General features: G+C 68.2%; 46 protein-coding genes, 3 pseudogenes and 1 riboswitch. Of the genes and pseudogenes, 23 read left to right on the top strand and 26 right to left on the bottom strand.

Annotated features, from left to right (window positions below):
- Positions 1 to 235 precede the first annotated feature (235 nt).
- The 8 genes and pseudogenes from A5701_RS00835 to A5701_RS00810 form a co-directional block, all read right to left on the bottom strand.
- Positions 236 to 799: an amidohydrolase family protein gene (locus tag A5701_RS00835; RefSeq protein ID WP_156669854.1), complete on the bottom strand. Its 564-nt coding sequence runs from the start codon at positions 797 to 799 to the stop codon at positions 236 to 238.
- A gap of 144 nt (positions 800 to 943) precedes the next feature.
- The gene (locus tag A5701_RS00830; protein ID WP_067747503.1) at positions 944 to 1633 is read right to left on the bottom strand and encodes a TetR/AcrR family transcriptional regulator; all 690 of its coding nucleotides are present in this window, start codon (positions 1631 to 1633) and stop codon (positions 944 to 946) included.
- Positions 1634 to 1749: 116 nt separating this feature from the next.
- Positions 1750 to 2187 (bottom strand): annotated as a pseudogene (locus tag A5701_RS28670) (nuclear transport factor 2 family protein).
- Positions 2184 to 3407, bottom strand: coding sequence for a CaiB/BaiF CoA-transferase family protein (locus tag A5701_RS00825; RefSeq protein WP_067747501.1), 1224 nt, complete (start codon positions 3405 to 3407; stop codon positions 2184 to 2186). The pseudogene A5701_RS28670 and the gene A5701_RS00825 overlap by 4 nt, the downstream one beginning before the upstream one ends.
- A 25-nt stretch (positions 3408 to 3432) precedes the next feature.
- Entirely contained in the window at positions 3433 to 5028 is a 1596-nt protein-coding gene (locus A5701_RS00820) for a GMC family oxidoreductase (RefSeq protein ID WP_067747499.1), read from the bottom strand.
- 240 nt (positions 5029 to 5268) lie between these two features.
- On the bottom strand, positions 5269 to 5502 hold the full coding sequence (locus A5701_RS00815) for a hypothetical protein (protein WP_067747497.1): 234 nt from the start codon (positions 5500 to 5502) through the stop codon (positions 5269 to 5271).
- Between the two features lie 46 nt (positions 5503 to 5548).
- Positions 5549 to 5689: a hypothetical protein gene (locus tag A5701_RS27865; RefSeq protein ID WP_156669853.1), complete on the bottom strand. Its 141-nt coding sequence runs from the start codon at positions 5687 to 5689 to the stop codon at positions 5549 to 5551.
- An 84-nt stretch (positions 5690 to 5773) separates the two neighbouring features.
- Complete coding sequence (locus A5701_RS00810; protein ID WP_067747495.1) at positions 5774 to 7249, bottom strand: DUF4185 domain-containing protein; 1476 nt, start codon at positions 7247 to 7249, stop codon at positions 5774 to 5776.
- 394 nt (positions 7250 to 7643) lie between these two features.
- On the opposite strand from A5701_RS00810, the gene A5701_RS00805 reads away from it, so the two are divergent.
- From A5701_RS00805 to A5701_RS00785, 5 genes are all read left to right on the top strand, one after another.
- A complete protein-coding gene (locus tag A5701_RS00805; protein ID WP_067784105.1) occupies positions 7644 to 7865 on the top strand; it encodes a hypothetical protein in 222 nt (73 codons plus the stop codon).
- A 331-nt stretch (positions 7866 to 8196) separates the two neighbouring features.
- A complete protein-coding gene (locus tag A5701_RS00800) occupies positions 8197 to 9609 on the top strand; it encodes an MFS transporter (protein WP_082969645.1) in 1413 nt (470 codons plus the stop codon).
- A 255-nt stretch (positions 9610 to 9864) separates the two neighbouring features.
- Entirely contained in the window at positions 9865 to 11091 is a 1227-nt protein-coding gene (locus tag A5701_RS00795) for an acetyl-CoA acetyltransferase (protein ID WP_067747489.1), read from the top strand.
- 1 nt (position 11092) lies between these two features.
- Positions 11093 to 12607: a carotenoid oxygenase family protein gene (locus A5701_RS00790; protein ID WP_067747481.1), complete on the top strand. Its 1515-nt coding sequence runs from the start codon at positions 11093 to 11095 to the stop codon at positions 12605 to 12607.
- Positions 12607 to 13086 (top strand): VOC family protein, encoded by a 480-nt coding sequence (locus A5701_RS00785; RefSeq protein WP_067747479.1) that lies wholly within the window; start codon positions 12607 to 12609, stop codon positions 13084 to 13086. The genes A5701_RS00790 and A5701_RS00785 overlap by 1 nt, the downstream gene beginning before the upstream one ends.
- A 4-nt stretch (positions 13087 to 13090) precedes the next feature.
- Here the strand turns inward: A5701_RS00785 and A5701_RS00780 are convergent, their stop codons facing one another.
- The 7 genes from A5701_RS00780 to A5701_RS00750 are packed head-to-tail and all read right to left on the bottom strand — an operon-like array spanning position 13091 to position 20129.
- The gene (locus A5701_RS00780; RefSeq protein WP_067747477.1) at positions 13091 to 13525 is read right to left on the bottom strand and encodes a hypothetical protein; all 435 of its coding nucleotides are present in this window, start codon (positions 13523 to 13525) and stop codon (positions 13091 to 13093) included.
- 41 nt (positions 13526 to 13566) lie between these two features.
- Positions 13567 to 14040, bottom strand: a complete 474-nt coding sequence (locus tag A5701_RS00775; RefSeq protein WP_067747475.1) for an SRPBCC family protein — start codon at positions 14038 to 14040, stop codon at positions 13567 to 13569.
- Between the two features lie 4 nt (positions 14041 to 14044).
- Positions 14045 to 14233: an antitoxin gene (locus A5701_RS00770; protein WP_067747473.1), complete on the bottom strand. Its 189-nt coding sequence runs from the start codon at positions 14231 to 14233 to the stop codon at positions 14045 to 14047.
- A 59-nt stretch (positions 14234 to 14292) separates the two neighbouring features.
- Positions 14293 to 16665: a cation-translocating P-type ATPase gene (locus A5701_RS00765; protein ID WP_067747471.1), complete on the bottom strand. Its 2373-nt coding sequence runs from the start codon at positions 16663 to 16665 to the stop codon at positions 14293 to 14295.
- Positions 16662 to 18239, bottom strand: a complete 1578-nt coding sequence (locus A5701_RS00760; protein ID WP_067747469.1) for a serine hydrolase — start codon at positions 18237 to 18239, stop codon at positions 16662 to 16664. The genes A5701_RS00765 and A5701_RS00760 overlap by 4 nt, the downstream gene beginning before the upstream one ends.
- 40 nt (positions 18240 to 18279) lie before the next feature.
- The gene (locus A5701_RS00755) at positions 18280 to 19392 is read right to left on the bottom strand and encodes an MBL fold metallo-hydrolase (RefSeq protein ID WP_156669852.1); all 1113 of its coding nucleotides are present in this window, start codon (positions 19390 to 19392) and stop codon (positions 18280 to 18282) included.
- A 5-nt stretch (positions 19393 to 19397) separates the two neighbouring features.
- Entirely contained in the window at positions 19398 to 20129 is a 732-nt protein-coding gene (locus A5701_RS00750) for an enoyl-CoA hydratase (protein ID WP_067747467.1), read from the bottom strand.
- A gap of 27 nt (positions 20130 to 20156) precedes the next feature.
- Between A5701_RS00750 and A5701_RS00745 the strand changes: the two genes are divergently transcribed.
- Positions 20157 to 21629: a carboxyl transferase domain-containing protein gene (locus A5701_RS00745; RefSeq protein WP_067747465.1), complete on the top strand. Its 1473-nt coding sequence runs from the start codon at positions 20157 to 20159 to the stop codon at positions 21627 to 21629.
- 79 nt (positions 21630 to 21708) lie between these two features.
- Here A5701_RS00745 and A5701_RS00740 read toward each other — a convergent pair whose 3' ends face one another.
- Positions 21709 to 22260 carry a TetR/AcrR family transcriptional regulator gene (locus A5701_RS00740; protein WP_067747463.1) on the bottom strand — a complete coding sequence of 184 codons (552 nt, stop codon included), beginning with the start codon at positions 22258 to 22260 and terminating at the stop codon, positions 21709 to 21711.
- Between the two features lie 104 nt (positions 22261 to 22364).
- Between A5701_RS00740 and A5701_RS00735 the strand changes: the two genes are divergently transcribed.
- The 5 genes from A5701_RS00735 (at position 22365) to A5701_RS00715 (ending at position 27706) form a co-directional block, all read left to right on the top strand.
- Positions 22365 to 23504: an NAD(P)/FAD-dependent oxidoreductase gene (locus A5701_RS00735; protein ID WP_067747461.1), complete on the top strand. Its 1140-nt coding sequence runs from the start codon at positions 22365 to 22367 to the stop codon at positions 23502 to 23504.
- Between the two features lie 198 nt (positions 23505 to 23702).
- Entirely contained in the window at positions 23703 to 24413 is a 711-nt protein-coding gene (prrA, locus tag A5701_RS00730; RefSeq protein WP_007168707.1) for a two-component system response regulator PrrA, read from the top strand.
- A 14-nt stretch (positions 24414 to 24427) separates the two neighbouring features.
- Positions 24428 to 25768, top strand: coding sequence for a HAMP domain-containing sensor histidine kinase (locus A5701_RS00725; RefSeq protein ID WP_067747459.1), 1341 nt, complete (start codon positions 24428 to 24430; stop codon positions 25766 to 25768).
- 115 nt (positions 25769 to 25883) lie between these two features.
- Entirely contained in the window at positions 25884 to 26147 is a 264-nt protein-coding gene (locus tag A5701_RS00720) for a DUF2630 family protein (RefSeq protein WP_067747509.1), read from the top strand.
- Positions 26144 to 27706 (top strand): NAD(P)/FAD-dependent oxidoreductase, encoded by a 1563-nt coding sequence (locus tag A5701_RS00715; protein ID WP_067747456.1) that lies wholly within the window; start codon positions 26144 to 26146, stop codon positions 27704 to 27706. Before A5701_RS00720 ends, A5701_RS00715 begins: the two co-directional genes overlap by 4 nt.
- Positions 27707 to 27729: 23 nt before the next feature.
- Here the strand turns inward: A5701_RS00715 and A5701_RS00710 are convergent, their stop codons facing one another.
- On the bottom strand, positions 27730 to 29022 hold the full coding sequence (locus A5701_RS00710; protein WP_067747454.1) for a citrate synthase: 1293 nt from the start codon (positions 29020 to 29022) through the stop codon (positions 27730 to 27732).
- A 129-nt stretch (positions 29023 to 29151) separates the two neighbouring features.
- Positions 29152 to 29811: a pyridoxamine 5'-phosphate oxidase gene (pdxH, locus tag A5701_RS00705; protein WP_067747452.1), complete on the bottom strand. Its 660-nt coding sequence runs from the start codon at positions 29809 to 29811 to the stop codon at positions 29152 to 29154.
- 72 nt (positions 29812 to 29883) lie between these two features.
- On the opposite strand from pdxH, the gene A5701_RS00700 reads away from it, so the two are divergent.
- Together A5701_RS00700 and A5701_RS00695 are read left to right on the top strand one after the other, a co-directional pair.
- The gene (locus tag A5701_RS00700) at positions 29884 to 31005 is read left to right on the top strand and encodes a citrate synthase 2 (protein ID WP_067747450.1); all 1122 of its coding nucleotides are present in this window, start codon (positions 29884 to 29886) and stop codon (positions 31003 to 31005) included.
- Between the two features lie 214 nt (positions 31006 to 31219).
- The gene (locus tag A5701_RS00695) at positions 31220 to 31678 is read left to right on the top strand and encodes a VOC family protein (protein WP_067273505.1); all 459 of its coding nucleotides are present in this window, start codon (positions 31220 to 31222) and stop codon (positions 31676 to 31678) included.
- Here the strand turns inward: A5701_RS00695 and A5701_RS00690 are convergent.
- Positions 31675 to 33366 (bottom strand): FAD-dependent oxidoreductase, encoded by a 1692-nt coding sequence (locus tag A5701_RS00690; RefSeq protein WP_067747448.1) that lies wholly within the window; start codon positions 33364 to 33366, stop codon positions 31675 to 31677. The genes A5701_RS00695 and A5701_RS00690 overlap by 4 nt on opposite strands.
- 20 nt (positions 33367 to 33386) lie before the next feature.
- Positions 33387 to 34412, bottom strand: coding sequence for a diiron oxygenase (locus A5701_RS00685; protein ID WP_067747445.1), 1026 nt, complete (start codon positions 34410 to 34412; stop codon positions 33387 to 33389).
- 245 nt (positions 34413 to 34657) lie between these two features.
- Between A5701_RS00685 and serC the strand changes: the two genes are divergently transcribed.
- Together serC and sepH are read left to right on the top strand one after the other, a co-directional pair.
- Positions 34658 to 35776: a phosphoserine transaminase gene (gene serC / locus A5701_RS00680; protein ID WP_067747507.1), complete on the top strand. Its 1119-nt coding sequence runs from the start codon at positions 34658 to 34660 to the stop codon at positions 35774 to 35776.
- Between the two features lie 161 nt (positions 35777 to 35937).
- On the top strand, positions 35938 to 36714 hold the full coding sequence (gene sepH / locus A5701_RS00675) for a septation protein SepH (protein ID WP_067747443.1): 777 nt from the start codon (positions 35938 to 35940) through the stop codon (positions 36712 to 36714).
- 14 nt (positions 36715 to 36728) lie between these two features.
- Here sepH and A5701_RS00670 read toward each other — a convergent pair whose 3' ends face one another.
- From A5701_RS00670 to A5701_RS00660, 3 genes are read right to left on the bottom strand one after another with little or no spacing between them, the layout of a single operon-like run.
- Positions 36729 to 37001: a DUF2537 domain-containing protein gene (locus tag A5701_RS00670; protein ID WP_067747441.1), complete on the bottom strand. Its 273-nt coding sequence runs from the start codon at positions 36999 to 37001 to the stop codon at positions 36729 to 36731.
- Positions 36998 to 37831 (bottom strand): RNA methyltransferase, encoded by an 834-nt coding sequence (locus A5701_RS00665; RefSeq protein WP_067747439.1) that lies wholly within the window; start codon positions 37829 to 37831, stop codon positions 36998 to 37000. The genes A5701_RS00670 and A5701_RS00665 overlap by 4 nt, the downstream gene beginning before the upstream one ends.
- Positions 37828 to 38259, bottom strand: a complete 432-nt coding sequence (locus A5701_RS00660; protein ID WP_067747437.1) for a MarR family transcriptional regulator — start codon at positions 38257 to 38259, stop codon at positions 37828 to 37830. The genes A5701_RS00665 and A5701_RS00660 overlap by 4 nt, the downstream gene beginning before the upstream one ends.
- A gap of 198 nt (positions 38260 to 38457) precedes the next feature.
- On the opposite strand from A5701_RS00660, the gene A5701_RS00655 reads away from it, so the two are divergent.
- A complete protein-coding gene (locus A5701_RS00655) occupies positions 38458 to 38733 on the top strand; it encodes a DUF2530 domain-containing protein (RefSeq protein ID WP_067747505.1) in 276 nt (91 codons plus the stop codon).
- 30 nt (positions 38734 to 38763) lie between these two features.
- A complete protein-coding gene (locus A5701_RS00650; protein ID WP_067747435.1) occupies positions 38764 to 39219 on the top strand; it encodes an SRPBCC family protein in 456 nt (151 codons plus the stop codon).
- A gap of 272 nt (positions 39220 to 39491) precedes the next feature.
- Here A5701_RS00650 and A5701_RS00645 read toward each other — a convergent pair.
- A pseudogene (locus tag A5701_RS00645) lies at positions 39492 to 40268 on the bottom strand (DUF3027 domain-containing protein); the annotation flags it as partial.
- 129 nt (positions 40269 to 40397) lie between these two features.
- Between A5701_RS00645 and A5701_RS00640 the strand changes: the two are divergent.
- Both A5701_RS00640 and A5701_RS00635 read left to right on the top strand, forming a co-directional pair.
- Positions 40398 to 42050, top strand: a complete 1653-nt coding sequence (locus A5701_RS00640; RefSeq protein WP_156669855.1) for an MFS transporter — start codon at positions 40398 to 40400, stop codon at positions 42048 to 42050.
- Between the two features lie 8 nt (positions 42051 to 42058).
- On the top strand, positions 42059 to 42535 hold the full coding sequence (locus A5701_RS00635) for a DUF2771 domain-containing protein (RefSeq protein WP_067747429.1): 477 nt from the start codon (positions 42059 to 42061) through the stop codon (positions 42533 to 42535).
- Positions 42536 to 42544: 9 nt separating this feature from the next.
- Here the strand turns inward: A5701_RS00635 and A5701_RS00630 are convergent, their stop codons facing one another.
- Positions 42545 to 43549: a glutathione S-transferase family protein gene (locus A5701_RS00630; RefSeq protein ID WP_067747427.1), complete on the bottom strand. Its 1005-nt coding sequence runs from the start codon at positions 43547 to 43549 to the stop codon at positions 42545 to 42547.
- A gap of 44 nt (positions 43550 to 43593) precedes the next feature.
- Positions 43594 to 44007: a cold-shock protein gene (locus tag A5701_RS00625; RefSeq protein ID WP_067273548.1), complete on the bottom strand. Its 414-nt coding sequence runs from the start codon at positions 44005 to 44007 to the stop codon at positions 43594 to 43596.
- 162 nt (positions 44008 to 44169) lie between these two features.
- Here A5701_RS00625 and A5701_RS00620 point away from each other — a divergent pair, with 162 nt between their 5' ends.
- The 4 genes and pseudogenes from A5701_RS00620 to A5701_RS27860 form a co-directional block, all read left to right on the top strand.
- Positions 44170 to 44568, top strand: a complete 399-nt coding sequence (locus A5701_RS00620) for a YccF domain-containing protein (protein WP_067747425.1) — start codon at positions 44170 to 44172, stop codon at positions 44566 to 44568.
- Entirely contained in the window at positions 44565 to 45644 is a 1080-nt protein-coding gene (gene moaA, locus A5701_RS00615) for a GTP 3',8-cyclase MoaA (protein WP_067747423.1), read from the top strand. Before A5701_RS00620 ends, moaA begins: the two co-directional genes overlap by 4 nt.
- A 4-nt stretch (positions 45645 to 45648) precedes the next feature.
- Entirely contained in the window at positions 45649 to 45924 is a 276-nt protein-coding gene (locus A5701_RS00610) for a MoaD/ThiS family protein (protein WP_067747420.1), read from the top strand.
- 208 nt (positions 45925 to 46132) lie between these two features.
- Positions 46133 to 46349, top strand: a riboswitch (cyclic di-AMP (ydaO/yuaA leader).
- Between the two features lie 10 nt (positions 46350 to 46359).
- Positions 46360 to 46462 (top strand): annotated as a pseudogene (locus A5701_RS27860) (resuscitation-promoting factor RpfA); the annotation flags it as partial.

The raw sequence follows: 46462 nt of genomic DNA, 5'->3' as shown, positions 1-46462 counted from the left end.
TTGTGCCGATGTGGGATCCGGAATTGTGCGCGGCCGAGGTGCGGCGTCTGGCCGACAAAGGCTGCAAGGCCATCAGCTTCCTCGAGGCGCCGCACGCTTTCGGCTTCCCCAGCTTTCACAGCGAGCACTGGGACCCGATGCTGACCGCGATGTCGGAGACGGGCAGCGTGCTGTGCATGCACATCGGGGCCAGTGGCGGCCTGATCACGCTGGCGCCTGACGCTCCGATCGACCATCACATCATCCTGCCCACCCAGCTCACGCTGATGGCCTTGCAGCCTTTGTCGGCCAGACGCCGCACCTCGGCCGCGCACAATTCCGGATCCCACATCGGCACAATGCCGATCGGGATGAACCGGCCCGGATGCGATCCGCACCACTCGTCGACGTGCCAGTCGTTGTAGGCCTTCAGCATGATCAGCGCGAGGTCCTTGTCCGCCGCCTCGCAGAACGTCCGCGCGTTGAACCCCGCCATGGTCGGGAAGTTCATCGACGCGAGGACGCCCCCGGCGTCCATGTCGCGCACCCGCAGGTTGACGTCGTAGCAGGCGGGCCGAATCTCGGAGAACACGCCGGGGTTGAAGCCCCATTCCTCTTTGGGCCACGTGACCACCGCGCACATGCCGAACGGCGTCGAGGTCTCGATGCCCTGAAATACCCAGCGATCAATGCCCTCCGGGCTGCGCTCGACCTTTGGCGCCTGGTCCGCCCACTTCTGGGGGACATGACCTTTGAACATATCCGGCGGCTCGATCACGTGGTCATCGATGCTCACCAAGATCATGTCGTCAAGATTCACCGCAAACTCTCCTCGCAGTCCGATTCGGTGTATCCGCTAGAGAAGAACACCGTTCTCATGCGAGGCTAGCCGACGCCGTAGCCTCAGGCAATGCTTGCGGTACCCAGTGCAGATCTTGTCCGGGTGCGCGCCTTTCGCGCCCGGTCAGGGCCGGGTAAAGGCGGTTTCCAAGAAGGTCCAGAACTGGTCGAACGCGACGTTCTCGCCCACATAGAAGCCGAGCACGCGCGCCTGCAGCATCTCCATCGTCGTGTGCAGCAAGATCGACGCGATCGTCGAATCATCCAGCGGCGGGCTGCGCATACCGGCGTCACGGCACGCGGCAAGCAGCTCGGTCAGCGCTCGGTGCTGGGGCTGCAGCAAGGCCGAAAGCTCGGCCGGACGGGTTTCGCTGAGCCGCTGATGAAAGCTGACCAACGAGCGCTGCAACAGTGGCGGGGCCGGATCGGACGCCAACCACTCGGCTTGCATGAAGGCCCGAAGGCGATCCACCGGGTCGGTGCCCGCTTCGGCGACCGCGGCCAGCTGCCGCTCAAGGCCGCCGAGCGTGGCTTCTTCGTAGATGGCCAGGAAAAGGTCGTCGGTACCGCTGAACGATTGGTAGAAAGACCGCAGTGACATGCCGGATCGTTCGACGACCTTTCGGACGGAGAGATTTTCCGCGCCTCCCTCACTGAGCAATTCCAGCGCGATGTGCAGGAACCGGTCGCTGCGCGCCTGAGCCCGTTTGCGCACATCCTCGGTCGCCCGCTCCGTCGAGCGCACCCGCCAGCGCGACTCCGGCCGTGGCGCCGACGTCAACCAGGCCGACACGTCGGTTCCCGATTTGCTCACACACCACAGCGTAGCGAGCCGGCGTTTCCATTAGCCGATAACGTTGGCCTCGGCCAACGGATACACGCAGTGCTCATGATGAGAACATGTAGTGACTTCGATTACGCACGGGGCCGTCAGGTGCGTTGTTCGGCTGTTGCCGCCGGCCTGGCAAGGGTCTGCACGCGGCGATCGGTGAAGCGCCACACCCCGTCGGATCCGCGGGCCAATCTATCCAGGTAGCGCCCCGCCAGGGCGATGACCGTCGCACCTTCCTGACCGCTTCGGTCCAGCATGGCCCAACCACTCACAGCGCTCGCACGGTCGCCGTCGACGGTGATGACGGGATTGACGACAGCATGCAGGGTGCCAGGGCGGTCGGTGGGCCGCAGACCCGCCTACAGCGCCGCCAGCTCGGCGCGGCCCCGGTAGGTCCGTCCCATCGCGGCGAACGAACAATTCTCGTCGAACAATTCGAGCAGTTCATCGGTCGCGCCGCTGTCGAGTAACGCGCAGTAGCGCTCGATCACCCCGCGGATACGCAGCTCGTCGACCAACGCGTCGGCGGCGGTCACGCGACGACGCCCTTGACCTTTAGGTCGATGATGTCGTCCCAGTCCATGCCGAGGTCGTCGGTCAAAATCGCGTCCCCGTGTTCATTGAAGTCGGGCGCGCGTCGCGTCGGTGCCGACTCCTCGTCGAACTGGACGGGCGTGGCCACCAGCGGGTGCTTCTCACCCGAGGCGGCCTCGGCCTGAACCACATACCCGTTGGCGATGACCTGTGGGTCGGCGGTCACCTCGATAGAGTCCTGCACCGGCGCCCACTGGCCACGGAAGTCGCCGAGGCGTTGCTTCCATTCGGCCAGCGGCGCAGAGGCGAACCGCTCGGCGAGGATCGACCTCGCGACGGGGCTGTTCGCGGCGAAGCTTGCGACATCGGCGAACCGCTCGTCATCGACCAATTCGGCCAGGCCCATCACCCGACAAGTCTCGGGCCAGTAGTGGAATCCCTGCAGGCACGCCAATTGCAACCAGTGCCCGTCCGACGTCTGGTAGGTGGCCACCAGCGGGTTGCCCACATCTGTGCCGACCGGGAACTGGCCCCACGGATGGTTCAACTCGTGCGACAACGCGATGGCGGCCCCCATCGCCCACATTCCGGTGGCGAGAAGCGACACGTCGACAACCGGCGGCTGGCCCGTGCGTTCGCGATGCAGCAGTGCCGCCGAGATGCCGCCCGCGATGGTCATCGCGCCGATCGAGTCGCCGTACGCGGGCGCGGGTTGGCCCGGAATCGCCTCGAATTCAACGGGTTTGGCCCCGTAGGCGACCCCGGCGCGGCACCAGTATCCCAACACGTCATATCCCCCGCGATCGGCGTCCGGGCCGCGCGAGCCGAACCCTGATCCACGGACGTAAACGATGTTGGGATTGGCGGCCCGGATGTCGTCGACGTCGATGCGCAGCTTGGAACGCACCGCGGGCAGCTTGTTGGTCAGGAAGACGTCGCACGTCGCCGCCAACTTGTAGAGGATGTCGACGCCTTCGGGCGTGCTCAAATCCAAACCGATGCTTCGCTTTCCGCGATTGGAGTGTTGCAGCAGCGGATGCCATGCACCACCGTCGAGGCCCAGGTTGCCGGTCGACATGATGCCGCGCATCGCGTCGCCGCGCTCGGCGGGTTCCACCTTGATCACGTCCGCGCCCCAGTCGGACAGGATCGCCGAAGCCGCGGGAACGAAGGTGTGCTCGGCGACCTCGAGGACGCGGATCCCTTGCATCACAGCGGTCATGGCAACTGTCCTAACTGTCGATCGGTCATCGGTCCTCGAGGATCATTTCGGCGGCCCGCCAGGCCATCGCCATGATGGGGCCGTTGAGATTGCCGGCCACCATCGTCGGCAGGATGGACACGTCGACGACGCGCAGCCCGGGCACCCCACGCACACGCAGGCGGGCGTCCAACGGGTCGGATTCCGCCGGGCCCATCGCGCACGCCCCGGACGCGTGATACCCGGCGCCGCCGTAGAGGAGTCCCGCCCGCAGGATGCTGTCGTCGTCGTCGACCGCGGGCCCGGGTTCGATCTCGGAAAAGATCATGTCGGCCACGGGATGCTGCTCGACGATGTCCCGCATGCGCCGGAACATTGCCACCGATACCCTTTTGTCGTAATCGGTTTCGAGGTATGCGACCTCGACGCGCGGCGGCTGACTGGGGTCGGCCGATCGAATCCGCACCGAGCCCTGACTGGTCGGCCGCAGAACGAAGCCCAGGAGGGATAGGCCCGCCCGGCCTTCGATGCCCCCGTCAACGGGCCCGACACCCAACGAGAAGGGTGTCATGAGCACTTGCGCGTCGGGCCGTTCGCTCGCCGGGTCGGCGCGGATGAAAGTGAGCATGTCGTAGGCGGCGGTGCCGATCGGCCCCTTGCGGGTGGTCAGATAGCGCAGCCCCGCGCGCGCCTGGCCAACGGGGGTGGACAGAAACCGGTTGTAGCCCTTGTTGTCTTTGAGCCGCATCTGCAGCGGTATGCACCGGTGCTCGCGCAATCCCTCGCCGATTCGCGGGCTGTCCACCCTGACGTCGACGCCGGCCGCGGTCAATACGTCTTTCGGCCCAATCCCCGACAGTTGCAACAGCTTCGGAGTTGCCAAACTCCCGCACGAGACGATCACCTCGCGGGAGGCCCGGAGCTCCTGCTTGCCCTTGGCCGAACTCACCTCCACACCCACGGCGCGATCGGATTCGAAGACGATTCGTTGGGCGATTGCGCCGGTCAGCACCGTGAGGTTGGGCCGCTTCATAGCGGGGTGCAGAAAAGCCCTCGCGGAGTTGACTCGTTTACCCTTCCGCATCGTGGCCGCGGTGTACCCGGTGCGCTCCTCGTCGGAGGCGTTGATGTCCTCGACCCGCTTGATGCCCAGAGTGGTCGCGGCATCCATCAGCGCCTCGGAGACCTCGTCGTGGGTGTTGATAACGCTTACACCGACGGGGCCGCCGGCGCCGCGGACCGCGGAGGGGCCCAGACTGTGATCCTCGATAGTCCGGAAGACGCGCAGCATCTGGTCCCAACCCCAGCCGGGATTGCCGCGGGCGACGATATCGTCGTAGTCGGCCGCCTGCCCCCTGTTGTAGACCAGCCCATTGATCGAACTCGACCCGCCGAGTAGCTTGCCCCTGACCCAATGCTCCTGCTGTCGGTGCGGCCCAAACGGTTCCACGTCGTATTCCCACACGTAGCGCGGGTTTTTCATCAAGAACGCGAAGCCCTTGGGCATTGACACCAACGGGTTGCGGTCGGTGCCGCCAGCCTCGAGGAGCAAGACTTTGTTGCCGGGGTCAACACTGAGCCGATCTGCCAATACGCACCCCGCAGACCCGCCGCCCACCACGACGTAGTCGAACTCGCTCACCGTCAGCCCTTCCGAGTCGGCGTACTCGCTGCAGGAGAACAGCGTTCTCAGCAGAGTAGCCTCGGCGGTTCAGCGACGGAAGTACCTCAGCGAATCCCTAGCGTCGAGGCGGCGCTGCGCGCGCCTGACGATTGAGATGATCAACAGCAATTCTCGAACCCGGTGGCATCGTCACGGGGCGAGCTCGTTGCGTGTTGGTGTAGTCGGTCTGGGAACCGGCAAGCCGTTCGGCCGCAAGGCCTACGGTCGAATGCCGTATCCCTCGCCGTCGTCGGCCAGGTAAGTGACGTCGTACCACCGCCTCGGCGGCCGGACGGTGGCGTCGTACTCCTCGGTCGGGGTCGCCCGCTCCAGCCGGACGTCCGTCAACTGCGGATTGTTCGCGCGGACATAGTCTTCCAGCTCAGCGAGCAACGCGTCGCCGGTCAGACTCGTCTCCGCGAGCGCCCTCGCTTCGCGCTTCGCCCAACTCACGCGTCTATATTGCCCCGGCCCTTGCGGCCGGCCGCGACGCGCTCGGCTATGTGGCCATCCGCCCGTCGAGCAGGATGCCAAGGCGAACGGCGCCGTCTCTGCGGTGCACACCCTCGATGCGCACCTCGATGTCTGGCCGCCGTGGCTTGCCGGCGGTCGACGTGGCCGGGTTCTCGAAGGTGATCATCGCCGATCTCCTCTCTCGCTGGGCCCCCGCTTTCTTCAGGGTGCGCCTGCTTTGCCGACTATTTGGGGTGCGACACGGTCACGATTAGGGCAAGACGGTGTGCATCAGCATCACGTCGTATGCCGACCACAGCGACAGGTTGAAGTAGAGGTCCCGGCCCGACGACCAGGGGTGGATCATCGGCGCATAGATGCCGCCGGGCATTGAGAACGACGACACGAGCGGTTGCTCGGGGCTCCACGGTCCCTGCGGGGCGGGCGCGGTCCGCGCCACCACGTCGTTGCTGCCGCCGTTGGTGTAGAGCACCAGGTACTGCTTCAGGTAGCTGTTGTACTGGGCCGACATCTCGCCCACCGGGCCGGGGAAGATCGGCGTCGCCGCGCCCGGGTTGTTGGGGACCCAGCGGCCGCCCTCGTCGCCGTTCCAGTACTGATATTTGGTGAGGTCGGGCAATTGGCCCGGTGGCACTCGCGACAGGAATGCGGCGCCGCCGCGCCCCGAAGGGGTTCCGAACTGGTAGAGGTAACCGTCGTTGCCCTTCATGAACGCACCCATTTGGAAGTTCTCATTGCCGGGGGTGAACCCGGCTCCCGGGATGGCGTCCGCGGAGGCCGTCCGGATCGAAGTCGGGAAGATTCCCCAATTCTGGCCATTGTCATTGGACCTGGCGATCGCCGAGTAGTTCGTGGACCATTCGCCGTCGCGGCCCCACTGCCGGATGGACATGTAGCTCATGTACTGCGTCCGGCCGATCGAGATGCCGGCGGTCGGGATGATTCCCGTCTCGTGCGCGGCCTTGTGGATCGTGTTGACGACCTGCTTGGACAGGCTTGTCGTCCACACCGGTGACCCGGAGTACCGATCGTTGGGGAGGCCGTCCGCGATGTGGATGCCGTGCGACAGGTCATGGTCCGAGCTGCGGAACAACGTGTTGTAGCGCCACTGCTGGCCCTTGACTTTGCAGTAGCCGAAGGTGTCCCCGAACGCCATCAGAACCTGGCGATTCATGGGATCGCCGTTGTCCCAGGCGATCCCGAGGTCGGTACCCGAGATGCTGAAACGCTGCAGGGTCTTGTTCGGGCCGTCGGGCCCGGTCACCCAGTCGACGAGCGACGTGGGCGCGCCCGCGATCGAGGGCGGCGGTGGCGCCGGCTGCGGCTGCGGGACCGGGGCGGCGTTGGGCTGCAGCTGACCGGCGTTCGGTGGCTGCGGCAGACCGGGTACGGGCGGATTGGGCCCGGGCGGGAGGACCTCGGCCTGGGGTCTCATCGGGGCGACCTGGCGACCCGGAGTCGTCGGTTTGAGGAACTGGGAGATCAGCGGGCCCAGCCTGGGCAGGGGTGCCTGGTCATTCGTGTGCGTCGGCCGGCGTCCGGTCGGCGGCTGGACGACCGGCTGGGGTGCGGGCATCGCCGGCGGCGCGACGGGCGGCTCCACGTTCGCTTCCGGTGCGCCACACGGGGTGGCAAAAGCCATCGGCGCGGGCCCGACCACGAAGACGAGTCCGACTGCGGCCGCCGACGCCATCGAGAGCGACACACTTCGAAGAATCGCCGACATGTAACACCTTTCGAGCGGCGGGACACCGCATTGACGTCCGCAGTTGGCTCATGTGACGATAGTGATTAGAGCGGTTGTTGTGACTAGTGATGCGACGATAGGTATCCATCCGTGACCGTGTCGCAACGCGGCCGATCGCACGGGAATTGCGCGTATCGAGCGATTAGCTCGCGCACCTCCTGGGCTAACGCCATCACCCTGCGAGCCGGCTGCCGTTTTCCGCAGTAGACCGCTCGGAACTTCCCGTAACCCATGGCGGTCGAGCGACGTTCTCGCCTTGTTTGCAGGTGTTGCCGGCGCCGATTTCGGTGTTATTCTTCCGTGACATGTTGATCCGTATAACGGGTTTAAGTGATTCGCTATGCGGATCTTGTCTTCGAGCAGGGAGGTCCTGATGAAAGACCAGCGCAACGCACTGCTGACGATCGCCGGCGTTTCCGTCGCCGCGGCGGCTTGGCTGGGCCACGGCGCCGGTCCCGCCATGACCGCGGCACCGGCGGGCACCGAAACCCAGGCGCCCACCACCACGCCCACCCCGCTCACGACCCTGGCGCCGCCGTCGACTCTCTCCGCGCCGCCGGCCCCGTCGGCGCCACCGGCACCGCCGCTTCCGTAACGATCGTCGGCGATGCGAGTGGCTTCGCGCCGCTCAACCGAGCGCGTGCCCGCCCGCCTCTGAGCGTCAATCCGGTCGCGACGTCCGGCCACCCCAACTTGTCGCTGTGCGGCGGCGGGCACTCCCGCCTGTGCCCGTTTCGTCGTGATTACGGGACCCGTGAGCCGGACGGCCGCGACGGGCGCACGGGCGGGAGACCGTGCGTGGAGCGTGCTCGCCAGGTACGCTCCGATCCGCCAGCACACCCGCCGTCGCCGCGGTCTAGCAGTAACGCCGGTCTCGGCAAACTCGGTCGGCGCCCCGGGTGGGCGGCACGCCGAGGAGGGCGACCATGAGTGACCGTAATGGCCTGCGTGGCAAGCTATTCGAAAGCCAGGCGTATCTGCGCCGCGTGGTCGCCGCATCCATGGCCGGCACGGTCGTCGAATGGTACGAGTTCTTCCTCTATGGCACCGCCGCAACCCTGGTCTTCAGCAAGGTGTTCTTTCCCCGCGGCGGCAACGAACTCGACGCGATCCTCGCCGCCTTCGTGACCTACGCCGTCGGCTTCGCCGCCCGCCCGCTCGGTGGGATCGTCTTCGGTCAGCTCGGCGACCGGTACGGCCGCAAGAGGCTGCTGCAGCTCAGCCTGTTGTTGGTCGGTGTCTCCACGTTCGCGATGGGGTGCCTGCCCACCTTCGCCCAGATCGGGTACTGGGCCCCGGCGCTGCTCGTGGTGCTGCGGTTCGCACAGGGCTTCGCCGTCGGCGGCGAGTGGGGCGGGGCGGTCCTGCTGGTCGCCGAGCACAGCCCGACGTCCAGTCGCGGCTTCTGGGCCAGCTGGCCGCAGGCCGGCGTGCCGGGCGGAAACATGCTGGCCACCGTCGTGCTGCTGATTCTCACCTCGACGCTGTCGGACCGGGCATTCCTGAGCTGGGGCTGGCGCGTCGGCTTCTGGCTGTCCGCGATCGTCGTGCTGATCGGCTATTACATCCGCACCAAGGTGACCGACGCGCCGATCTTCTACGAGGCGCAACGGCAGCTGGAGCGGGTCAGTACCGCCCGCGTCGGCGTGGTCGAGGTGTTAAAGCGTTACCCACGTGGCGTTTTCACCGCCATGGGCATGCGGCTCGGCGAGAACACGATGTACTACCTCGTCGTCACCTTCTCGATCACCTATCTGAAAGTCCACGTGCACGCCGACACCAAGACCATCCTGTGGTGGCTGCTGGTGGCGCACGCGGTCCACTTCGTCGTCATCCCGCTGGCCGGACGACTCAGTGACCGATTTGGCAGGCGCCCAATCTATTTCATCGGTGCGATCAGCGCGTGCACCTGGGGCTTCTTCGCGTTCCCGATGATGAACAGCGGCCGTAACGCCGTCATCTTGTCGGCGATCGTCCTCGGCCTGGTGATTCACGGCCTCATGTATGCGGTCCAGCCCGCGGCCATGGCCGAGATGTTTCCCACCCGGATGCGCTATTCGGGGGTGTCGCTCGGCTACCAGGTCACCTCGATCGTGGCCGGTTCGCTGGCACCGATCATCGCGGTGCGCTTACTCCAGACGTACAAATCCGCGGTGCCGATCTCCTGGTATTTGGCGGCGACCGCCGCGGTGAGCGCCGTGGCCGTCGTCACCGCCGTCGAGACGAGGGGCATAGACCTGGCGGCAATCGACCTGGCCGACGCCCGCAAACACGGCGGCATCACGGCAGGTCAGCCGGACGGACCGGACCCCACCGAGCTCGTCCCCGGGGCCGTCTGAGCCGCGGGTGGGCGCGGCACCCAAGCGGTGGCCCCCATCGAACAGGCCAGGAGGTTGACTTCACATGTTTGTCGTCCGCGGTACGGGGCAATGTTCCATGAGAGGCGCACGCGTCGGCCGGCCTTCGCGTTCGCCTAGGTCCCGTCGGTTCAGCCCGAGAGCCGACGGGGCCGCCCCATCTTCGGGCACCCCGTTCACCCCGCCCCCTCGCGGACAGACCTCAACGCCGAGGCGATCCAGGAGTACCGTGCGCGTATGGATGGCTCGACGGACGTGTGGATCCTGGGCGGCTGGCAAACCGACTTCGCCCGCAACCTGAACAAGGAGGGCCGCGACTTCGCCGCCCTGACCGCCGAGGTCGTCGAGGGCACGCTCGCCGCCGCCAAAGTGAACGCCGCCGACATCGAAGTGGTGCACGTCGCGAACGCGTTCGGCGAAATGTTTGCCGCCCAGGGCCACCTCGGCGCGATGCCGGCCACGGTCTGCGCCGACCTCTGGGACACCCCCGCGTCCCGGCACGAAGCGGCGTGCGCGTCGGGCAGCATCGCGGCGTTGTCGGCGATGGCGGATCTGCGGTCGGGCGCCTACGACACCGCCCTGGTGCTCGGCGTCGAGCTCGAGAAAACCGTGCCCGGCGACACCGCGGCCCAGCATCTGGGGGCCGCCGCCTGGACGGGTCACGAGGGGGCCGGCGCCCGCTACCTGTGGCCGTCGATGTTCGCTCAGGTCGCCGACGAATACGACCGCCGCTACGGCCTGGACGACGCGCACCTGCGGGCGATCGCGCAGCTCAACTTCGCGAACGCGCGGCGCAACCCGAACGCCCAGACGCGCGGGTGGACGGTCCCCGACCCCATCACGGACGACGACACCACCAACCCGATCACCGAGGGCCGGCTGCGGCGCTTCGACTGCAGCCAAATGACCGATGGCGGCGCGGGATTGGTTCTGGTCGGCGACGCCTATCTGCGCGCCCATCCCGATGCGCGGCCCATCGGCCGCATCAACGGCTGGGGACACCGCACGGTGGGACTGGGTCTGCGGCAAAAGCTCGACCGGGCCGCCGACGACCCCTACGTGCTCCCGCACGTGCGGGCCGCCGTGCAAGACGCGCTGCGGCGCGCGCGGCTGGCCCTCGACGACCTCGACGGGTACGAGGTGCACGACTGCTTCACACCCAGCGAGTACCTGGCGATCGACCACATTGGCCTGACCGGCCCGGGCGAGTCGTGGAAAGCGATCGAGAACGGCGAGATCGAGATCGGCGGCCGGCTGCCGATCAACCCGAGCGGCGGTCTGATCGGTGGCGGCCACCCGGTCGGGGCGTCGGGCGTGCGCATGCTGCTCGACGCGGCCAAACAGGTCAGCGGCGCGGCCGGCGAGTACCAGGTCGACGGGGCAAAGACCTTCGGCACCCTCAATTTCGGCGGCAGCACCGCCACCACGGTGAGTTTCGTTGTCAGCACGGCAGCAGGTGTGTGACATGGACGTCGCGATCGTCGGCAAGTTTCTGTCCACGCTGCCCGAGGACGACGACCACCCGTACCGGACCGGACCGTGGCGTCCCCAGACCACCGAGTGGGACGACGACGACCTCACCGCGGTGGAGGGGGAGATCCCGCGCGACCTGGACGGCATCTACCTCCGCAACACCGAGAACCCGCTGCACCCGGCGCTGAAGACCTACCACCCGTTCGACGGCGACGGCATGCTGCACATGGTCGGCTTCCGCGACGGAAAGGCGTTCTACCGCAACCGTTTCGTACGCACCGATGGCTTCCTGGCGGAGAACGAAGCCGGCGAGCCGCTCTGGCCGGGGCTGGCCGAGCCGGTGCAACTGGCCAAGCGCGAAGACGGCTGGGGCGCTCGCACCCGGATGAAGGACGCGTCGAGTACCGACGTCATCGTGCACCGGGGCGTGGCGCTGACCAGCTTCTACCAGTGCGGCGACCTGTACCGGGTCGATCCGTGTTCGGGTGAGAACCTGGGCAAGGAGACCTGGAACGGGCGGTTCCCCACCGATTGGGGCGTGTCCGCGCACCCGAAGGTCGACGCCAAGGCCGGTGAGCTGCTGTTCTTCAACTACAGCAAGCGGGACCCGTACATGCGCTACGGCGTCGTCGACCAGAGCAACGAGCTGGTCCACTACGTCGACATCCCACTGCCGGGGCCGCGCCTGCCCCACGACATGGCGTTCACCGAAAACTACGTCATCCTCAACGATTTCCCGTTGTTCTGGGACCCCGCCCTGCTCGAGCACGACGTGCACGTGCCGCGCTTCTTCCCGGACATCCCGTCACGCTTCGCGATCCTCCCCCGCCGCGGCGGGCCCGCCGACATCCGATGGTTCGAGGCGGACCCGACCTTCGTGCTGCACTTCGTCAACGCCTACGAAGACGGCGACGAGATCGTGCTCGACGGATTCTTCGAGGGTGACCCTTCCCCGGCCGACACCGGTGGGTCGAAGTGGGACAAGCTGTTTCGCTTCCTGGCGCTCGACCGGCTGCAGTCGCGGCTGCATCGGTGGCGGTTCAATCTGACAACCGGCGCCGTGCGGGAAGAACGGCTGTCGGACTCCATCACCGAGTTCGGCACCATCAACCCCGACTACGCCGCGGGCAACTACCGCTACGCCTACGCCGCGACCGGCAAACCCGGTTGGTTCCTGTTCGACGGGCTGGTCAAACACGACCTGCAAACCGGAAGCCAACAGAAATTCGCCTTCGGCGAAGGCGTCTACGGAAGCGAGACGGCGATGGCGCCGCGAGTCGGTGCCACCGGCGAGGACGACGGCTACCTCGTCACGCTCACCACCGACATGAACGCCGATGCCTCCTATTGCGTGATCTTCGACGCGGGCCGGATCGCCGACGGGCCGGTGTGCAAACTTCAACTGCCCGAGCGCATCTCGAGCGGTACCCATTCGACGTGGGCACCCGGCGCACAGCTGCGACACTGGAACACCGCCGAGTCGGCGGCCGGAGCGGTCGGGCTGTGATGGCGCACAACCCCCGCCGCACCACGCACTGGCCCCCGCAGCTCGCGCCGATCGGCGGGATCCGGTTCGCCCGCCGGTCGTCGAACTTTCAGGACACGGTGCGGTTCTACCGCGAACTCGTCGGGCTGCCGCTCTTCGAGACGTTCGGCGAGAGCTACGGCAGCAACGGCGCCATCTTCGGCCTGCCCAGCTGGAACCTGACCCTGGAAATCGTGGAATCCGTCGAGCCCGTCGCGGTCGACCCGCACGAACAGCTGTGCCTCTACTTCCCCGACCGCCGGGCGCAGCAGGAGGCGATCGCACGGCTTCGGGCCGCCGGGCACGAGCCGGTCGAACAACATCCGTACTGGGAGGCGACGGGCGCGTTCACCTACCGCGACCCCGACGGCCGCGAAATCGTGTTCGCGCCCTTCGTGTTCGGCGTCAACGAGCCCAGCGAGAGCGCCAGCTCGGGCAAGCACGAGTTCCCGTCGCCCTGAATCCTCAGCGGCCGGACCGTCGGGAAGCCAACGCCGTGATGACCGCCGCGATCGAGCACACCACCGCGCACACCGCCGCCACCGCGCCGACGTAGAGGCCGTACTGCGCCGACACCGGCGGATTGACGTTCAGCTTGTAGTACCAGGCCGTGAGCGCGACGATCAGCAGCGAGATCAACAGTGCGCCAACCGAAGCCAGCCGCACCGACAGGCCGCGGCCGACCATCGCGCCGGTGACCAGCAGCGCCGAGGACAGCAGCACGATGAGCTGACCCGCGCCGAACCCGCGCGGAAGTTCCAGGTTGCCGTGCGCGCCCCCGATGGCGTTGGCCCAGCCCCCGCCGTTGACGGCCGTCGTCAGCCACGGCAGCCACGCACTGGCCGAGATCACCAACGCGAAAAGCGCCACCAGCCACCCAGGACGCAGCCGGCGAGTCATGCTAGCGAGATTAACCGACTCGGGACCGGTGGCCGAGGCGATCAGCGGTGAACGCCGCCGTGTCCATTCATGCCGGGATCGGGCCGGGTGAACACCGTGACGAAGTTCTCCAGTGACGTGTTGATGTCGCCCCGCAGGGCGGCGGCGACGATCATCCCGATCGGGCCGAACAGCGCCGGGCCGCCGAGGTGGACGTCGAAGCTGACGATGGAGCCCTCCTCGGCGGGCTGAACCTTCGCCATCAGCTTGACCTTCACGCCGCCGACACCGTCCCCGTTGAGCGTCATGCCCTCCGGCGGCTTGTACCGCACCACCGTCCATTTGATCCGGTTGTACATGCCCTTGACTTCGACGATCGACTCCACGACCGTGCCCTTGTCGATGTCGTCGGGCAGTTTGCTGCGCCACACCCGGTGAATGGTCAGCCAGTCCTTGTAGCGGGACAGGTCGGAGGCATGCTTCCACGCCACCTCGGGTGGCAACGGGACATCGATGGATCCGGAGAGTTTCGCCATGAGCTCAGTTCTGGTCGTCGCCTTTTGCCGCGGCCTCGGCTGCCTTCTTGGCTTCTTCCTGCACTTTGTGGATGGTGTCGGAGTACTTGCCCTGCGTCTTGTCGTCGACGAACTCGCCGGCCTTGTCGATCGCCGTCCCGACCTTGTCGGCGTTCTGCGACAACAGGTCTTTGGCCTTGTCGAAGAATCCCATGCACCCGTCCTTTCCCCGCCGCAAATCCTACTAACCCTGCGGGCCCGTGCTCCGGGTGGTCAGCGCCACATCCGCGGCTGCACGCCCAGCATCCGCGCCCGGATCCACCACATCGCCTCGACGGCGGCGGCGCCCAGCACACCGATACCCACGGCGGTCGAGGTCACCACCACGTCGGATGGATCGAGCAGAAACGCCTTGCGGGCCAGCGGGATGCTGAAGATCACGACGTAGGCCAGGGCCGAGGCGATCACCAGCGCGACCCGCCACCACTGGTAGGGGCGAGCGACCACCGCGAGCACCCACAGCGCCGTCATCAGCAACGTGATCAGGGCCGCGGTGGACGCCTGCTCCTGTTGCTGAAAGGTCGCGTGCCGACCGTGGTAGGCCAGCAGGTAGGAAGCGAAGGTCGCGGTCCCGACGATCAGCCCGGACGGCAGCGCCGAGCTCAGCACCCGCCGGACGAAGCCCGGATAGGCGCGTTCGTTGTTGGGGGCGAGCGAGAGGATGAACGACGGGATTCCGATGGTGAACCACGCCGCGATCGTCACGTGAATCGGCTGGAACGGGTACAACAAGGGGTCCGCTTTGATCACCTTGGCGAACAGGCATTCGATGCCGACCAGCAGCGCCAGCAGCACCGAGTAGACGGTCTTGGTCAAGAACAGGTTGGCCACGCGCTCGATGTTGCCGATCACCCGTCGGCCCTCGGCGACGACGTACGGCAGGGTGGCGAATCTGTTGTCCAGCAACACGATTTGTGCGACGGCCCGCGACGCCGGGCTGCCGGCGCCCATCGCGACGCCGATGTCGGCATCCTTGAGGGCCAGCACGTCGTTGACGCCGTCTCCGGTCATCGCGACGGTATGCCCGTGCGATTGCAGTGCGTGCACAATCGACCGCTTCTGGTCGGGCCGCACCCGGCCGAACGTGGTGTAAGCATCCAGCGCGTCGGCCAGTTGCGCGGGTTCGGACGGCAGCCGGCGCGCGTCCATCGTCTCGCCGCGCAATCCGAGTTTGTCGGCTACGGCCCCCACGGACACCGCGTTGTCGCCGGAGATCACCTTCACCGAAACACCCTGCTCGGCAAAGTAATCCAACGTCTCCGCGGCGTCCGGGCGGACCCTTTGCTCCAGAACCACCAGCGCGACGGGGGTGACGCGGCCCGGTGCGTCCGGGTGGTCGACGGTCACATCGCCGGTTCCGACCAGCAGCACCCGCAACCCCTGCGCGCCGATGCGCTCGGCCCGCTCGGCCGCTTCCGACGCCGGATCGAGCAGCACGTCCGGCGCCCCGATCACCCAATTGCCGCGGTCGCCGTAGGACACCCCGCTCCACTTGGTGGCCGACTTGAACGGGGCGGTCGCCGTGACGGTCCAGTCGGGCGGCCGCTGATAGGTCTCCGCGATCGCCTGCATGCTGGCGTTGGGGCGCGGGTCGGCGGCGGCCAGCGTCGCCAGCGCCTCCTCGACGTTGTTCCGTTGCACCGCTTCGAGTTCCTCGACCCCCGCGACGCGCATGCCGTTTTCGGTCAGGGTGCCGGTCTTGTCCGCGCAGACCACATCAACCCGGGCGAGCCCCTCGATGGCGGGCAACTCCTGCACCAGGCACCGGCGCTGGCCGAGCCGGACGACCCCGACGGCGAACGCGACCGATGTCAGCAAGACCAGCCCCTCGGGCACCATCGGCACCAGCGCACCCACTGTCCGCAGCACCGACTGCCGCCAGCCCGCGTGGGTGGTGAAGAACTGGGTGTAAATCGTCAGCAGGCCGGCAGGCACCAACAGGTAGGTGATGAACTGCAGGATCCGGTTGATGCCGTTGCGCAGTTCGGATTTGACCAAGGTGAACTTGCTGGCCTCCTCGGCGAGCTTGGCCGCGTAGGCCTCCGGCCCGACCTTGGTGGCGCGGTAGGCGCCCGACCCGGCGACGACGAAGCTGCCCGACATCACGGCGTCGCCCGTGGCCTTGCCGATCGGGTCGGCCTCACCGGTCAGCAGCGACTCGTCGATCTCCAGGTTCGTCTCCTCGACGATCTCGCCGTCGACGACGACTTGGTCGCCGGGTCCGAGTTCGATGATGTCATCGAGGACCACCTGTGCGGGCGGCAGAGTCCTCGTCCCGGATTCCCTGCGCACCAATGGTTTCGCCTGCCCCACGATCGCCAGCGCATCCAGTGTCTGCTTGGCCCGGATTTCCTGCACCATGCCGACGACGCTGTTGGCGACGATGAGCAGGCCGAACATCCCGTTGATCAGCGAGCCCGTCGCCAGCACGATCAGCAGCAGCACGCCCAGGATCGCGTTGATCCGGGTGAAGACGTTGGCCCGCACGATGTCCGGGATGCTGCGGGTGGCGCGTTCGCGGACAGCGTTGCTCTTGCCATCGGCGACCCGCTGCGCCACCTCGGCATCGGTCAATCCGGGGATCATCGGGTGAACGTCCCAAGCTTGTCGGAGTCGTAGTACTCCAAATTGAGGGTGTTTCCGGAGAACACGGCCTTGGAAACCGTTCCGGGCGGGGCATTTTCGTCGGTCAGACCGAAGGTGAAGGTGTCGCCGTCCCAGTGCGTCAGGGGGACCGCCCGGTTCTTCGGTCCCATCGTCAGTTGCAGCGCCCCGTCCCGTTCGGTGACGACGGCCGGGCCCCAGTAGTCGTTGGCGTACACGCCGGCGTATTGGCCGAGCGGCCTGGCCGGGGCGGGGTTCGCCGGCGGCTGCTTGCCGACCAGCGAGCCCTCCGGGTTGTTCAGCCAGCCGATCGCCTTGTTGTAGAGAGCGCCCCAGTCCTCGCGGATCTGGCCATACTCAACGAGGTCCATGAATTGGGCGGTCAGCGTTTCCGGGATGCCGTAGGGCGCACCGTTGGTCAGCGCGACGATGGCCAGGTCCTCCGAGGGCAGCACCACGAAGTTGGTCGCCGCGCCGAGATCGAAGGCGCCCGAATGGCTGTATTCGGTGCGCCCCGACGAATCGACCGACGCGTTGAAGCCGTATCCGTAGAACCCGGTGCGCGCCCCGGGGGTCTTCGCGGGTGTCGAAACCATCCGCGGACTGATCGCCGGCAGTAAGGCTTCCGCCGAGGTGATCCGCTGGCCGTTGTAAGTTCCGTTGCCCAGCAACATCATCAGCCAGCGCGCCATGTCGTTCACCGACGAACTCACGCCGCCCGCCGGCGACTGCGCGTCCGGGTCGCGCTGGAATCGGGGCTCCCATCTGCCGTCGATCTTGATGTGGTTCACAGCGCGGTTGGGCCGGGCGAGGAAGTCGGCGAACCGGGAACTCGTCGAGGTCATTCCCAGCGGCCGGTACAGCTCCTGGTCCGACAGGTCCTCCCACGACTTGCCCGCCGCGGTGGCCACCGCCTCGGCCGCCGCCGTCACCCCGTAGTTGGTGTAGGCGTAACTGGCCCGAAATGGGGCCAGCGGCAGGAACTTCAGCCGCTCGAGGGTCTGCCGCCGGTCATAACCCAGGTCTTCGAGTTTGTCACCGGCGTGGTCGGGCAGCCCGGAACGATGCGAATAGAGGTCGGCGACGGTCACGTGGCTGGTGACGTAGGGATCGCTGAGCGTGAACCACGGCAGCTTGGACACGACCGGCGTGTCCCAGGCGACCACGTTCTCACTGACCTCGTGCGCGACCACCGTCGAGCCGACCGATTTGGATACCGACGCCAACTGGAAGACGGTGTCCGCGTCCACCCTGTTGCCTCGACCCTGCCCCTTGCTGGCGTCCTTGATGCCGAAGCCCTTGGCGTACAGAACTTTTCCACCGTGAACGACAGCCACCGCCATGCCCGGGACGCCGGTGCTCTTCATCAGGTCGCCGACCAGGCCGTCGACCTTCGCGACGGCGTCGTCGATGCGGCCAGCGGGGATCGCAACGCCGGACACCTCGTTGGGGGGTGCGTCAGAGAGCGCGGGCGGGCTGGAAGCCGGTTGCGCGGGCCCGCATCCGGTCATGGCGAGCAGCACCGTGACAGCGGCCGCGGCCGCGCGTTTCGTCATGGCGGAACTTTAGCGTGGGGAGGTTGCCGGGCCTCAGAATTCAGAGCCGCCACCAGGGATTCGATTTCACCGGCGATGTGGGATCGATGCGCTGGCCCGGAGCGGGCACCGCGACATTGACCCGTTCCGGTTCCGCGGCGGAGAGCAGTCGCTCCACCGGCTCGGCCCACGGGTGGGGGGCCAGCCGGAAGGTGCCCCAGTGGATCGGCACGAGCAGCCCGGCCTCGGTGAGGTCCAGGTGCGCCCGGACCGCCTCCTCGGGGTTCATGTGGACGTCCGGCCACGCGCTGTTGTAGGCCCCGATGGGCAGCAGGGTCAGGTCGAACGGCCCGTGCTCTTCGCCGATGCGCGTGAAGCTCTCGGTGTAGCCGGTGTCTCCGCCGAAATAGGCGCGATGATTCGGGCCGGCGAAGGCCCATGACGCCCACAGCGTGGTGTTGCGGTCCAGGAAGCGTCCCGAAAAGTGCCGCGCCGGCAGGCAAGTCACGATGAGCTCGTCGACCTTGGCGCTCTGATGCCAGTCGAGTTCGACGATGCGGTGCTCGGGGATCCCCCAAGCACGCAGGTGGGCGCCGACGCCGAGGGGGACGAAGAAGGGTGCCCGCTGCGTGCGGGCCAGCGCCAACACCGTGTCGATGTCGAGGTGGTCGTAATGGTCATGGCTGATCACGACGGCATCGACGGCAGGCAGCCCTTCCAGTTGCACCGGGGGCGGATGCAGCCGCTGCGGCCCGACGATGTCCGACGGTGAGCACCGGTCGCTCCACACCGGGTCGGTGAGCACCCGGTAGCCGTCGATCTCCAACAGGGCCGTCGAGTGGCCGAACCAGCTGACGGCGAGCCGCCTGGGATCACCGTCGAAGAGCGCCGGCGCGGCCAACGGGATCGGCGAAGCGGGCCGGCCCACGCTGCGATTGCCGATCAGCTCCCAGACGACGAGCCGCAGTTCCTCGCGATCCATTACGAAGTTCGAGGCGGGGTCGAGGTTGAGGAATACGCCGTCGCGGTAGTTCGGTGACCCCTCGGCCACGGCCCGGATCGCGGCGGGGTGCGCACCCAGGGCCGCCGGTGCGCCGTGCAGCGCCCGCACCACCCAGCCGCCGGCCGCCAGCGACGCCGTGCCCGCGGCCAGCCGCAGCGCCCCCCGCAGCATGAGGGTCAGGCTCCCGTGAACTTGGGCGGTCGCTTCTCGATGCGGGCCATCTGGGCTTCGACGACGTCCTGGCTCCCCCACGCCTTGTCGAAGAGCTCCTTGTGCACCGGCAACGAATCGTCCATGGCGCCGTCATCGTTGAGCACCCGCTTGGCGTGCTGGATCGCCAGCGGCGCCAGGCCGGCGATCTCGGCGCCCCACGCCTGGGCGTCGGCCACTGTCCCGATGCGGTTGGCCAATCCACACTGCAGCGCAACTTCGGGCGTCAGCTTTTCTGCGGTCAGCAGCATCGCACTGGCCCGCCCGTGACCGACCAGCGAGGACAGCCGACGGATGCTCCAGTTATCCAGCGCCAGGCCATATTTCGAGGTCGGAAATTGAAAGAATGCCTCCGGTGCGACGACCCGCAGATCGCATCGCATCGCCAGCTGCAGGCCCGCGCCGATGGCCGGACCGTTGATGGCGCCGATCACCGGGATCAGCGTGGCATCCATCAACTTGTGCAGCTCGATGAGCCGGTCGGGGTAGTCGGCGGCGAACGCATCGCCACTCAGGTCCGCACCGGCGCAGAACGCCGTGCCCTGCCCGGTCAGCACGATGGCCCGAACGGTGCCGTCGCTGGCCTTCTGGAAAGTTTCCCGCAGCTCCTCGACGAGTTCGGAATTCAGGGCGTTGCGGCGCTCGGGCCGCTGCAGCTCGATGGTCAGCACGGCCTCGGCCTGGGTAACACCGATCATGGCAGCCACCCTATATAGCCTCGTGTCGTGAGTCGTATCACGGCTGCTCAGCTGCGCGACGCGGTGCTCGACGACGGTTCCTTCGTCCGCTGGGACAGCGAGCCGCTCGCCGTGCCGGTCAGCGAGGCGTATTCGCGGGAATTGGCCGACGCGCGGGCGGCCACCGGCCTGGACGAATCGGTGCTGACCGGCGAGGGCCGCATCTTCGGGCGCCGAGTGGCGGTCGTGGTGTGCGAGTTCGGTTTCCTGGGCGGCTCGATCGGGGTGGCCGCGGCCGAGCGGATCACCACCGCGGTGCAGCGCGCGACCGCCGAGGGCCTGCCGTTGCTGGCCTCGCCGAGCTCCGGCGGCACCCGCATGCAGGAAGGCACGGTCGCCTTTCTGCAGATGGTGAAGATCGCCGCCGCGGTGCGCCTGCACAAGCAGGCGCACCTGCCCTACCTGGTCTACCTGCGCAATCCGACCACCGGCGGGGTGTTCGCGTCGTGGGGTTCGCTGGGTCACGTCACGGTCGCCGAGCCGGGAGCCCTGATCGGCTTTCTCGGCCCCCGGGTGTACCAGCTGCTCTATGGCGAGCCCTTCCCCGAGGGCGTCCAGACCGCGGAAAACCTGCACCGCCACGGCGTGATCGACGGTGTCGTCGCGGTCGACGAGCTCCGCGGGATGCTCGACCGCGCGCTGACCGTCATCGCCGACCCGGCCGAGCCCCTACCGGCGGCGCCGCCGCCCGAATCGATCCCCGACGTGCCGGCGTGGGACTCCGTGGTGGCGTCCCGCCGCCCCGACCGTCCGGGCGTCGGGCTGCTGTTACACCACGGCGCCACCGATCTGGTGCTGCTGTCGGGAACCGGGCGGGGGGAAGCGGCGACGACCCTGTTGGCCCTGGCCCGCTTCGCCGGACAGCCCGCGGTGGTTCTGGGACAGCAGCGCGTGACGGGCGGGATGGTGGGCCCCGCGTCGCTGCGGGAGGCCCGGCGCGGCATGGCCCTGGCGGCCGAGCTGCGCCTGCCGCTGGTGTTGGTGATCGACACCGCGGGGCCCGCGCTGTCGGCCGACGCCGAACAGGGCGGGCTGGCCGGCCAGATCGCCCAGTGCCTGGCCGAGCTGGTCACGCTCGACACCCCGACTGTGTCGGTGCTGCTCGGCCAGGGCAGCGGTGGGCCGGCGCTGGCCATGGTGCCCGCCGATCGGGTGCTGGCGGCGTTGCACGGCTGGCTGGCGCCCCTGCCGCCGGAGGGCGCCAGCGCGATCGTCTTCCGCGACACCGATCACGCCGCGGAACTGGCCGCCGCGCAAGGCATTCGGTCGCTCGATCTGCTGGTGTCGGGCATTGTCGACGCCGTGGTGCCGGAGCATCCCGATGCCGCCGATGAACCGGTCGAGTTCTGCCAGCGACTCTCGCACGCCATCGCCGCCGAGGTGCACGGGCTGCGCGCGCTACCGGCAACCGAGCGGCTGGCCGCTCGGTTGCGGCGTTACCGCCGAATCGGCTTGCCCTGAGATCGCGCCCAGCGACTCGCGACACAAAAACCACGCACGCGACACGCCGGAAGACGTCGCCGTGGTTTGACTCTCCCGATCACCCGTCCGGCAGTCCGAGGTAGCGCTGAATGGTCGGGCCGAGCCAGTCGACGATCTCGTCGCGGCTCATCTGGACGACCGGAGGCAGCCGTAACACGAAGCGGCACAATGCCATACCGAGGATTTGGGTCGCGATCAGCCCGGCCCGCACGCCGGAGTCTCGGGGCGGGACGAAGGCCTCCACCAGTGGCCGGATCTGGGCACCGAAGATCTCGTGCATACGTTGCGCCGCTTCGCCATTAGTGGTGCTGGATCGCAGCAGGATCACCAGCGCCTCGTCGCCTTCCCAGCGTTCGAGGAAGTGCCGAACCAGCGACCGCCCGACCTGGGCCGGGTCGGTACTCGTGAAGTCGGGGAACCGCAGGTCGAACTCGGCCGCGGCGGCGAACAGCTTGTCCTTGCTGCCGTAGTAACGCATGACCATCGCGGGATCGATGCCCGCGTCGGCGGCGATGGCCCGAATCGTCGCGCCCTGAAAGCCCACCGCGCCGAAGCGCTCGCGGGCCGCCGCCAGGATCACCGCCTTCGTCTCGTCTGCTGACCGTCTCATGTCAACAATTGTAGGCCAACAACTGTTGACATAGCCCCGCCGGCGCGCCAGCATGGGGTTATGCCAACAAGCGTTGACTAACTCACGAGGGAGAGGAGCCGACCATGAACGACACCGATGTCCTGGTGGTAGGCGCCGGTCCGACCGGCCTGACACTCGCTGCCGCGCTACTCAGCCGCGGAATTCGGGTGACCGTGGTGGACAAGCTGGCCTCGGGCGCCAACACGTCCCGCGCCGCGGCCGTCAACGCCCGCACCCTGGAAGTGCTCGAAGAGCTCGACGTCACCCGGCGGATGGTCAAGGCCGGGGTGATCGCACCGCGATTCACCATGCGACAGGGCCGGCGCGTCTTGATCCCCGTCGATTTCAGCGAGCTGCCGACCGAACACCCGTACACCCTGATGCTTTCCCAGGCCGACACCGAGCGGCTGCTGCTCGAGCGGCTGCACGAACTCGGCGGCGACGTGGTCCGGCCCAAGACGTTGCGCGGCATCACCCAGGATGCCGACGGCGTCACGGCGACGTTCGACGACGGCGACACGATCAGAGCCCGCTACGCCGTCGGCGCGGACGGTATGAACAGCACTGTTCGCACGCAAGCCGGAATCGGCTTCACCGGTGGCGAATTCGCGGAGTCTTTTACGCTCGCTGACGTACGAGTGACCGGCAAAGCGCCCGGCAATGAGGTGATCCTGTTCTACGCCAAAGACGGCCTGACGGTTCTGGCACCGCTGCCCGGTGGCATCTTCCGCGTCGTCGCCCCCACCGCCGATGCGCCGCAACAGCCTTCGGCGAAGTTTGTCCAGGCACTCCTGGACACTCGCGGATTCGGGCCGGGCCAAACGGTCGTGACCGAGCTGGTGTGGGGATCGCGGTTCCACATCCATCACCGCGTCGCCGACAGCTACCGGGCCGGCCGGCTGTTGCTGGCCGGTGACGCGGCCCACGTGCACAGCCCCGCGGGGGGTCAGGGGATGAACCTGGGGATCACCGACGCGGTGGCGCTGGCCGGGGCTCTCGCCGAGGTCCTGGGGGGCGGCCCGGAAACCGCGCTGGACGCGTACAGCGCCGCCCAGCGCCGACGCGCGGAGCGGGTCCTGAAACTGACCGGACGCCTGACGCGGGTGGCGACGCTGCCGCGCCCGTTGCGGCCGCTCCGCAACATCGGAATGCGCCTGGCCGCAGGGGTTCCGGCGGTCCGACGGCGGCTGGCGCTGCGGCTGAGCGGCCTCGCGACCCAGTGATCGCTGGGCCAGACGAGGTGGGCGATCCATGATCCCGACTCGGATCCGAACACCCGACCAGCGAATGTCCAATTCCGCCAAAGAGTTTGGCGCGGTCACGCCGATACCAGCACGCGATTTCGGCGCAGCGTCGAAAACGTAACCTTTTAGGCAACGGTGGCCCATCCAGGGCACCGCCCCGCGCGACAATCAGGCAAGATGGGCGGCATGGACACTGGTGGGACTTCGCCTCGCGTCTTGGTCGTCGACGACGACTCCGATGTGCTCGCCTCGCTGGAACGCGGCCTGCGGCTGTCCGGATTCGAGGTGTCGACCGCGGTCGACGGCGCCGAAGCCTTGCGCAGCGCCACCGAGACCCGGCCCGACGCGATCGTGCTCGACATCAACATGCCCGTGCTGGACGGCGTCAGCGTCGTCACGGCGCTCCGGGCCATGGACAACGACGTGCCGGTCTGCGTGCTGTCCGCCCGCAGTTCGGTCGACGACCGGGTCGCCGGGCTGGAGGCCGGCGCCGACGACTACTTGGTCAAACCGTTCGTGTTGGCCGAGCTCGTCGCGCGGGTGAAGGCGCTGCTGCGCCGACGCGGCGCGACCGCAACCTCCTCCTCGGAGACCATCACCGTGGGCCCGCTGGAAGTGGACATTCCCGGCCGGCGGGCCCGGGTCAACGGCGTCGACGTCGACCTGACCAAGCGGGAATTCGACCTGCTGGCCGTGCTGGCCGAGCACAAGACCGCGGTGCTGTCCCGCGCGCAGCTGTTGGAGCTGGTGTGGGGTTACGACTTCGCCGCCGACACCAACGTCGTCGACGTGTTCATCGGCTATCTGCGCCGCAAGCTCGAGGCCAACGGCGGTCCCCGGCTGCTGCACACCGTCCGCGGCGTAGGGTTCGTCCTGCGCATGCAGTAACCAGGCGAGCGGCCATGAATTTTCTGTCCCGGATCCTGACCCGTACGCCATCGCTACGCGCCCGCGTTGTGGTCGCGACGGTCATCGGCGCAGCGATTCCCGTGCTCATCGTCGGCGTCGTCGTCTGGGTGGGCATCACCAACGACCGCAAGGAACGGCTGGACCGCCGCCTCGACGAGGCCGCGGGCTTCGCCATCCCCTCCCTGCCGCGCGGCCTCGACGAAATCCCGCGCTCCCCCTACAACAACGACGCCATCATGACCATCCGCCGCGGTGACCTGGTCAAGTCGAATTCCAACGTGACGCTGCCCAAACTGGACGTCGACTACGCCGACGCGTACGTCAACGGCGTGCGGTACCGGGTGCGCACGGTGACGATTCCGGCGCCCGAACCGACCTCGCTGGCCGTGGGCGCGACGTACGACGCGACTCTCGCCGAGACCAACAACCTGCACCGTCGGGTGCTGCTGATCTGCGGCTTCGCCATCGGCGCGGCCGCCGTGTTCGCGTGGCTGCTGGCCGCGTTCGCCGTGCGCCCGTTCAAACAGCTCGCCCAGCAGACCCGGTCGATCGACGCGGGCGACGAGGCGCCGCGGGTGGAGGTGCACGGCGCCACCGAGGCCGTCGAGATCGCCGAAGCCATGCGCGGCATGCTGCAGCGCATCTGGAACGAGCAGAACCGGACCAAGGAGGCACTGGCGTCGGCCCGCGACTTCGCCGCCGTGTCCTCACACGAGCTGCGCACCCCGCTGACCGCGATGCGCACCAACCTCGAGGTGCTGTCCACGCTGGATATGACCGACGACCAACGCAAGGAGGTGCTGAGCGACGTCATCCGCACCCAGTCGCGCATCGAAGCCACCTTGAGCGCCCTCGAGCGGCTGGCCCAGGGCGAACTGTCGACCTCCGACGACCATGTGCCCGTCGACATCACCGAGCTGCTCGACCGCGCCGCCCACGACGCGATGCGCATCTACCCCGACCTCGACGTGTCACTGGTCCCGTCGCCGACGTGCATCATCGTCGGCTTGCCGGCCGGGTTGCGCCTCGCGGTGGACAACGCCATCGCCAACGCCGTCAAACATGGCGGCGCGACCCGTGTCCAGCTGTCGGCGGTCAGCTCCCGCGCCGGCGTCGAGATCGCGGTCGACGACAACGGCAGCGGCGTGCCCGAAGACGAACGCGACGTCGTGTTCGAGCGGTTCTCCCGCGGGTCGACCGCCTCGCATTCGGGCTCGGGCCTGGGGCTGGCGCTGGTGGCCCAGCAAGCCCACCTGCACCGCGGGACGGCGGCGCTGGAGAGCAGCCCGCTGGGCGGCGCCCGGCTGGTGCTGCGGCTCCCCGGCCCCAGCTAGCGCGACTTTGTCGAAGGCACAAGGCTTTTGACTCGATCCCCCGGCCGCATGTACGCGCGGCCCGTGATGGGTGACCTACCGGGACGACCCCCGCCGGGTCGGGCACACTGGAGCGATGGCCAACGGCAACAAACCGACCGACAACGAAACCCTGGCACACATCCGCGACCTGGTCGCCGAGGAGAAGGCCCTGCGGGCGCAGCTGCAACAGCGCGACATCTCCGAATCGGAGGAGCATGATCGCCTGCGGCGGCTCGAGGTCGAGCTGGACCAGTGTTGGGACCTGCTGCGGCAGCGTCGCGCTCTGCGCGACAGCGGCGGTGACCCCCACGAGGCCGAGGTGCGTCCGCCCGACGAGGTCGAGGGCTACCTGAACTGAGCCACGCCGCAGATGTCGACGCCGTCGTCATAGGGGGCGGCCATAACGGCCTGGTGGCCGCGGCGTATCTGGCCCGGGCGGGCCTTCGGGTGCGGTTGCTGGAGCGGCTCGGACACACCGGCGGAGCGGCCGTCTCGGCGCAGGCGTTCGACGGGGTGGGTGTGCGGCTGTCGCGGTATTCCTATCTGGTCAGCCTGTTGCCGCCCCGCATCGTCGACGATCTGGGCGCCGGGGTGCGGCTGGCGCGGCGGCGGTACTCCTCCTACACGCCCGACCCGGCGACCGATGGCCGCCGTGGGTTGTTGATCGGCGCGGGCGGTGACACGTTCGCCGCGATCGGCGCCGGCCCCGACGAGCACGGGTTCGCCGCCTTCTACGACAGCTGCCGACTGGTGACCCAGCGGCTCTGGCCGACGCTGCTGGAACCGCTGCTCACCCGCGAGCAGGCCCGCCGGCGAGTCGCCGAAGGCACCGAAGCGGCGGCCGCGTGGCACGCGTTGATCGACGAGCCGATCGGGCGTGCCATCACCGCGGCCGTCGGCAACGACGTCGTCCGCGGCGTCATCGCGACCGACGCCCTGATCGGAACGTTCGCTCGCCTCGACGACCCGGCGCTGACCCAGAACGTCTGCTTCCTGTATCACGTGCTGGGCGGCGGGACCGGCGACTGGGACGTCCCGGTCGGCGGGATGGGCGCGCTGACCGGGGCCCTGGCGGCCGCCGCGGTGCGTCATGGTGCCGAAATCACCACCGGCGCCGAGGTTTACGCCGTCGAACCGGACGGTCTGGTGCGTTACCGGGCCCGCGATGCGGAGCACGTCATCCGGGCCCGGTTCGTGCTCGCGGGCGTCACACCGGCGGTACTGGCCGGCCTGCTCGGTGAACGACCGCCGACCCCCGCCCAGGGCGCGCAGGTCAAGGTCAACATGGTGCTGCGCCGGCTGCCGCGGTTGCGTGACGACGCGGTCACGGCCGAACAGGCCTTCGCCGGCACGTTTCACGTCAACGAAGCCTGGACCCAATTGGATACGGCATACGCGCGGGCAGCCGCCGGGCATGTCCCGGATCCGTTGCCCTGCGAGGCATATTGTCATTCGCTGACCGACCCGAGCATCCTGTCGGTCGACCTGCGCGAGGCGGGCGCTCACACGATGACGGTGTTCGGGCTGCACACCCCGCACTCGCTGTTCGACGGCACCTACTCCGGGGCGCTGCGTGACCGGCTGACCGAGTCGGTGCTGTCGTCGCTGAATTCCGTTCTGGCCGAACCAATTCAGGAAGTGCTGCTGCGCGATGCGCACGGACGCCCCTGCATCGAGACGACGACCACCCTCGACCTGCACCGCACGCTGCGCATGACGGCCGGCAACATCTTCCATGGCGGACTGGCGTGGCCATTCGCGGACGACGACGACCCGCTGGACACGCCGGCGCGGCAATGGGGGGTGGCCACCGCGCACGAGCGGATCATGCTATGCGGCTCGGGCGCCCGCCGCGGCGGTGCCGTGTCGGGCATCGGCGGGCACAACGCCGCCATGGCGGTGCTCGCCTCGCTGTGACTACCTGAGGTAGCGACCCGCCACTACCGCGCGTCGATGGTCTTGTAGTCGCGCTCGGTGTAGCCGGTGTAGATCTGGCGCGGGCGGCCGATCTTGCTGTCACCCTCGTCGTGCATCTCACGCCAGTGCGCGATCCAGCCGGGCAACCGGCCCAACGCGAACAGCACCGTGAACATCCGGACCGGGAAGCCCAGGGCCCGGTAGATCAAACCGGTGTAGAAGTCGACGTTCGGGTAAAGCTTGCGCTCGACGAAGTAGTCGTCGGTCAGCGCCGCCTCTTCCAATTCCTTGGCGATGTCCAGCAGCGGGTCGCCGCCGAGCTTGGCCAGGATCTTGTCGGCCTGTTCCTTGACGATGCGCGCGCGGGGGTCGTAGTTCTTGTAGACCCGGTGGCCGAAGCCCATCAGCTTGACGCCCTCTTCGCGGTTCTTCACCTTGCGGACGAACTCGCTGACGTCGTCGCCGCTTTCGCGGATCTGCTCGAGCATCTCGAGCACCGCCTGATTGGCGCCGCCGTGCAGCGGGCCCCACAGCGCGTTGATGCCACCGGAGATCGAGGTGAACAGGTTGGCCCGCGACGACCCCACCAGCCGCACCGTCGACGTCGAGCAGTTCTGCTCGTGGTCGGCGTGCAGGATGAGCAGCATGTCCAGCGCCCGGACCACCTCGGGGTCGGCCTGGTAGGGCTCGGCCGGCAGCCCGAACGTCATCCGCAGGAAGTTCTCCACCAGCGTCAGGTTGTTGTCCGGGTAGAGGAACGGCTGCCCGACGGACTTCTTGTACGCGTACGCGGCGATGGTGGGCAGCTTCGCGAGCAGGCGGATCGTCGACAGCTCGACCTGGTTGTTGTCCATCGGGTCGAGCGCGTCGGGGTAGTAGGCGCTCAGCGCGTTCACCACGCTGGACAGCACCGGCATGGGGTGCGCGTTGCGGGGGAAGCCGTCGAAGAAGCGCTTGAGGTCCTCGTGCAGCATGGTGTGCAGCTGGATCCGCTTGGTGAACTCCGCGAGCTGGTCGGAGTCCGGCAGCTCGCCGTAGATCAGCAGGTAGCTCACCTCGATGAAGGTCGACTTCTCGGCTAGCTGCTCGATCGGGTAGCCGCGGTACCGCAGAATTCCGGCGTCACCGTCGATGTAGGTGATCGCGCTCTTGCACGCGGCGGTGTTGACGAAGCCGTTGTCGAAGGTGGTGTGCCCGGTCTTGGACAACAGGGGACCGAGCGCAATGCCGTCAGCACCTTCGGTGGCGTGAACGATTTCCAGGTCGATCTCGCCCCCCGGGTACTTCAGAGTTGCGGTGTCGTCGGTGTCGGCCACGAGAACCCCTTTGCGCTCTGACTGGTATGGCTGCCCTGACTAGGGGCTTACAGGTGAAGGTAGTCGTTGTCGCGTTCGCGTGCCTGCCCGGGGTCGAGTCTGCGGCGTCGCACCGATCCCGGGCGCGGGCTAGGGCTGGAGGCGATCGACACGGGCGCCGGCGACCCGGATCCGGTTATGCAACCGGTTCTCCCGCCCCTGCCAGAATTCGACCGACTCCGGAGCGAGCAGGTAACCGCCCCAGCCCGGCGGCACCGGGATCTGGTCTTGGTCGGCGAACCGCGCGGTCACCTCGGCCAGCTGGTCGAGGAGCGCCGCGCGCGACTCGATCGGCTGAGACTGCTGCGATGCCCACGCGCCCAGTTGCGAGCCGCGCGGCCGCTTGGACCAGTAGTCCTCGGTGTCCTGCCGGGTGACCTTGCTCACCGGCCCCCGAAGGTGCACCTGCCGCCCCAGTTGGTACCAGGGAAACGTCGCCGACGCGTACGCGGTAGCGGCCAAATCGGCGCCCTTGGCCGAGTCATAGTTGGTGAAAAATGTGATCCCCGACTCGTCCACGCTCTTGCACAACACCGATCGACTCGCCGGCCTGCCGTCGGCGACGGTGGCCAGCACCATGGCGTTGGGCTCGGCGACGCCGGACCGCTCGGCGTCATCGATCCATTTGCGCAGCAAGGCAACCCAACCGTCGTCGAGCCAATCCGCGTCGAGATCGGGACTGCCGTCCTTTTCCACCGATCCGTATTCCACGCGCATCCTTTGCAGGTGCTCGGGGTCTGGTCCTGCCATCGCGCCAACGCTACCGGGGCTTGCTACCGGCCGGTAGCGTCCGCCCGAGGGTGGGGTGCGAGAATTTTGCCTATGACTGTGGTCCCCGAAGACTTTGTTCCCGGCCTCGAAGGCGTGGTCGCCTTCACGACCGAGATCGCCGAGCCGGATAAGGACGGCGGTGCACTGCGCTACCGCGGAGTCGACATCCAAGACCTGGTGGACCAGCAGGTCACCTTCGGTGACGTGTGGGCCCTACTGGTCGACGGCAAGTTCGGCCACGGATTGCCGCCCGCCGAGCCGTTCCCGCTGCCCATCCACACCGGCGACGTGCGCGTCGACGTGCAGGCGGGCCTGGCGATGCTGGCCCCGATCTGGGGCTACCGGCCCCTGCTCGACACCGACGACGCCACGGCGCGCGACCAGCTGGCCCGGGCGTCGGTGATGGCGCTGTCCTACGTCGCGCAGTCCGCCCGCGGCATCTACCAGCCGGCCGTTCCGCAGCGAATTATCGACGAATGCTCAACTGTGACAGCACGGTTCATGACGCGCTGGCAGGGCGAGCCGGATCCGCGGCACGTCGAAGCGATCGACGCCTACTGGGTGTCGGCCGCCGAGCACGGCATGAACGCCTCGACGTTCACCGCGCGCGTGATCGCCTCGACAGGGGCCGACGTCGCGGCGGCGTTGTCCGGGGCGATCGGGGCCATGAGCGGACCGCTGCACGGCGGCGCGCCGGCCCGTGTGCTGCCGATGATCGAAGAGGTCGAGCGCACCGGCGACGCCCGCGCCCTGGTCAAGAAGATCCTGGACAGCGGCGACAAGCTGATGGGCTTCGGGCACCGGGTCTACCGCGCGGAGGACCCGCGGGCGCGGGTGCTGCGCGCGACCGCCGAGCGGCTCGGCGCACCACGCCACGAGGTCGCGGTCGCCCTGGAGCAGGCCGCCCTGGCCGAGCTGCGCGAGCGCCGCCCGGACCGGGCCATCGAGACCAACGTCGAGTTCTGGGCGGCGGTGATCCTGGACTTTGCCCAGGTCCCGGCCAACATGATGCCCGCGATGTTCACCTGCGGGCGCACCGCGGGATGGTGCGCGCACATCCTCGAGCAGAAGCGGCTCGGTAAGCTGGTTCGCCCGTCGGCCATCTACGTGGGACCGGGCCCGCGCAGCCCGGAGTCCGTCGAGGGTTGGGACCGCAGCCTCACCCACGCCTGAGGCAGGACCGCTGTCGGCCGTTGCGCACGAGCGTAACGGCATCGCGAATTTCGGCTCAATTCTTCGCACCGGCGCTACGCTCGCGTGCGCTTGTTGTCGGTGCCCGGCGATTAAATGAGTGTCGCCGCGATGAGTTTGTGTCGCGGGCGCAGTCATAACTCGCGAGCCTGCCCGCTTCGGGCCGGCCTGGGAACCGACAGCAAGGAGAACCACAATGGCGATCAATATCGAGCCGGCCCTGTCCCCGCACCTGGTGGTCGACGACGCGGCCGCGGCGATCGACTTCTACGTCAAGGCCTTTGGCGCCGAGGAGATCGGGCGGGTGCCCCGCCCGGACGGGAAACTCGTCCACGCCGCGGTGCGCATCAACGGCTTTCTGGTCATGCTCAACGACGACTTCCCCGAGGTGTGTGGCGGCAAGTCGATGACGCCCAAGTCCTTGGGCGGCACCCCGGTGACCATCCACCTGACGGTCACCGACGTCGACGCCAAGTTCCAGCGGGCGCTGGACGCGGGCGCCACCGTCGTCGCTCCGTTGGACGATCAGTTCTGGGGTGACCGCTACGGCGTGGTCGCGGACCCGTTCGGCCACCACTGGTCGATGGGACAGCCGGTCCGCGAGGTCGGCTACGACGAGATCCAGGCGGCGATGGCCGGGCAGGGCGCCGGCTAGCCGAGCAGGCGGTCCAGCAGCCGGCGCCGCGGCGGCGGCCCGGCGGCGGCAGCGGCGGCGAGCATGTCGGCGACCTCGGTGAATTTGGCTCGCGGCCGACCGTCGGCGCTGCCGCGGGCGACCTCGGCGGCGTCGATGGCCCGCCAGCCGCGGGCATCGACGGCGTCGGGCTGCCGGTCCCGCACCAGCTCGGCCAGCGCCTCGGGCTGCCCCACCGGATCGCCGAGCCTGCCGGCGTTGAAGTCGGCCACCAGGGCGTGAACGGTCTGCAGCGAACACGACTTGTTCGTGCCGATGAACCCGCTCGGGCCGCGCTTGATCCAGCCCGCGACATAGGCTCCGGACACCGGTTGCCCGGAGTCGGGGTCGACCACGCGCCCGCCCTCGTTCGGAACGACCGCCGCGGACTCGTCGAACGGCAGGCCCGCAATCGGCTTGCCGCGGTAGCCGATCGACGTCAGCACCAGGCCGGCGTCCAGCCTGCGCAACTCGTCGCCCCCGGTCGCCGCGAACTCCACGCCGGTGGCGCGTTGCTCACCCAGAACCCGCTTCGGGGTGAGCTGGTAGGCCAGCCGGATCCGCGGACGGCCGTTCCCCTGGGCCGGCGACGAGTCGTCGCCGAGCGTGGTGAGGATTTCCAGCTTGCGTTTCGTCAGGCCGTCCGTCGCGGTGGCGAGGTCGGCCGCGACCCGCTCGTGGTCGGCCGCGCTGAGCACGACATCGGACGAGCCCGTGAGCCCGATCAGTTCGGGCAGGGTGAACGCCGAATGGGCGGGGCCGCGCCGGGCGGCGACCACTATTTCGCGGACCGCCGAAGCGCGCAGCGTCACCAGCGCACGGTCGGAGATGTCGGTGCGCGCCAGGTCGTCGGGGTTGGCCGTGAGCACACGGGCCACGTCCAGGGCGACGTTTCCGTTGCCGATGATCACCACCCGCTCATGGCTGAGATCGACTGGCAGACCGGCGAACTCGGGATGCCCGTTGATCCACGCGACCAATTCGGTGGCGGTTCCGGTGCCCGGTAGGCCCATGCCCTCGATCTGCAGGCGACGGTCGTCGGGGGCCCCGACGGCGTACAACACGGCATGGTGGTGGGCGAGCAGATCCGCGTGGCTCAAGTGCCTGCCGACCTCGACATTGAGGTAGAACCGGAAGCGCCGGTGACCGGCGACTCGATCGAACAGCCGCGTGACGCGCTTGGTGTTCTGATGGTCGGGCGCCACCCCGGCGCGCACCAGCCCGTAGGGCGTCGGCAGCTTCTCAAAGACGTTGACCCGCACGCCATGCTGCGTGAGCAGTTCGTCGGCGGCATACATGGCCGCCGGCCCGGACCCGACGATGGCCACGGTCAGTGGCCTGCGGTGGGCACGCACCTGGGCGGCCGGGATCACCGGCGCCAGCTTCGACGTCGGGGGCAATTTCTCGTCCGCGGGGCGGTCCGGGTAGAAGGACGCGTTGATCTCGACGAACGGCAATTGCTTGACGTCCAGGCGGGTGTCCGGCGCGATCGCGCCGACGGGACAGGCGCTCACGCACGCTCCGCAGTCCACACACGCCACCGGATCGATGTGGAGCATCTCCGAGGTGGCGAAGCCGGGCTCATCGGGCGTGGGGTGAATGCAGTTCACCGGGCACGCGAAAACACAGGACCCGTCGTTACAGCACGACTGGGTAATGACGTGCGGCATAGGCGATTACCCGCGCGGTCCTAGGCGGCCGGCGCCGCGGCCAGGTGCTGACGCTGCGGCTCGCTTCGGTAACGCGACGGCTTGCCGTCGATCTTGCAGAGTCGCCACATGAGCCGCGCGGAACGCGTCTCCATCAGCCCGGTGTCGTGGGCCAGCATCCGGACATCACCGAACATGTCGCTCAACCACTTTCGCGATTCCGGCGACCGGAAGAACAGCTCCCGCTTCACCTCGCGCGGGATGTCGAACTCCTGCCAGAACGCTTTGGGCGGCACGACGATTGCCCTGCAGAGGACCTTCATCGTCAGGGGCAGGTACAGCGCCGTCCAGAACCGCTGCCTGCGTGTCAATTGCGGCACCCGCTTGCGCAGGAACTCATGGGCGAAGGAGATGTGCCGAGCTTCCTCGGCGACGTGAATGGCCATCACCCGCTCCATGATCGGGTGCAGCGACTTGCCCTCGCGCAGAACGTTTTTCTGCGTGTGATCGATCGGCTCTTCCCCGGCGAGCACGCCGATGAAGAACGCCACCGGCAACGGACCGGCCACCAGCGGAACCAACGGCGAGAGCCACTTGAGCAGTCGCGGCATGCCCGGGACGTCGGCGCCGACGCGGTTGACCATCTCCTGGAACATCATGGTGTGGTTGCACTCTTCGACGGATTCGTGCAGGCAGTACCGGTATTCGGGGGACCCGTTGGGCACCCAGAACGTGTAGTTCATCAGGCCGCGGATCAGGATCGACTCGAAGTGCAGCCCTACCTTGGCGACGTTGGCCTGGCGCCACATGCCGATTTTGATCTTGCGCTCGTCGGACTGCGCCTGGTACCAGGGATGACGCCCCAGCGGGTCGGTCGCCGGCAAGATCCACCGAGGATCGTTCTCGGTGACGGCGAATTCCGTTGAGTCCCAATCGATGTCGGTGTACGGGTTGAAGTTCCGCCGCACCGACCCCTCGGACAGTGTGGCAAGCGTGTTGACGTACTCGGTATCGTCGCGCACTTCCATATTGCGGCGCCAACGCCGAACCATGCGTGTCCTGGCCATATCCAAGCCTCCCCAACGAGGTTTACATTTGGACGTGCTGTGTCCAGACAGTACCGCAGGTACCGCATATCTTCCAGACCCCCGGCGGGCACTGTGGCCTGACCAGTGGTCAGCGTTTTGGTGTGCCCTGCGTCACACCCCGTTGAACACTCCGCTGTGCGCGGCCAGGCGTTTTGCGCCGGAGGAAGGGGTCGCCAGTCGGACCGCCGCATGGCGGGCCACGTCCGCTCACTACCCTGATGAGCATGGCTGACCAGCTCGAGATTCCCTCTGACATCAAACCCCGCGACGGCCGCTTCGGATGCGGCCCTTCCAAGGTGCGGCCAGAACAATTGGAGGCGCTGACGACCACCGCGGCCCCGCTGTTCGGCACATCGCACCGGCAGTCGCCCGTCAAGAATCTGGTGGGGCGGGTCCGGTCGGGGCTGGCCGACCTGTTCTCCGTACCGGACGGTTACGAGGTCATCCTCGGCAACGGCGGCGCGACGGCGTTCTGGGACGCGGCGGCGTTCGGACTGATCGACAAGCGCTCGCTGCACCTGTCCTTCGGCGAGTTCAGCTCGAAGTTCGCCTCGGCGGTCGCCAACAACCCTTTTATCGGCGACCCGATCGTCATCAAGGCGGACGCCGGCAGCGCACCCGAGCCGCAGAGCGATCCCTCGGTCGACGTGATCGCCTGGGCGCACAACGAGACGTCGACCGGGGTGGCGGTGCCGATCCGCCGTCCCGCCGACTCGGGCGAGGCCCTGGTCGTCATCGACGCCACCTCCGGCGCGGGCGGACTGCCGGTGGAGATCTCCGAGACCGATGCCTACTACTTCTCGCCGCAGAAGAATTTCGCCAGCGACGGTGGCCTGTGGCTGGCCATCATGAGCCCGGCAGCCCTGGCGCGGGTCGAATCCATTGCCGGGTCCGGGCGTTGGGTCCCCGACTTCCTGTCGCTGCCCATCGCGGTGGACAACAGCCTGAAGAACCAGACGTACAACACCCCCGCGGTCGGCACCCTGGCGCTGATGGCCGAGCAGATCGACTGGATGCTGGGCAACGGCGGGCTGGAGTGGTGCGTCAAGCGCACGGCCGACTCGTCCCACCGGTTGTACTCGTGGGCCCAGGAGCGGCCCTACACCACGCCATTCGTCGCCGACCCCGCCCTGCGGTCCCAGGTGGTGGGCACCATAGATTTCGCCGACGACGTCGACGCCGCGGCAGTCGCGAAGATTTTGCGGGCGAACGGCATCGTCGACGTCGAGCCGTACCGCAAACTCGGCCGCAACCAGTTGCGGGTCGGGATGTTCCCTGCGGTCGACCCCGACGACGTCAGCGCCCTGACCCAGTGCGTCGACTGGGTAGTCGAGCGGCTGTAGCCGGGCGAGCGGGGGCGGGGCCAGGCCCGCAGCCGGGCCGTAACCCGCTCGCAATCAGCACGCAACCGCCCAGCGTGTCAGCACCGGTTGTGGGCGTTAGCTGAACTAGAGTGCGCACCAGACGGGTCCGTCGACCTGCACGGAGCCTGCGAGGAGAAGCCATGCGGGAACTCAAAATGGTTGGGGTCGATGCCGACGGCAAAAACATCATCTGCGAAGCCGGCGATCGGGGGGAACCGTTCAAGCTCGCCGTCGACGATCAACTGAAAGCCGCCGTGCGCGGCGAGACCGTGTCCTCAGATCAACCGCAGCTCGATATCCAGGTCACAAACATGTTGAGCCCCAAAGAGATTCAAGCCAGGATCCGGGCTGGCGCCTCGGTCGAGCAGGTGGCTGCGGCGTCGGGCTCCGACATCTCGCGGGTCCGCCGGTTCGCGCATCCGGTTTTGCTGGAACGTGCGCGCGCCGCCGAGCTGGCAACGGCCGCTCATCCGGTGCTCGCCGACGGTCCCGCGGTACTCACGTTGCTGGAGACGGTGAGCGCCGCCCTGGTGACGCGCGGCTTGGAACCGGACAGGCTCAGCTGGGACGCCTGGCGCAACGAGGACAGCCGCTGGACCGTGCAGCTCGCGTGGAAGGCCGGCCGGTCCGACAACATCGCGCACTTCTCCTATGCCCCCGGCGCGCACGGCGGAACGGTCACGGCCGTCGACGACGCTGCCAAGGAGCTGATCGACCCGAACTTCGACCGTCCGCTGCGGCCGCTCGCGCGGGTGTCCCACGTCGACTTCGAGGAGCCGGTGAAGCCGCCCGCCGCCGCTGCTCCCGAAGACAAGCCCGCTCCCCCAGAGCAGCCGGTGCACACCCGACGGGGCAAGCCCGTCATCCCGGCTTGGGAGGACGTGCTGCTCGGCGTGCGCTCGGGGGGACAGCGCTAGACGGACGGTCGGCGCTACCGCGCCACCGTCAGCGACAGCAGCGTCAGCCACGCGCCCGCGACCCCGACCCCCGCGCCCAGCAGGAACCAGCGCAGCACCAACTTGTGCCGCCAACCCCACAGCGTGGGCGCCAGCCCGCCGGCCGCGACGACGTTGAGCCCGACGGCCAGCAGTGGATGCACCCGGATGAGTCCCAGACTCAGCACCACGATGGCGGCCCCGGTCACTGCGGCGACGAACCCGGCAACCGTCAATCCCGTTGCCCAGGGCACGGAATCGTCGGTCACGACCCGAGCCTAGCCCGCTCGTAGAACGCCAAAGCGGCCGCGGTGGCGACGTTGAGGGAGTCGGTGCCGCGCGACATCGGGATCCGCACGCGCACATCGCTCGAGCGCAATGCGGCCGGCGTGAGCCCCGGCCCCTCGGCGCCGACCAGGACGGCGACGCGGTCGTCGCGGACGGCCGCCATGGCCTCGGGCAGGGCGCAGGCCCCGGCATCCGGAGTCATCGCCAGCAGTCGAAATCCGTTTTCCCTCAGCATCGACAGCTCCGCCGGCCAGTCGGCCGCCCGCGCGTACGGGACCAGCAGGGCGTGGCCCATGGAGACGCGCACGGCGCGCCGGTAGAGCGGGTCCGCGCAACCGCTGCCGAACACCACCGCGTCCACGCCCAGTCCGGCCGCGTTGCGAAAGATGGAACCGAGGTTCTCGTGGTCGTTGACCCCCTCGAGCACCGCGACGGTGCGGGCGCGCCCGACCAGTTCGGCAAGCCCGGGCTCCGGCACCCTGCGGGCGGCCGCCAGCACGCCGCGGTTCAGGTGAAAGCCCACCACCTGAGCCATGACTTCGGCGGACGCTCGGTAGAACGGCACGGCGCTGCCCGCGAGGTCGTCCGCGAGCTCGGTGAGCCGGCGGTCGGTCCCGAGCAGGGCGTGCGGGGTGAAGCGGGAGGCCAGCATGCGCTGGACGACGAGCACGCCCTCGGCGATCACCAGGCCCTTGCCGGACGGCAGGTCGGGACGGCGGTCGACGCTGTTCAGGTCGCGGAAATCGTCGAGCCGCGGGTCGCCCGGATCGGCGACGTCCTGAACGTTCAGGCCATCGGTTCCGTCGCTCACGGGCCTTCGTCGACCAAGGCCAACATCAGGTCGGCCGCGTTGCGCAGGGTGTCGCGCTGCTCGGTGTCCAGCGTCGCCAGCCGCTTGGCCAACCACTCCTGACGGGCACGCCGGGTCGCCTTGACCAGTTCGGCGCCGGACTGGGAGACGGAGACCAGCACCTGCCGGCCATCGATGGGATGCGGGGCGCGGTCCACCAGGCCCATGTCGGCCAGCGAAGCGATCACGCGGGTCATCGACGGCGGCCGTACGCGTTCGCGGATCGCCAGCGTGCCGGGCGTCATCGGGCCCTCGTTGGCCAGCGTCGCCAGCGCCGACAGCTGGGACAACGACACTGGCGACGACGGGTTTCGGAACCGGAGTTGGCGGGCGAGCCGCATGACCGCCAGCGACAGGTCGCTGGCCAGCCGCGCATCGCTGTCAGGCATGGCGCGAGGTTACACGGAACCTCACGAAATCGGGATACGAACCGGTGAACGACGGGCTTTGATCGATGCCGCTGGGCTCACCAAATGTCGCCGAACCACCGTGCGGGCACTTAACCCGCGCTGCGCAGGCATTTTGGGGTGGGCCCGCCCGGCATGCGGGTGTTTTGGCGGGGCGCAGCGGCGGCTATGTTAATCGCGATGTCTGCTGAACCCGGCCCGAACCGCGAGCCCCCGCCGCTGCCGCCTGCGCTCCTCAACGCGTGGCCGTTCATCGCCCTCGGCGCGCTCGGCTGGGTGGCCGCGGCGGCCGCCGCATTCCTCGTGCCGTCCCTGCACAGTTGGCGCCTGCTGACACTGGCCGGGCTCGGGGTGACAGTGCTCGGGACGAGCATCTTCGTGTTGCAACTCGCGGAAGCCCGTCGGGGCGCACGCGGCGCGCAGGACGGACTCGAGAACTATTTCGACCACGGCTAGATTCCGCAATCATGCACTCGGGAGGGATCGATGGTAGCCCCGCTACTGCAAGCGCAAATCGATATCGACGCACCGGTTTCCACCGTCTGGGGGCTGATATCGGATCTTCGGCGGATGCCGGAGTGGAGCCCGCAATGTCGTTGGATGAAGGCATTCGGTCCGCTGCGCCAGGGCACGCGCACGCTCAACATCAATCGCCGTAACGGCATGTTCTGGCCGACCACCTCCACGGTCGTCGAGGTCATCCCCGAGACCAAGCTGGCGTTCCGGGTCAACACCAACAACACCATCTGGAGCTACGAGCTCCAGCCCACCGGCGCGGGCACCCGGGTGATCGAGAGCCGCCATGCCGAGAACGGCGTGACCGCGTTCTCCAACCTGTCGGTGAATGCGTTGTTCGGCGGGACCACGAACTTCGAACGCGAATTGGTCGACGGCATGAACGCCTCACTCGCCAAGATCAAGGCCGCCGCCGAAAAGGGCTAGTCCGCCTCGGGCTGCGACTCCTGCGCCTCGGGCTCGGGCTGCGACTCCGGCGCTTCGGACTCGGGCTGCGACTCCGGCGCTTCGGGCTCGGGCTGCGGCTCCGGCGCTTCGGACTCGGGCTGCGACTCCGGCGCTTCGGACTGCGGCTCGGGCGTCTCCGAAGTTGTTGTCGCGGACTCCGGTTCCGCCTGTGGGCCGCCGTCGGCGTCCTCGGGCCGGGGTTCCGCCGCCTCGGTCGACTGGTCCGCAGCCTCCGGCGGCTCTGTCGGGACGGGCGGCTCCACGACGTCGAGCACGCCATCGTCGTAGGGCTGGTAAATCGGCGAACCGGTGCCCGCAGGAGCGGGGGTGTCCGAGTGCGCGCCGCAACCGTACTGCTTGTCCACGATCTGCCCGTCGGCCGACAGCTCGTTGCCGCACACGCCGAACATCGAACCGAGCGACCCCGCCAACGGCAGGTAGAAGCCGCAGTCACGGCACACCCGTTTGGTGGAGCGCGCCATCGCCGAGTCGGGACCGTGCTCTCCGGTGTGCCAGCGTTCGGCCGCCTCCGCGCGGCCGGCGGCACTCATGACCCACCGACGGCCCAGCCCGATTTCGGCGGCGGTGTCGTCGACCTGTGGGTCGCCGCTGGCGGTGTAGCCGGGAACCAGCCTCGGGTCGTCGGCCGCGGGCGCCAGCAGGTCGCCGGGGCTCAGGTCCCCCGGACGCACCCGCTGATCCCACGGGACCCACTCGGGCGCCAGCAACGCCGTCGGTCCCGGAATCAGCACCACCTCGCTGACGGTGGCGTGATCGGCGCCGGGATGGGCGGCGACGACGACGGCCCACTGCCAGCCCTGGTAACCGGGCAGATGAGCCAGGAACCGGTGGGTGGCGGCGGCCGGGTCCTCGTAACTAACGCCCAGGTAATCGCCCACGGTCTCCGCACCACTGAACTCCACGACGGCGGTCCTGGCCTGGTCTACCGCACCCGTCAGCACGGCGGCCAAACTTTCGGGCCAGTCGGCCACGGTCGCCCCGGCGGATTGCTCGCTGGGTCCGGTCAAGGTGTCCTCTTTCTCCATTACGGTTCCAATACTAGGTTGGCGAGCCACACCCGTTACCTGCAGACGCTTGTCGTCGGCATAGGGGAGAATCGGAACGTGTCTGGACGGCGGCGTGATCATCCGGGCCGCGTGGCCTCCACTCCGGGTCGCCGGCCCGCCAATGGGGCTGGTAAACAGCATCCGGGCATGGCCAATTACCCCGCCGACGATGCCGCCGATCGGCGTGGCCGCCGTCCACCGCCGATGCCGAGCGCCAATCGCTACCTGCCGCCGATCGGCCAGCAGTCGGAACCGGATCAATACGACACCTCACCCCCACGCCCTGCCGCCCCCGGTGAACGGATCACCGTCACTCGCGCCGCCGCGCTGCGCAGCCGCGAGATGGGGTCGCGGATGTACTGGATGGTGCAACGGGCTGCCACCGCCGACGGCGCCGACAAGTCCGGCCTGACGGCCCTGACGTGGCCGGTGGTGGCCAACTTCGCGGTGGACGCCGCGATGGCCGTGGCGTTGGCCAACACGTTGTTCTTCGCGGCGGCCACCGGGGAGAGCAAGGGCCGGGTCGCGTTGTATCTGCTGATCACCATCGCGCCGTTCGCGGTCATCGCGCCGCTCATCGGCCCGGCGCTGGACCGGTTGCAGCACGGCCGGCGGGTCGCCCTCGCCGGGTCGTTCGTCCTGCGGACGGCGCTGGCGCTGGTGCTGATCATGAATTACGACGGCGCAACCGGGAGCTACCCGTCGTGGGTCCTTTATCCGTGCGCGCTGGCCATGATGGTGTTCTCCAAGTCGTTCAGCGTGCTGCGCAGCGCCGTGACGCCGCGCGTCATGCCGCCGACCATCGACCTGGTGCGGGTGAACTCGCGGCTGACCGTGTTCGGTCTGCTCGGCGGCACCATCGCCGGCGGGGCGATCGCCGCGGGCGTGGAGTTCGTCTGCACCCATCTGTTCAAGTTGCCCGGCGCGTTGTTCGTCGTCATCGCGGTCACGCTCGTCGGCGCTTCGCTGTCGATGCGGATCCCGCGCTGGGTCGAGGTCACGGCCGGCGAGGTGCCCGCCACGTTGAGCTACCGCCAGGACAGCGAACCACAGCGGCGCAGCTGGCACCATGAAGTCAAGAAGGTCGGCGGGACGCTGCGACAACCGCTGGGCCGCAACATCATTACCTCGTTGTGGGGAAACTGCACCATCAAGGTCATGGTCGGCTTTCTGTTCTTGTACCCGGCGTTCGTCGCCAAGGCGCATCAAGCCAACGGCTGGGTTCAGCTCGGCATGCTCGGGATGATCGGCGCGGCGGCCGGCATCGGCAACTTCGCCGGCAACTTCGCCGCCGCGCGCCTACAACTGGGCCGCCCCGCCGTGCTGGTGGTGCGCTGCACGCTGGCGGTCTCTGCGGTCGCGCTGGCGGCGGCGGTGGCGGGCACCCTCGCGGCGGCCGTGATCGCCACCCTGGTGACGTCCGGCAGCAGCGCCATCGCGAAGGCCTCGCTGGACGCCTCACTGCAAAACGATCTGCCCGAGGAATCGCGCGCCTCGGGATTCGGGCGTTCGGAGTCGACGCTGCAGCTGGCCTGGGTGCTCGGCGGTGCCGTGGGCGTTCTGGTGTACACCGAGTTGTGGGTGGGCTTCACCGCCGTAACCGCGCTGCTGATCCTCGGATTGGCGCAGACGCTCGTTAGCTATCAAGGGAACTCGCTGATCCCCGGACTCGGAGGTAACCGGCCCGTCATGGTGGAGCAGGAAGGCGTCCGTCGCGGCCGACCGGCGGTGGTGCCCGAGTGAAACGCAGGATGGCCGTGCTGCTCGCCGGCCTGATGACTCTGGCGTGCGTGGCCGTCGGTGTGGGCACCTGGCTGCTGGTGCGCCCGTCCGGTCCGCAGCGACCCCAGATCAGCGCGTATTCGCACGGCCACCTCACGAGGGTGGGGCCATACCTTTACTGCAGCGTGCTCAACCTCGAGGACTGCGACACGCCCCAGGCGCAGGGCGAGCTGAAGGTCAGCGAGCGCTACCCGGTGCAACTCTCGGTGCCCGACGCGATCTACCGGGCGCCGTGGCGGCTGCTGCAGGTCTACGAGGACCCGACCAACACCACCAGCACCATCTTTCGGCCGGGCACCCGGTTCGCGGTCACCATCCCGCCGGTGGACCCGCACCGCGGGCGCGTGGTCGGGATAGTGGTGCAGTTGCTGACGCTCGTCATGGATCCCGCGGGAGAGCTGCGGGATGTTCCGCACGCGGAATGGTCAGTGCGCCTTACGTATTGAGCGCCCGGGTCAGGCGCCGTGCCCAGCCGGCACCCGTTCCCCTTCGACGGGCGGGCCCGGAGGGGTCCCGTCGCCGAACGGATTGCCGCCCAGCGCTTCCCGGCCATGCGGTGACAGCCAGCTCGACAGGTCCGGCCCCTTGGGCACGATGCCGGTGGGATTGATGTCGGCGTGCACGATGTAGTAGTGCTGCTTGATCTGCACGAAGTCGACGGTGTCGCCGAACCCCGGTGTCTGGAAGAGGTCGCGCGCATACGCCCACAACACCGGCATCTCGCTCAGTTTGCTCCGGTTGCACTTGAAATGACCGTGGTAGACCGGGTCGAAGCGGGCCAATGTCGTGAACAACCGCACGTCGGCCTCGGTTATGGTGTCGCCCACCAGGTATCGCTGATCGGCCAGGCGGTCGCCGACCCAATCCAACGCGGCGAACAGCCGGTCGTACGCCGCGTCGTAGGCTTCTTGCGAGCCGGCGAACCCGCACCGGTACACCCCGTTGTTGATCTCGGTATAGACCCGCTTGTTCACGTCGTCGATCTCCGCGCGCAGCTGCTCGGGATACAGCTCCGGGGCGCCCTCGCGGTGGTAGGCGGTCCATTCCGTGGAGAAGTCCAGGGTCATCTGTGCGAAGTCGTTGGTGACGACAGCGCCGGTGGGAACGTCGACGATCGCGGGCACCGTGATGCCCTTGGGATAGTCGGGGAAGCGCTTGAAGTAGGCATCCTGCAGCCGGGGAATCTTCAAGACGGGGTCCACGCCCCCGGGGTCGAGATCGAACGTCCAGCTGCGTTCGTCGTGGGTAGGCCCGCAAAACCCAATGGACAGAACGCTTTCCAGGCCCAGCAAGCGCCGGACGATGATGGCGCGGTTGGCCCAGGGGCAGGCGCGCGCGACGACGAGCCGGTACCTGCCGGGTTCCACCGGATAGCCGTCGCGCCCGTCGGCGGTGACGCGGGTGGTGATGTAGTTCGTGTCGCGGGTGAAGTCACCTTTTCCGGCGACGTAGGCGGCCATGGTGACAATTCTGCCCCAGCCACTCGCCGCCGACCGGCGGCGAGCTAGGCGTCGAGCTCGCGGGCGACCGCGCGAACCACCTCGGAGACCCGTCGAGCCGTCTTGCGGTCCGGGTAGCGCCCCTTGCGCAGCTCGGGCTGAACGGCGCTCTCCAGCAACGTGATCATGTCCTCGACCATGCCGTGCAGTTCGTCGGGGCTGTGCTTGTGCTCGGCGGGCGTCTCGCGGCGGCCCTGAGCCTTGGTGAGGCTGGGCGGCGGCTCAATCAGCTTGAGGCTCAGCGCCTGAGGCCCGCGCCGCCCGGAGGCGATGCCGAACTCCACGCGCTGGCCCGCTTTGAGCCCCTCGACCCCAGCGGGCAACGCCGACGAGCGGACATACACGTCCTCGCCGTCCTCTTGCGACAGGAAGCCAAACCCCTTGTCGGCGTCGTACCACTTAACCTTGCCGGTCGGCACTGGTCTCACCTGCTTGTCTAACGGATCAATAGAATGGCCAACACAATAAGCGTCCCGCCTGCGCAGGACGCCGTTTGGTCCCTGATCCTACTCGGATGCTCGCCTGACGAGCACCCCCGTTATTGCCCACTCGGTACTCTGGGCATTACCGGTGGAGGAGATATGCGCCTGATCCTGAACATCATCTGGCTCGTGTTCGGCGGCCTGTGGATGGCCGCCGGATACGTGGTCGCGGCGCTTGTCAGCTTCTTGCTGATCATCACCATCCCGTTCGGCTTCGCGTCGCTGCGCATCGCCTCCTACGCGTTGTGGCCGTTCGGCCGCACCATCGTCGACAAGCCGACCGCCGGCACGGGAGCGCTGATCGGAAACGTCATCTGGGTGCTGCTGTTCGGACTGTGGCTGGCGATCGGCCACGTGGTGAGCGCGGTGGCGATGGCCGCCACGATCGTCGGCATTCCGCTGGCGCTGGCCAACCTCAAGCTGATCCCCGTGTCGTTGATGCCGCTTGGCAAGCAGATCGTTCCCGTCGGTTCGCCCTCCCAGGTGATGGCCGCATGACGCTGACCGCGCTGGGTGTGCCGACGGTGCCGGGCCGCGCCGGCGGCGGTGCCGCCCGGCACGCCCCGACCACGGGCCCGTTGGTGGACACCTACGGGCGGGTCGCCACCGACCTGCGGGTCTCGCTGACCGACCGCTGCAACCTGCGGTGCAATTACTGCATGCCGGCCGAGGGCCTGGATTGGCTGCCGGGCGAGCAACTGCTGCGGCCCGACGAGCTGACCCGCCTGATGCACATCGCCGTCACCCGGTTGGGCATCACGAGCGTGCGATTCACCGGTGGCGAACCCCTGTTGGCGCGGCACCTCGAAGAGGTGGTCGCGGCGGTGGCCGGGCTGCGGCCCCGCCCGGAGATCTCGTTGACCACCAATGGCATAGGGCTGGCGAGGCGGGCCGCCGGCCTCGCCCGGGCAGGCCTGGACCGTGTCAATGTCTCGATGGACAGCGTGGATCGCGACCACTTCGCGGCGATCACCCGCCGGGACCGGCTCGGCGACGTGCTCGACGGGCTGGCCGCCGCCCACGACGCCGGCCTGACGCCGGTCAAGGTCAACGCCGTGCTCGATCCCGTCACCGGGCGGCAGGACGTCGTCGAACTGCTGCGGTTCTGCCTCGAGCGCGGCCACCAGCTACGGGTGATCGAGCAGATGCCGCTGGATGCCGGGCACCAATGGCGCCGGGGCGCCGCGCTGAGCGCCGACGACGTGCTCGACACGCTGCGCCCCCACTTCCGGTTACGGCCCGACCCCGCGCCGCGCGGCTCGGCGCCCGCGGAGCTCTGGCTGGTCGACACCGGCCCGGGCACGCCGAGCGGAAAGTTCGGCGTCATCGCGTCGGTCTCCCACGCCTTCTGTTCGGCCTGCGATCGAACCCGCCTGACCGCTGACGGTCAGGTCCGCAGCTGCCTGTTTTCGACCGAGGAGACCGATCTTCGGGCCCTGCTGCGTAGCGGCGCGTCCGACGACGCGATCGAAGCGGCGTGGCGGGTCGCGATGTGGGGCAAGCCGGCCGGTCACGGGATCAACGACCCGAGCTTCGTCCAGCCCGACCGTCCGATGAGCGCGATCGGTGGCTAGCCCGATGGGTCATGCCGTCCAACAAGACGGGATTCAGGTGACGGTGCGCTACTTCGCCGCCGCGCGGGCGGCGGCGGGCGCCGAGTCGGAGACGGTGGTGCTGCGCCCCGGGACCACCGTGGCCGAGCTCGTCGAGCGCCTCGCCGTGCGTGGCTCCCGACTCGCCGCGGTGTTGGGCAGATGCTCCTACCTGTGCGACGGGGTCGCCGTGCGCGACGAGACCGCACCGTTACGCCCCGGAAACACGATCGACGTTCTACCCCCTTTCGCCGGCGGGTAAAACTGTGAGTTATCTCACGTAACGGAACGATAACGGCGTAATCACGCTCCGATATCGGGTGCTATGACCTGCGTGGATGCCGTGTGTCCGGAGCGTTTTCCCAGATGGCCGAGAGGGAAACGCCCGGTTTCGCAGAACGTGACGGGGCCGACAGAACCCGCTACCTTTCTCCGAAGGCTCGCCAAGACAACCGAATTGGCGGACCTCCCCTCCTATCGCGCCGAGCTCCATCCAGTAGGCGGGGCCCACTGACCAACGTGGATGGAGACGGGGGACCCACCGGTCCACCGTGATCGGACTGGGGCCGCGTGCGGCCCCTAGGGGTGAAGCCGACGTCGCTCCCCAGCGGACACGACGACGGCCGGGTGGCCTCTCCAACCCGAACCCGACAGCTGACCTCGCAGGCGCGTGACGAGAGAGGATTTTTCACGGCCTATGAGTGGACGTCACCGTAAGCCCAGCACGTCAAACATCAGCGTCGCCAAGATCGCCGTCACCGGCGCGGTCCTCGGTGGCGGCAGCATCGCCCTGGCCGGCC

This window comes from Mycobacterium sp. E3305, from assembly GCF_001666785.1.
GTDB lineage: Bacteria > Actinomycetota > Actinomycetes > Mycobacteriales > Mycobacteriaceae > Mycobacterium.
Note: the sequence above shows the minus strand (reverse complement) of the source record. Positions and strands in the feature narration are given on the sequence as shown.

Excerpts from the sequence above, each read along its gene's own strand:
- pdxH (WP_067747452.1), bottom strand. The coding sequence starts at position 29,811 with ATGGCAGGACCAGACCCCGAGCACCTGCAAAGGATGCGCGTGGAATAC.
- A5701_RS00770 (WP_067747473.1), bottom strand. The coding sequence starts at position 14,233 with ATGGGATTCTTCGACAAGGCCAAAGACCTGTTGTCGCAGAACGCCGAC.
- A5701_RS00780 (WP_067747477.1), bottom strand. The coding sequence starts at position 13,525 with ATGACTCGCCGGCTGCGTCCTGGGTGGCTGGTGGCGCTTTTCGCGTTG.
- A5701_RS00610 (WP_067747420.1), top strand. The coding sequence starts at position 45,649 with ATGGGTCATGCCGTCCAACAAGACGGGATTCAGGTGACGGTGCGCTAC.
- A5701_RS00805 (WP_067784105.1), top strand. The coding sequence starts at position 7,644 with ATGAAAGACCAGCGCAACGCACTGCTGACGATCGCCGGCGTTTCCGTC.
- A5701_RS00795 (WP_067747489.1), top strand. The coding sequence starts at position 9,865 with ATGGATGGCTCGACGGACGTGTGGATCCTGGGCGGCTGGCAAACCGAC.
- A5701_RS00620 (WP_067747425.1), top strand. The coding sequence starts at position 44,170 with ATGCGCCTGATCCTGAACATCATCTGGCTCGTGTTCGGCGGCCTGTGG.
- A5701_RS00720 (WP_067747509.1), top strand. The coding sequence starts at position 25,884 with ATGGCCAACGGCAACAAACCGACCGACAACGAAACCCTGGCACACATC.
- A5701_RS00725 (WP_067747459.1), top strand. The coding sequence starts at position 24,428 with ATGAATTTTCTGTCCCGGATCCTGACCCGTACGCCATCGCTACGCGCC.
- A5701_RS00660 (WP_067747437.1), bottom strand. The coding sequence starts at position 38,259 with ATGCCTGACAGCGATGCGCGGCTGGCCAGCGACCTGTCGCTGGCGGTC.
- A5701_RS27865 (WP_156669853.1), bottom strand. The coding sequence starts at position 5,689 with ATGATCACCTTCGAGAACCCGGCCACGTCGACCGCCGGCAAGCCACGG.
- sepH (WP_067747443.1), top strand. The coding sequence starts at position 35,938 with ATGCGGGAACTCAAAATGGTTGGGGTCGATGCCGACGGCAAAAACATC.
- prrA (WP_007168707.1), top strand. The coding sequence starts at position 23,703 with ATGGGCGGCATGGACACTGGTGGGACTTCGCCTCGCGTCTTGGTCGTC.
- A5701_RS00635 (WP_067747429.1), top strand. The coding sequence starts at position 42,059 with ATGGCCGTGCTGCTCGCCGGCCTGATGACTCTGGCGTGCGTGGCCGTC.
- A5701_RS00650 (WP_067747435.1), top strand. The coding sequence starts at position 38,764 with ATGGTAGCCCCGCTACTGCAAGCGCAAATCGATATCGACGCACCGGTT.
- A5701_RS00785 (WP_067747479.1), top strand. The coding sequence starts at position 12,607 with ATGGCGCACAACCCCCGCCGCACCACGCACTGGCCCCCGCAGCTCGCG.
- serC (WP_067747507.1), top strand. The coding sequence starts at position 34,658 with ATGGCTGACCAGCTCGAGATTCCCTCTGACATCAAACCCCGCGACGGC.
- A5701_RS00825 (WP_067747501.1), bottom strand. The coding sequence starts at position 3,407 with ATGACCGCTGTGATGCAAGGGATCCGCGTCCTCGAGGTCGCCGAGCAC.
- A5701_RS00765 (WP_067747471.1), bottom strand. The coding sequence starts at position 16,665 with ATGATCCCCGGATTGACCGATGCCGAGGTGGCGCAGCGGGTCGCCGAT.
- A5701_RS00755 (WP_156669852.1), bottom strand. The coding sequence starts at position 19,392 with ATGCTGCGGGGGGCGCTGCGGCTGGCCGCGGGCACGGCGTCGCTGGCG.
- A5701_RS00800 (WP_082969645.1), top strand. The coding sequence starts at position 8,197 with ATGAGTGACCGTAATGGCCTGCGTGGCAAGCTATTCGAAAGCCAGGCG.
- A5701_RS00760 (WP_067747469.1), bottom strand. The coding sequence starts at position 18,239 with ATGACGAAACGCGCGGCCGCGGCCGCTGTCACGGTGCTGCTCGCCATG.
- A5701_RS00690 (WP_067747448.1), bottom strand. The coding sequence starts at position 33,366 with ATGCCGCACGTCATTACCCAGTCGTGCTGTAACGACGGGTCCTGTGTT.
- A5701_RS00685 (WP_067747445.1), bottom strand. The coding sequence starts at position 34,412 with ATGGCCAGGACACGCATGGTTCGGCGTTGGCGCCGCAATATGGAAGTG.
- A5701_RS00775 (WP_067747475.1), bottom strand. The coding sequence starts at position 14,040 with ATGGCGAAACTCTCCGGATCCATCGATGTCCCGTTGCCACCCGAGGTG.
- A5701_RS00655 (WP_067747505.1), top strand. The coding sequence starts at position 38,458 with ATGTCTGCTGAACCCGGCCCGAACCGCGAGCCCCCGCCGCTGCCGCCT.
- A5701_RS00735 (WP_067747461.1), top strand. The coding sequence starts at position 22,365 with ATGAACGACACCGATGTCCTGGTGGTAGGCGCCGGTCCGACCGGCCTG.
- A5701_RS00790 (WP_067747481.1), top strand. The coding sequence starts at position 11,093 with ATGGACGTCGCGATCGTCGGCAAGTTTCTGTCCACGCTGCCCGAGGAC.
- A5701_RS00810 (WP_067747495.1), bottom strand. The coding sequence starts at position 7,249 with ATGTCGGCGATTCTTCGAAGTGTGTCGCTCTCGATGGCGTCGGCGGCC.
- A5701_RS00695 (WP_067273505.1), top strand. The coding sequence starts at position 31,220 with ATGGCGATCAATATCGAGCCGGCCCTGTCCCCGCACCTGGTGGTCGAC.
- A5701_RS00630 (WP_067747427.1), bottom strand. The coding sequence starts at position 43,549 with ATGGCCGCCTACGTCGCCGGAAAAGGTGACTTCACCCGCGACACGAAC.
- moaA (WP_067747423.1), top strand. The coding sequence starts at position 44,565 with ATGACGCTGACCGCGCTGGGTGTGCCGACGGTGCCGGGCCGCGCCGGC.
- A5701_RS00740 (WP_067747463.1), bottom strand. The coding sequence starts at position 22,260 with ATGAGACGGTCAGCAGACGAGACGAAGGCGGTGATCCTGGCGGCGGCC.
- A5701_RS00700 (WP_067747450.1), top strand. The coding sequence starts at position 29,884 with ATGACTGTGGTCCCCGAAGACTTTGTTCCCGGCCTCGAAGGCGTGGTC.
- A5701_RS00750 (WP_067747467.1), bottom strand. The coding sequence starts at position 20,129 with ATGATCGGTGTTACCCAGGCCGAGGCCGTGCTGACCATCGAGCTGCAG.